The sequence below is a fragment of the Pseudomonas sp. TWR3-1-1 genome, from assembly GCF_049896545.1.
Lineage (GTDB): Bacteria > Pseudomonadota > Gammaproteobacteria > Pseudomonadales > Pseudomonadaceae > Aquipseudomonas > Aquipseudomonas weihenstephanensis.
On record NZ_JAFCUO010000001.1, the window covers coordinates 1 to 54,384 of the forward strand.

A 54,384-nucleotide genomic window follows, 5' to 3' on the forward strand; every position below is an offset into this window, starting at 1 on the left:
ACACCGAAAACTATCACATACCCAATTTGCTGAAGCGAAGCCAACTGGCTACGACTCAGTACCCGAATTTCTTGACGACCATAGAGCATTGGAACCACCTGATCCCATCCCGAACTCAGCAGTGAAACGATGCATCGCCGATGGTAGTGTGGGGTTTCCCCATGTGAGAGTAGGTCATCGTCAAGATTAAATTCCAGAATCCCTGTCTGCTCACGCAGACGGGGATTTTGTTTGTGCGCTCGAAAAATATTCTTGATCCAAATAGCTGAATATTTGCGTTGTCTTCAGCGTATATGGAGACCCAGGTGCTCCCACGTTATGTAACTAATACCTAGGCATCGATGGCGCTACAGTTTCCTAATTTCAAGCATTGGCTGCATCGGGATCGGTACGGCGCCACCAAATCTTGGATAGTGCAATCCAGCGCTTTTCTATGCAGTGACGTTGTCCGTCGTTATCATGCGTACCTGATTGCGAGGCGATACGTGCATGCTGACGTTGTTGAAGCTCCTTAAAGATGGTCGTTTTCATTCTGGACAAGCTCTAGGTGCCGCGCTAGGTATCAGTCGCAGTGCCGTATGGAAGCAGCTCCAGAAGTTAGAGGTCGAATTGAACCTGCCTATTCATAAAGTTCGTGGTCGTGGCTATAAATTGGCTGCACCGCTTGAGCTTATAGATCAAGGGACATTGGCGGATTCTCACTATCCTATGTCGATATTTGAGTCACTGGACTCCACCAACGCAGAGGCATTGCGTGGGGTTTCTGCGGGGAGGGCGGCGCCTTTTGTTGTCGTGGCTGAGCAACAAAGTGCAGGTCGTGGGCGACGCGGTCGCAAGTGGGTTAGTCCTTTTGCTCAAAATATTTACTACAGCTTGGTGCTTAGGATGGATGGAGGCATGCATCAACTGGAAGGGTTGAGTTTAGTTGTAGGCCTGGCTGTAATGAGTGTTTTGCGAAGTTATGACTGTTTAAGTGTGGGGCTTAAGTGGCCAAACGATTTGTTGGTCGGTAATAAAAAGATCGCGGGTATTTTGTTGGAGTTGGTGGGTGATCCAGCGGATGTGTGTCATGTGGTCATCGGTATTGGTATCAACGTAAATATGAAGGCGACAAACGAGGTTGACCAAGCGTGGACATCAATGCGATTGGAGACGGGCAAGGAGGTGAATCGTAATCTCGTTATTTTGACGCTGAGTGAGACCTTGCAGATCTATCTTGAGCGTCACGCTAAGCTAGGTTTTTCTGCCGTTCAGGCTGAGTGGGAGTCAAATCACCTGTGGGCTGGGCGTGAGGTTTCACTGATTGCCGGTGTTAACCAGGTGAATGGAACTGTCATCGGTATAGATCCGCAGGGCGCATTGCGCTTGAGGGTGGAAGGTCAGGAGAAAGTATTCAGCGGCGGTGAGCTGAGCTTGAGGTTGCGCAATGATTCTTGAAATGGATTGTGGCAATAGTTTTATCAAGTGGCGGGTCTTGGATCGCGAGACGGTCTTAGGTTCGGGTATAGCTGACTCAGCAACTGAATTGATAGCCGCCGTGTCAGGTAATCATGATCTAAAGATTACTCATTGCCGTATGGTTAGCGTGCGCAGTGATGAGGAAACTGCGTGTTTGGTTGCTGTGCTGAGAGCTGAATTTTCTGTTGCCGTGATGTGCGCAAGCCCTGTCCGGGCCGTGGCAGGTGTCACGAATGGTTATGAGGACTTCGAGCGTCTAGGGCTGGATCGCTGGCTGGCAGTGGTGGGCGCGTTTGAGCTGTCCAAAGGTGCGTGTTTGATTTTGGACCTAGGTACGGCAGTGACCGCAGATTTTGTTGCGGCAAATGGACGGCATCTGGGTGGGTTTATTTGCCCTGGTCTCCCGCTGATGCGAGATCAGCTGCGTACACATACGCGACGGATAAAGTATGACGATCATTCTGCCGAGCAGGCTTTGCTGAGCAGCACTCCAGGTCGTACTACTGTTGAGGCGGTCGAGAGGGGATGCTTACTGATGCTTCGCGGATTTGTCCAGACTCAACTCCAATTGGCCCATGAATATTGGGGGGAGGAATTCGAGGTATTCCTTACTGGTGGGGATGCGGATTTGGTGATGTCTGCACTACCCCAGGCGCACCTGGTAAAAGATCTTGTTTTTGTCGGCTTGGCTACAGCTTGTCCTTTGTCTTGAGGTTTCTATGCGTTGGCTGTTCCTACTGCTAGTGGTGCTCAATATTTTCTACTATGTGTGGCGTCAGCAAGAGGCGCCTCCTAGGGTTAAGGAGGTCGCCTCTCTGGCGCTGTACAAAGGCAGCAAACAAGATATTCAATTGCTTAAGGAGGTCCGTCCCATAGCGCCAGGAGGGGAGGTCGTTGCGCCGCTAAGCACGTGCTTCCACCTGACTCTTCCAATCGATGGAGCTTCGCTGAGTATCATTCGCCAGAGGCTCGCAGAGACAGATGTTGCAAGCGAATTAACCGTTGATGGAGATGCGGGCGCGCCAAGCTATCTGTTCAAGATCAGCGCGCAAGGGGATGAAAAAAAGCCTGAAGTTCTTTTGCAGAATCTTGCTAATGAATTCAATGACTTCAAATACGAAAAAAAGGACTGCGGGGGGGTTGCAGCTGCCGGATAGTTTGCATAGAATGGCGCCCGCTCCACAGTGAACACCTAAAAGGGTTTTTGATGTGAAGTGTGTAAGTCGCCTAAGTTGATGATTTAGTTAACAAAAGCGGTTGACATAAGGTTGAAATGATGTAGAATTTCGACCAGCTCAGGAGGGGTTCCCGAGCGGCCAAAGGGATCAGACTGTAAATCTGACGTCTACGACTTCGAAGGTTCGAATCCTTCCCCCTCCACCATATTTATATCGGTCAGCATGTTTTGCGGGTGTAGTTTAGTGGTAGAACCTCAGCCTTCCAAGCTGATGATGCGGGTTCGATTCCCGCCACCCGCTCCATAACATGCTGGTTTAGAGAAGGTTTTGCTCTTGTAGCTCAGTTGGTAGAGCACACCCTTGGTAAGGGTGAGGTCAGCGGTTCAAATCCGCTCAAGAGCTCCATATAACAAGGCAGATATGAAAATATCTGCCTTTGTTTTAGTGGGCTGAATAGCTTGCCTGGAGTGTTTGCTGGTGGGCTGTTGGTTGGGTCTGCTGCTCTGGTTGGTGATTGCTTTTGTGGGTGGCACGCATTCTGCTGCTAGCAAGGTTTTCAGGTTGTCTCATGATCTGATTGCAAAAGTATTCGCATTGTTTGTTGAAAAGTCTCTCTCGGGTCGGCATAATCGGCGGCTCGATAATGTTTTAGGTCAGTAGCTCAATTGGCAGAGCGACGGTCTCCAAAACCGTAGGTTGGGGGTTCGATTCCCTCCTGACCTGCCAGATTCGTACAATGCATCTGGCTTTCTTTTCACAGGATCCTCTTTGATGACTCCCAAGGCTGAAGTTCAAGGCTCTCGCTTCGATCTCCTCAAGTGGCTAGTAGTGGTTGCGCTTGTCGTGGTTGGCGTTGTTGGGAATCAGTATTATTCTGGTTCGCCGATCCTGTATCGCGTCATCGCACTTCTTGTGATTGCTGCTGTTGCTGCCTATGTGGGTTTGCAGACTGCAAAAGGCAAGTCGTTTGCTGTCCTGGTAAAGGAAGCTCGTGCTGAAATTCGTAAAGTCGTATGGCCAACTCGCCAAGAAACTACGCAGACTACGTTGATCGTGGTGGCTGTTGTTCTTGTTATGGCGTTGCTGTTGTGGGGTTTGGATTCCCTGCTCGGCTGGCTCGTTTCCTTGATTGTTGGCTAAGGGTGTCCCGTGGCTAAGCGTTGGTACGTAGTGCATGCTTATTCGGGTTACGAAAAGCATGTTATGCGCTCTTTGATTGAGCGTATTAAGCTGGCAGGCATGGAAGAAGGCTTCGGCGAAATTCTGGTTCCCACTGAAGAAGTGGTTGAAATGCGTAATGGCCAGAAACGCAAAAGTGAGCGCAAGTTCTTCCCTGGTTATGTGTTGGTCCAAATGGACATGAACGAAGGTACTTGGCACTTGGTCAAGGATACCCCTCGTGTCATGGGCTTTATTGGTGGCACCGCTGACAAGCCAGCACCGATCACAGACAAAGAAGCAGAAGCGATTCTGCGACGTGTTGCTGATGGCAGTGATAAGCCTAAGCCGAAAACACTGTTCGAGCCGGGTGAGGTTGTTCGTGTGACCGACGGCCCGTTTGCTGATTTCAATGGCACGGTAGAAGAAGTTAACTACGAAAAGAGTCGCATCCAAGTGGCTGTGCTCATTTTCGGTCGTTCCACTCCGGTGGAGCTAGAGTTTAGCCAGGTCGAAAAGGTCTAGCTGAATACGCATCCCAACCCCATGGCTTAGGCTGTGGGGTTTTGTCGTCACTGGGATAAACACGCAAGTAACCGGGGAGCCTTTTAATTTAGGCGTCTGAACCCGTAATTGGAGTGCCTCATGGCCAAGAAAATTACCGCTTACATCAAGCTGCAAGTGAAGGCCGCTCAGGCTAACCCAAGCCCACCTGTTGGTCCGGCTCTGGGTCAGCACGGTGTGAACATCATGGAATTCTGCAAGGCTTTCAACGCCCGTACTCAGGGTATTGAGCCAGGCCTGCCGACTCCAGTGATCATCACTGTATACAGCGACCGTAGCTTCACATTCGAAACTAAGTCGACTCCTGCTTCGGTTCTGCTGAAGAAAGCGGCTGGTTTGACTAGCGGTTCCGCTCGTCCAAACACCGTTAAGGTTGGCACTGTTACCCGTGCTCAGCTGGAAGAAATCGCGAAAACCAAAAACGCGGATCTGACTGCAGCTGATCTGGATGCAGCCGTGCGTACCATCGCCGGCTCTGCTCGTAGCATGGGCCTTAACGTGGAGGGTGTGTAATGGCTAAGCTGACTAAGCGTCAAAAGGCAATCGCCGGTAAAATCGAAGCTGGCAAGTCCTACAACTTTGTAGACGCTGCCGCTCTTCTGGCTGAGCTGTCGACTGTTAAGTTCAGTGAGTCTTTTGACATCGCTGTTAACTTGGGCGTAGACCCACGTAAATCTGACCAGGTTGTTCGTAGCGCGACTGTGCTGCCACACGGCACTGGTAAGACTGTACGTGTAGCTGTGTTCACACAGGGCCCGGCTGCTGAAGCTGCTCTGGCGGCCGGCGCTGATCGCGTTGGTATGGACGATCTGGCTGCCGAAATGAAAGGCGGCGACCTGAACTATGACGTAGTAATTGCATCCCCGGACGCAATGCGTGTTGTAGGTCAGTTGGGTCAAATCCTGGGTCCACGTGGTCTGATGCCTAACCCTAAGGTTGGTACTGTAACTCCAGACGTTGCTACCGCGGTTAAAAACGCCAAAGCTGGTCAGGTTCGTTATCGCACCGACAAAAACGGTATCATCCACACTTCCGTTGGCAAGGTCGGCTTTGATGCTGTCCAGCTGAAGGAAAACGTTGAAGCCCTGATCGCTGATCTGAAGCGTATCAAGCCTGCTTCCTCGAAAGGTATTTACGTTAAGCGCGTTACCCTGAGCACCACTATGGGCCCAGGCTTGGTCATCGACCAAGGTTCTCTGGACGCGTAAGACAAAGTTGGCGCAGTTAAATGTGCCAATTGAAAGATTGGGGTCCCTGCCTGGCGGGGGCTATCCAAGACCGTAGGCGGTGAAAGCCTTAAACCTCAAGCCTACGCAGATGGTGCTCCCGGTTCCTTACCGAATCAGACACCAAAACGACATTCAGCCTCGGCTGAATGAAACGGTAACAAGCAGGAGTTAAACCCGTGGCAATTAAACTCGAAGACAAGAAGGCCATCGTCGCTGAAGTCAACGAGGCTGCCAAAGTTGCCCTGTCTGCTGTTGTGGCTGATGCCCGCGGTGTGACAGTAAGCGCTATGACCGGACTCCGTAAAGAGGCTCGTGAAGCAGGCGTTTACGTACGTGTTGTACGTAACACTCTGCTCAAGCGCGCAGTTGCTGACACTGACTACAGTGTTCTCAACGACGTGTTCACTGGCCCGACCTTGATTGCATTCTCCAACGAACATCCTGGCGCTGCTGCCCGTTTGTTCAAAGAGTTCGCTAAGGGTCAGGATAAGTTCGAGATTAAGGCAGCTGCGTTCGAGGGCAAGTTCCTCGCAGCTAACCAAATCGACGTACTGGCAACACTGCCGACCCGTAACGAAGCTATTTCGCAGCTGATGAGCGTGATTCAAGGCGCTACCAGCAAGCTGGCTCGTACTCTGGCTGCAGTTCGCGAGCAAAAAGAAGCTGCTGCAGCCTAAGGCTGAGCATTTTCTCTCGCGTATTTTTGTTTATTTCGATGGCCGCGTAGGCCGTCCCCCAATTCAGGAAATACAGCAATGTCTATCTCCCAAGACGATATCCTCAACGCCGTAGCTGAAATGTCGGTTCTGCAGGTTGTTGAGCTGATCAAAGCTTTCGAAGAAAAATTCGGCGTTTCGGCTGCCGCTGCTTCTGCTGGTCCAGCTGCTGCTGCCGCTGTTGTTGAAGAGCAAACTGAATTCAACGTCATGCTGCTGGAAGCTGGCGAGAAGAAAGTTAACGTGATCAAGGCTGTTCGTGAGCTGACTGGTCTGGGCTTGAAAGAAGCCAAGGCAGTAGTTGACGGCGCTCCAGCTATGGTATTGGAAGCTGTTGCTAAAGACGCAGCTGACAAAGCCAAGGCTACCTTGGAAGAAGCAGGCGCTAAAGTCGAGCTGAAATAAGCATCGACCTTGCGTATCCAGCCCAGGCGTTAAGCTGAGGCTGATGGCTGGTGGCTCATGCCACCGGCCTTTTTCCGTTATTGGCTGCCGACTGGGTCGGCGTCTCTAACGTGCTGTAACCACCCTGTGCGGTGGAGCAAACCAAGGGGTTTGCACGATTTTCTGGCTGCTCCCGTCGGGAGAGGCCAAACAAGCAGGTGACCAAGCTGGGGAACGCTGATGGCTTACTCATATACTGAGAAAAAACGTATCCGCAAGGACTTTAGCAAGTTGCCGGACGTCATGGATGTGCCGTATCTCTTGGCAATCCAGCTGGATTCGTATCGTGAATTCTTGCAGGCGGGAGCGACTAAAGATCAGTTCCGCGACGTGGGCCTGCATGCGGCCTTCAAATCCGTTTTCCCGATCATCAGCTACTCCGGCAATGCTGCGCTGGAGTATGTCGGTTATCGCTTGGGCGAACCGGCGTTTGATGTCAAAGAATGCGTGTTGCGCGGTGTAACGTACGCCGTACCTTTGCGGGTAAAAGTTCGCTTGATTATTTTCGACAAAGAATCGTCGAATAAAGCAATCAAGGACATCAAAGAGCAAGAAGTCTACATGGGTGAAATTCCCCTGATGACTGAAAACGGTACCTTTGTAATCAACGGTACTGAGCGTGTAATTGTTTCCCAACTGCACCGTTCCCCGGGCGTGTTCTTTGACCACGACCGCGGCAAGACGCACAGCTCCGGTAAACTGCTTTATTCCGCTCGCATCATCCCGTACCGCGGTTCTTGGTTGGATTTCGAATTCGACCCTAAAGACTGCGTGTTCGTGCGTATTGACCGTCGTCGCAAGCTGCCTGCATCGGTATTGCTGCGCGCGCTGGGCTACACCACTGAGCAAGTGCTGGACGCGTTTTACACCACCAACGTTTTCCACGTTCAAGGTGAAAGCATCAGCCTGGAGCTGGTTCCTCAGCGCCTGCGCGGTGAAATTGCGGCCATCGATATTACCGATGACAAAGGCAAGGTGATTGTTGAGCAGGGTCGTCGTATTACTGCTCGTCACATCAACCAGCTGGAAAAAGCCGGTATCAAAGAGCTCGTTATGCCTCTGGACTACGTCCTGGGTCGCACAACGGCCAAGGCTATCGTGCATCCGGCAACTGGCGAAATCATTGCTGAGTGCAACACCGAACTGACCACTGAGATTCTGGCTAAAATTGCCAAGAGCCAGGTTGTTCGTATTGAAACGTTGTACACCAACGATATCGACTGCGGTCCGTTCGTCTCCGACACTCTGAAGATCGACTCCACCAGCAACCAATTGGAAGCCCTGGTCGAGATCTATCGCATGATGCGTCCCGGCGAGCCGCCAACCAAAGACGCTGCCGAAACCTTGTTCAACAACCTGTTCTTCAGCCCTGAGCGTTATGACCTGTCTGCGGTCGGCCGGATGAAGTTCAACCGTCGTATCGGTCGTACCGAAATCGAAGGTTCGGGTGTGTTGTGCAAAGAAGATATCGTCGCGGTACTGAAGACTTTGGTCGACATCCGTAACGGTAAAGGCATCGTCGATGACATCGACCACCTGGGTAACCGTCGTGTTCGCTGTGTAGGCGAAATGGCTGAAAACCAGTTCCGCGTTGGCTTGGTACGTGTTGAGCGTGCGGTCAAAGAGCGTCTGTCGATGGCTGAAAGCGAAGGCCTGATGCCGCAAGACCTGATCAACGCGAAGCCAGTCGCTGCCGCGGTGAAAGAGTTCTTCGGTTCCAGCCAGCTTTCCCAGTTCATGGACCAGAACAACCCGCTGTCCGAGATCACCCACAAGCGCCGTGTTTCTGCACTGGGCCCGGGCGGTTTGACGCGTGAGCGTGCCGGCTTTGAAGTTCGTGACGTACACCCGACTCACTACGGCCGTGTTTGCCCTATTGAGACTCCGGAAGGTCCGAACATCGGTCTGATCAACTCCTTGGCTGCCTATGCGCGCACCAACCAGTACGGCTTCCTTGAGAGCCCGTACCGCGTGGTGAAAGACGCTCTGGTGACCGACGAGATCGTTTTCCTGTCCGCCATCGAAGAAGCTGATCACGTGATCGCTCAGGCTTCGGCCACGATGAACGACAAGAAAGTGCTGGTCGACGAATTGGTAGCTGTCCGCCACTTGAACGAATTCACCGTTAAGGCGCCGGAAGACGTCACCTTGATGGACGTATCGCCCAAGCAGGTAGTGTCGGTTGCAGCGTCGCTGATCCCGTTCCTGGAGCACGATGACGCCAACCGTGCGTTGATGGGTTCCAACATGCAGCGTCAAGCTGTACCGACCCTGCGCGCTGACAAGCCGCTGGTAGGTACCGGCATGGAGCGTAACGTAGCTCGCGACTCCGGCGTTTGCGTCGTGGCTCGTCGTGGCGGCGTAATCGACTCTGTTGATGCAAGCCGTATCGTGGTTCGTGTTGCTGATGACGAAGTTGAGACTGGCGAAGCCGGTGTCGACATCTACAACCTGACCAAATACACCCGATCCAACCAGAACACGTGCATCAACCAGCGTCCGCTGGTTCGCAAGGGTGATCGTGTTCAGCGTAGCGACATCATGGCCGACGGCCCGTCCACCGATATGGGTGAACTGGCATTGGGTCAGAACATGCGCATCGCGTTCATGGCCTGGAACGGTTACAACTTCGAAGACTCCATCTGTTTGTCGGAACGAGTTGTTCAAGAAGATCGCTTTACCACGATCCACATTCAGGAACTGACCTGTGTGGCGCGTGACACCAAGCTTGGGCCTGAAGAGATCACTGCGGACATCCCTAACGTGGGTGAAGCTGCACTGAACAAACTGGACGAAGCCGGTATTGTTTACGTAGGTGCTGAAGTTGGCGCTGGCGACATTCTGGTGGGTAAGGTCACTCCGAAAGGCGAGACCCAGCTGACACCAGAAGAGAAGCTGTTGCGTGCAATCTTCGGTGAAAAAGCCAGCGACGTTAAAGACACTTCCCTGCGTGTACCTACCGGTACCAAAGGCACGGTAATTGACGTTCAGGTTTTCACTCGTGACGGCGTAGAGCGTGATGCTCGTGCCCTGTCGATCGAGAAAACCCAGCTGGACGAGATCCGCAAGGATTTGAACGAAGAGTTCCGTATCGTTGAAGGCGCCACTTTCGAACGTCTGCGCTCTGCACTGGTTGGCCGTATTGCCGAAGGTGGAGCTGGTCTGAAGAAAGGTCAGGAAATCACCCATGAAATCCTGGACGGTCTTGAGCATGGTCAGTGGTTCAAACTGCGCATGGCTGAAGATGCTCTGAACGAGCAGCTTGAAAAGGCTCAGGCTTACATCATCGATCGCCGTCGTCTGCTGGACGACAAGTTCGAAGACAAGAAGCGCAAACTGCAGCAAGGCGATGACCTGGCTCCAGGCGTGCTGAAAATCGTCAAGGTTTACCTGGCAATCCGTCGTCGCATCCAGCCGGGTGACAAGATGGCTGGTCGTCACGGTAACAAAGGTGTGGTCTCCGTGATCATGCCGGTTGAAGACATGCCGTACGATGCCAATGGCACCCCGGTCGATGTTGTTCTCAACCCGTTGGGCGTACCTTCGCGTATGAACGTTGGTCAGATTCTCGAAACTCACCTGGGCCTCGCTGCCAAAGGTTTGGGCGAGAAGATCAACCTCATGATTGAAGAGCAACGCAAGGTCGCTGACCTGCGTAAGTTCTTGCATGAGATCTACAACGAAATTGGCGGTCGTCAAGAAAGCCTGGATGACTTCTCCGATCAGGAAATCCTGGATCTGGCGAAGAACCTTCGTGGCGGTGTGCCGATGGCCACCCCGGTGTTTGACGGTGCAAAAGAAAGCGAAATCAAGGCAATGCTACGTCTGGCAGACTTGCCGGACAGCGGCCAGATGGTGCTGACAGATGGTCGTACCGGCAACAAGTTCGAGCGTCCGGTTACCGTTGGCTACATGTACATGCTGAAGCTGAACCACTTGGTGGACGACAAGATGCACGCTCGTTCTACCGGTTCTTACAGCCTGGTTACCCAGCAGCCGCTGGGTGGTAAGGCACAGTTCGGTGGTCAGCGTTTCGGGGAGATGGAGGTCTGGGCGCTGGAAGCCTACGGCGCGGCATACACTCTGCAAGAAATGCTCACAGTGAAGTCGGACGATGTGAACGGTCGTACCAAGATGTACAAAAACATCGTGGACGGCGATCACCGTATGGAGCCGGGCATGCCCGAGTCCTTCAACGTGTTGATCAAAGAAATTCGTTCCCTCGGCATCGATATCGATCTGGAAACCGAATAACACGTGACGCGAATCGAGAGCGGGGCTGTGATGCCCGCTCTCTGCTCCGCCAGGAGGAAAGGCCTTGAAAGACCTACTGAATTTGCTGAAAAACCAGGGTCAAGTCGAAGAGTTCGACGCCATCCGTATTGGATTGGCATCGCCTGAGATGATCCGTTCGTGGTCGTTCGGTGAAGTTAAAAAGCCGGAAACCATTAACTACCGTACGTTCAAACCTGAACGTGACGGCCTGTTCTGCGCCAAAATCTTTGGCCCGGTCAAGGATTACGAGTGCCTGTGCGGTAAGTACAAGCGCTTGAAGCACCGCGGTGTGATCTGTGAGAAGTGTGGCGTTGAAGTTGCACTGGCCAAGGTCCGTCGCGAGCGCATGGCTCACATCGAGCTGGCTTCGCCAGTGGCTCACATCTGGTTCCTGAAATCGCTGCCGTCCCGTATCGGCTTGTTGATGGACATGACCCTGCGTGATATCGAACGCGTTCTCTACTTCGAGAGCTATGTCGTTATCGATCCGGGCATGACCACTCTGGAAAAAGGTCAGCTGCTGAACGACGAGCAGTATTTTGAAGCGCTGGAAGAGTTCGGCGACGACTTCGATGCCCGCATGGGTGCTGAAGCTGTTCGTGAACTGCTGCACGCTATCGACCTGGAACACGAGATTGGCCGTCTGCGCGAAGAAATTCCGCAAACCAACTCCGAAACCAAAATCAAGAAGCTGTCCAAGCGCCTGAAGTTGATGGAAGCCTTCCTGGGTTCCGGCAACCTTCCTGAGTGGATGGTGCTTACCGTTCTGCCGGTTCTGCCGCCAGATCTGCGTCCTTTGGTGCCGCTGGATGGTGGTCGTTTCGCGACTTCCGACCTCAACGATCTGTATCGTCGAGTGATCAACCGTAACAACCGCTTGAAGCGCCTGCTTGATCTGTCCGCTCCGGACATCATCGTGCGTAACGAAAAGCGTATGTTGCAAGAAGCGGTCGACGCCTTGCTCGACAACGGCCGTCGTGGTCGCGCTATTACTGGTTCCAACAAGCGTCCTCTGAAATCCTTGGCTGACATGATCAAGGGTAAGCAAGGTCGTTTCCGTCAGAACTTGCTCGGTAAGCGTGTTGACTACTCGGGTCGTTCGGTAATTACCGTAGGTCCGACCCTGCGTCTGCACCAGTGCGGTCTGCCGAAAAAAATGGCTCTCGAGCTATTCAAACCGTTCATTTTCGGCAAGCTGGAAATGCGTGGTCTGGCGACTACCATCAAAGCAGCCAAGAAGATGGTTGAGCGCGAGCTGCCAGAGGTTTGGGACGTTCTCGCTGAGGTTATTCGCGAACACCCGGTACTTCTCAACCGTGCACCGACCCTTCACCGTCTGGGTATCCAGGCGTTTGAACCGGTACTGATCGAAGGTAAGGCTATCCAGCTGCACCCGCTGGTCTGTGCTGCGTACAACGCCGACTTCGACGGTGACCAAATGGCCGTGCACGTACCGCTGACACTGGAAGCCCAGCTGGAAGCGCGTGCGTTGATGATGTCGACCAACAACATTCTGTCGCCAGCCAACGGTGAGCCAATCATCGTTCCGTCGCAGGACGTTGTATTGGGTCTGTACTACATGACGCGTGAAGCGATCAACGCCAAAGGCGAAGGTCGTGTGTTCGCTGACTTGCAAGAAGTTGACCGTGTATTCCGTGCTGGCGAAGCCGCACTGCATGCCAAGGTTAAGGTTCGCATCAGCGAAACCGTCAATGACCGTGATGGCGGCAGCGTGAGCAACACCCGTATCGTCGACACCACTGTCGGCCGTGCGCTGTTGTTCCAGGTTGTGCCAAAAGGTCTGTCGTACGACGTCGTCAACTTGCCGATGAAGAAAAAAGCGATCTCCAAACTGATCAACCAGTGCTACCGCGTGGTTGGTTTGAAAGAGACTGTGATCTTCGCCGACCAGTTGATGTACACAGGTTTTGCTTACTCGACCATTTCTGGCGTTTCCATCGGTGTTAACGACTTCGTTATCCCGGATGAAAAAGCGCGCATCATCGCGGCTGCAACCGATGAAGTGAAAGAAATCGAAAGTCAGTACGCCTCCGGCCTGGTAACCCAGGGCGAGAAGTACAACAAAGTAATCGACCTTTGGTCGAAAGCGAACGACGAAGTCTCCAAGGCAATGATGTCCAACCTCTCGAAAGAGAAGGTTATCGATCGTCACGGCGTTGAAGTTGAGCAAGAGTCGTTCAACTCGATGTACATGATGGCCGACTCCGGTGCTCGAGGTTCTGCTGCGCAGATCCGTCAGCTGGCCGGTATGCGTGGTCTGATGGCCAAGCCGGACGGCTCCATCATCGAAACGCCAATTACTGCTAACTTCCGTGAAGGTTTGAGCGTACTTCAGTACTTCATCTCCACTCACGGTGCTCGTAAGGGTCTTGCGGATACGGCCTTGAAAACGGCTAACTCCGGTTACCTGACGCGTCGTCTGGTAGACGTAGCTCAAGACTTGGTTGTGACTGAGGTTGACTGCGGTACCGAACACGGTCTGCTGATGACTCCGCACATCGAAGGCGGCGACGTTGTGGAGCCGTTGGGTGAGCGCGTTCTGGGTCGAGTTATCGCCCGTGACGTATTCAAGCCGGGCACCGAAGAAGTTATCGTTCCTGCGGGCACACTGGTAGACGAGAAGTGGGTTGAGTTCATCGAGCTGAACAGCATCGATGAAGTGATCGTGCGCTCGCCAATCAGCTGTGAAACGCGCTTCGGTATCTGTGCCAAGTGCTACGGCCGTGACTTGGCTCGTGGTCACCAGGTGAACATCGGTGAAGCTGTCGGCGTAATCGCTGCTCAGTCGATCGGTGAACCGGGTACACAGCTGACAATGCGTACGTTCCACATCGGTGGTGCGGCAAGCCGGACCTCTGCTGCTGACAGCGTCCAGGTCAAAAATGGCGGTACTGTCCGTCTGCATAACCTGAAGCATGTTGAGCGAGTAGACGGTTGCCTGGTTGCTGTGTCCCGTTCCGGTGAGCTGGCCATCGCTGATGACTTCGGTCGTGAGCGTGAGCGTTACAAGCTGCCGTACGGTGCCGTGATTTCGGTTAAAGAAGGTGACAAGGTTGACGCTGGCTCTATCGTAGCCAAGTGGGATCCGCACACTCACCCAATCGTTACCGAAATGAAAGGTACTGTGACCTACGTAGGCATGGAAGAAGGCATCACGATCAAGCGTCAGACTGACGAATTGACCGGTATGACCAACATCGAAGTGCTTGATGCCAAAGACCGTCCAGCTGCCGGCAAAGACATTCGTCCAGCCGTCAAGATGGTGGGTGTCGATGGTAAAGATCTGCTGTTGCCAGGTACTGACGTACCGGCTCAGTACTTCTTGCCAGCCAACGCCTTGGTCGGTGTAGCGGATGGTGCGGAAATCGCGATCGGTGACGTAATCGCTCGTATTCCGCAAGAAACTTCGAAAACTCGAGACATCACCGGTGGTCTGCCACGCGTTGCTGACTTGTTCGAAGCGCGTCGTCCGAAAGAAGCCTCTATTTTGGCTGAAGTCAGCGGCACCATCGCGTTCGGTAAAGAAACCAAAGGCAAGCGCCGTCTGGTTATTACCCCGAACGACGGTACTGATCCGTACGAAGAGCTGATTCCAAAGTGGCGTCACCTGAACGTCTTCGAAGGCGAGCAAGTGAACCGCGGCGAAGTTATCTCCGACGGTCCTAGCGATCCACATGACATCCTGCGTCTGCTGGGTGTGAGTGCGTTGGCCAAGTACATCGTTAACGAGATCCAGGACGTTTACCGTCTGCAAGGCGTAAAAATCAACGATAAGCACATCGAGACCATTCTGCGTCAGATGCTGCGTAAAGTTGAGATTGCCGAGTCGGGTGATTCCACCTTCATCAAGGGCGACCAGATGGAGTTGACTCAGGTATTGACCGAGAACGAGCGTTTGGGTGGCGAAGACAAATTCGTATCCAAGTTCACTCGCGTTCTGCTGGGTATCACCAAGGCATCGTTGTCGACTGAGTCGTTCATCTCTGCAGCCTCTTTCCAAGAGACCACACGAGTACTGACCGAAGCAGCGGTAACCGGCAAGCGCGATTATCTGCGTGGCCTGAAAGAAAACGTTGTCGTGGGTCGATTGATCCCGGCAGGTACCGGTTTGGCATACCACAGCGAGCGCAAGCGTCGTCGTGAAGCTGACAAACCGTTGCGCGTGAGCGCCAGTGAAGTGGAAGCTGCACTGACCGAAGCGCTGAACTCGAGCGGTAACTGAGTTCTGCGGTAAATGAAGGTAGGCCCCGGCTCTTCCGTTCATCGAATCGAGGTCATTAACCTCGGTTTGATGTGGCGTAAGGTCGGGGCCTTGCCTTGACTGGGGACAAGATCCTCTTTAGACTCTTGTACCCCTAAATTTGGCGGGAATTCGTTCCTGCCATTTTGCTTTTCTTGCAAGACAATAGCGTCGCAAGACAACAGTGGAGCTAGTAGATGGCAACTATCAACCAGCTGGTACGTCAGCCGCGTAAGCGTATCGTCGAGAAATCCGACGTGCCTGCGCTGCAAAACTGCCCGCAACGTCGTGGCGTATGCACCCGTGTGTATACAACTACGCCGAAAAAACCTAACTCGGCACTGCGTAAAGTATGCCGTGTGCGCCTGACCAACGGTTTCGAGGTTTCCTCGTACATCGGTGGTGAAGGTCACAACCTGCAAGAGCACAGCGTGGTACTGATTCGTGGCGGTCGTGTAAAAGACTTGCCAGGTGTTCGTTATCACACCGTTCGCGGCTCTTTGGATACTTCCGGCGTTAAAGGTCGTAACCAAGGTCGTTCGAAGTACGGTACCAAGAAGCCGAAGTAGTATTCGGTTGCTGGTAAATAATGCAGATTTCTTTTTTTCTGAGTCGATAAGAGTAAGGTCGGGCGTGCATCCACTGGGTGTAATGGTTCCGAGCTAACCTGAAGACCGTTTGAGGGCTTATCCATGCCAAGAAGACGCGTAGCAGCCAAGCGCGATGTGCTTGACGATCCAAAATACGGAAGCCAAATCCTGGCGAAGTTCATGAACCACGTGATGGAAAGCGGCAAAAAAGCCGTTGCCGAGCGTATCGTTTATGGCGCGCTGGAAAAGGTTAAAGAACGCAAGAACAGCGATCCCCTGGAAATCTTCGAGAAAGCTCTCGACGCCATCGCTCCGCTGGTCGAAGTGAAGTCGCGCCGTGTAGGCGGTGCTACTTACCAGGTTCCGGTCGAAGTTCGCCCGTCCCGTCGTAACGCCCTGGCAATGCGCTGGTTGGTAGACTTCGCCCGCAAGCGCGGCGAGAAGTCTATGGCTCTGCGCTTGGCTGGCGAACTGTTGGATGCTGCCGAAGGCAAGGGCGCAGCAGTTAAGAAGCGTGAAGACGTGCACCGTATGGCTGAAGCTAACAAGGCTTTCTCGCACTACCGCTTCTAATTTCAGCGCTACTCATTTTGCGAGGGCTTTATGGCTCGTACTACTCCGATTAATCGCTACCGTAACATCGGTATCGTTGCTCACGTGGATGCTGGTAAAACCACCACCACCGAGCGCGTCCTTTTTTACACTGGCAAAAGTCACAAAATGGGCGAGGTGCATGATGGCGCCGCGACCACAGACTGGATGGTTCAGGAGCAGGAGCGTGGTATTACCATTACTTCTGCTGCTATTACCGCCTTCTGGAAAGGTTCTGCCAAGCAGTACAAGGACGAGCACCGCTTCAACGTAATCGATACTCCGGGTCACGTAGACTTCACTATTGAAGTTGAGCGTTCCCTGCGTGTACTCGATGGTGCAGTTGTTGTTTTCTGCGGCACGTCGGGTGTTGAGCCTCAGTCGGAAACCGTATGGCGTCAAGCCAACAAATACGGTGTTCCACGTCTTGTTTACGTAAACAAGATGGACCGTGCAGGTGCAAACTTCCTGCGTGTGATCGAGCAGATCAAAAAGCGTCTGGGTCACACTCCGGTGCCTATCCAGCTCGCTATCGGTTCTGAAGACAACTTCCAGGGTCAGATTGATCTGATCAACATGGAAGCTGTGTACTGGAACGATGCTGACAAAGGTATGGTTCCTGTTCGTAAGCCTATCCCTGCTGAACTGCAGGAACTGGCTGACGAATGGCGCGACAACATGGTCCAGGCTGCTGCCGAAGCCAATGAAGAGCTGATGAACAAGTACCTCGAAGGTGAAGAATTCACCATCGAAGAAATCAAGTCGGCTCTGCGCCAGCGTACTATCGCTGGTGAGATCGTCTTGGCTGTTTGCGGTTCTTCCTTCAAGAACAAGGGTGTTCCCCTGGTTCTCGACGCCGTTATCGACTTCTTGCCTGCGCCAACCGATATTCCTGCCATCAAGGGTACTGACCCGGATGACGAGACTATCGAGCTGGAGCGTCATGCAGACGACAACGAGCCGTTCTCGGCATTGGCGTTCAAGATCGCGACTGACCCATTCGTGGGTACTTTGACTTTTGTTCGAGTTTACTCGGGCGTGTTGAACTCCGGTGACGGCGTAATCAACTCGGTTAAAGGCAAGAAAGAGCGTGTGGGTCGTATGGTGCAAATGCACGCAAACGCCCGTGAAGAAATCAAGGAAGTACGCGCTGGTGACATCGCGGCCTTGATCGGCATGAAGGACGTCACCACGGGTGAGACTTTGTGCAACGCTGACAAGCCAATCATTCTGGTTCGTATGGACTTCCCGGAGCCGGTTATTTCGGTTGCCGTTGAGCCGAAGACCAAGGATGACCAGGAAAAAATGGGTGTCGCTCTGGGCAAACTTGCTCAGGAAGATCCATCTTTCCGCGTAAAAACTGATGAAGAAACTGGTCAAACGATCATTTCTGGCATGGGCGAGCTGCACTTGGACATCCTGGTTGACCGGATGCGCCGTGAGTTCAACGTCGAAGCTAACATCGGTAAGCCTCAGGTTTCGTATCGTGAGCGCATCACGAAGAGCTGTGAGATCGAAGGCAAGTTCGTTCGCCAGTCCGGCGGTCGTGGCCAGTTTGGTCACTGCTGGATCCGTTTTGCTCCTGCTGACGAAGGTCAGGAAGGTCTGCAATTCGTGAACGAAGTGGTAGGTGGTGTGGTTCCTAAGGAATACATCCCGGCTATCCAGAAGGGTATCGAAGAGCAGATGAAGAACGGTGTTGTTGCCGGTTATCCGCTGATCGGCCTGAAGGCTACCGTGTTTGATGGTTCTTACCACGACGTCGACTCCAACGAGATGGCGTTTAAGGTGGCTGCTTCCATGGCTACCAAGCAATTGGCCTCCAAAGGTGGCGGTGAGTTGCTTGAGCCGATCATGGCGGTAGAGGTTGTTACACCTGAAGACTATATGGGTGACGTGATGGGCGACTTGAATCGTCGTCGCGGCATGATCCAGGGTATGGAAGATACGGTCTCCGGCAAAGTAATTCGTGCTGAAGTGCCGTTGGGTGAAATGTTCGGTTATGCGACCGACGTTCGTTCCATGTCTCAGGGTCGCGCAAGCTACTCTATGGAATTCAAAAAATACGATACAGCGCCGTCGCACATCGTCGAAGCTGTTACTAAAAAACAAGGCTGATTTAGTTCAGTCCTTTAGGCAAGGAGTTAATTGTCGTGGCTAAAGAAAAATTTGATCGTTCCCTACCGCACGTCAACGTTGGCACTATCGGTCACGTTGACCATGGTAAAACCACGCTGACTGCAGCTCTGACTCGTGTTTGCTCCGAAGTTTTCGGTTCTGCAATCGTTGACTTCGATAAAATCGACAGCGCGCCAGAAGAAAAAGCTCGTGGTATCACCATCAACACTGCGCACGTTGAATACAACTCGCACATTCGTCACTACGCTCACGTTGACTGCCCAGGTCACGCTGACTATGTGAAGAACATGATCACCGGTGCTGCCCAGATGGACGGCGCTATCCTGGTTTGTTCGGCCGCTGATGGTCCGATGCCACAAACCCGTGAGCACATCCTGCTGTCCCGTCAGGTTGGCGTTCCGTACATCGTGGTCTTCCTGAACAAGGCTGACCTGGTAGACGACGCTGAGCTGCTGGAACTGGTTGAGATGGAAGTTCGTGACCTGCTGTCGACTTACGACTTCCCGGGCGACGACACTCCGATCATCATCGGTTCGGCTCGTATGGCGCTGGAAGGCAAAGACGACAACGAAATGGGCACCACTGCCGTTCGTAAGCTGGTTGAAACTCTGGATACCTACATTCCAGATCCGGTTCGCGTAATCGACAAGCCGTTCCTGATGCCAATCGAAGACGTATTCTCGATCTCTGGTCGCGGTACTGTTGTGACTGGTCGTATCGAGCGCGGTATCGTTCGCGTTCAAGATCCGCTGGAAATCGTTGGTCTGCGTGACACGACTGTTACCACTTGCACCGGCGTTGAAATGTTCCGCAAGCTGCTTGACGAAGGTCGTGCAGGCGAGAACTGCGGCGTTCTGTTGCGTGGCACCAAGCGTGACGACGTTGAGCGTGGCCAGGTTCTGGTTAAGCCAGGTTCGGTTAAGCCGCACACCAAGTTCGAAGCAGAAGTTTATGTTTTGAGCAAGGAAGAAGGCGGTCGTCACACTCCGTTCTTCAAAGGCTACCGTCCTCAGTTCTACTTCCGTACAACTGACGTAACTGGTAACTGCGAACTGCCGGAAGGCGTTGAGATGGTAATGCCAGGCGACAACATCAAAATGGTTGTCACCCTGATCAAAACTATCGCAATGGAAGACGGTCTGCGTTTCGCAATCCGTGAAGGCGGTCGTACTGTAGGCGCTGGCGTTGTAGCCAAAATCATCGAGTAATCGATGATCGCTTAAAAAGGCCCCCGCTCAGCGGGGGCTTTTTTTATTGAGTTGACACCCTGTTGGGCCGTCTATAGAATTGCGCCTCCTTTTAACGGGCGTATTGCGCTCGGTGGGAATAGCAATCGGAGTCTGAAATCCAATGCAAAATCAGCAAATCCGTATCAGGTTGAAGGCTTTTGACCATCGCCTGATCGACCAATCAACCCAGGAAATCGTGGAAACCGCGAAACGTACTGGTGCTCAGGTTCGTGGTCCAATTCCACTGCCTACTCGTAAAGAGCGGTTCACCGTTCTGGTCTCTCCGCACGTTAACAAAGACGCGCGTGACCAGTACGAGATCCGTACTCATAAGCGCGTACTGGACATCGTCCAGCCAACGGATAAAACCGTTGACGCTCTTATGAAGCTAGATCTGGCGGCCGGTGTGGAAGTACAGATCAGCCTCGGCTAAGACTTGGGTCTTAGTCGTGTAACGCTCTGAAATGGGCGGCCATAGCGGGTGAAAGCCCCGTACACTCATGAGGTTTACAACATGACTATTGGTGTAGTCGGTCGTAAATGCGGTATGACCCGTATTTTCACCGAAGAAGGTGTCTCCATTCCGGTCACGGTCATTGAGATCGAGCCGAATCGCGTCACCCAGTTCAAAACTGAAGAAACCGATGGCTATCGTGCAGTGCAAGTCACTGTCGGCGAGCGTCGCGCTTCGCGTGTAACTGCTGCTCAGGCGGGTCACTTCGCTAAAGCAAACGTTGCAGCCGGTCGTACCGTAATGGAATTCCGTCTTGAAGAAGGCGAGTACCAGGCAGGCGATCTGATCAACGCTGAAATCTTCACCGCAGGTCAGATGGTCGATGTGACCGGTCAGTCCAAAGGTAAAGGCTTCCAGGGTACGATCAAGCGTTGGAATTTCCGTGGCCAAGATAACACTCACGGTAACTCCGTTTCCCACCGCGTCCCGGGCTCTATTGGCCAGTGCCAGACTCCTGGTCGTGTATTCAAGGGCAAAAAAATGTCCGGTCATATGGGCGCTGAGCGCGTGACCGTGCAGTCCCTCGAAGTAGTGCGCGTCGACGCTGAACGCAATCTGTTGTTGGTCAAGGGTGCTGTTCCTGGCGCTACTGGCGGCAACCTGGTTGTACGTCCAGCGGCCAAGGCTCGCGGTTAAGGGGAAGCTGACATGCAATTAAATGTAAATGACGCTCAGGCGATCGAAGTTTCCGAACTGACGTTCGGCGGCGAGTTCAATGAGACGCTGGTTCACCAAGCAGTCGTGGCCTACATGGCCGGCGGCCGTCAAGGTAGCAAGCAGCAAAAGACCCGTTCCGACGTTCGTGGTGGCGGTAAGCGCCCTTGGCGTCAGAAAGGTACTGGCCGTGCTCGTGCCGGTACTATCCGTAGCCCTATCTGGCGTGGCGGTGGTACCACTTTCGCAGCTCGCCCACAGGATCACTCTCAGAAGCTGAACAAGAAGATGTACCGCGCAGCAATGCGCTCCATCCTTGCTGAGCTGGTGCGTACTGATCGTCTGGTCGTGGTTCAGGACTTCGCTGTTGAAGCGCCGAAAACCAAAGATCTGCTGAACAAACTGAATGGCATGGGTCTGACTGATGTCCTGATCGTGTCTGAAGTTGTTGATCAGAACCTGTACCTGGCTGCTCGTAACCTGCCACACGTTGATGTTCGTGACGTGCAAGGTTCCGATCCAGTTAGTCTGATCGCATACGACAAGGTGTTGATTACCGTGTCGGCCGTGAAGAAATTCGAGGAGCTGCTGGGATGAACCAGGAACGCGTATTTAAAGTTCTGCTTGGCCCGCACGTTTCCGAGAAGGCTACGGTTCTGGCAGACAAGAAAGGCCAGTTCGTTTTCAAGGTTGCTACTGATGCAACCAAGCTGGAAATCAAGAAGGCCGTCGAAAGCCTGTTCAGCGTGAAAGTTGAGCGTGTTACTACCCTGAATGTTCTGGGTAAGAGCAAGCGCACCGCTCGCGGCGTGGGCAAGCGTAATGACTGGAAGAAGGCAGTAATCTCCCTTCAGCCAGGCCAAGATCTCGATTTCAGCAGCAGTGCTGAGTAAGGAAGGGGTGCATCATGGCAATCGTTAAATGCAAACCGACTTCCCCTGGCCGCCGTCATGTGGTCAAGGTGGTCAACCAGGAGCTGCATAAAGGCGCTCCTCACGCACCGCTGCTCGAGAAAAAATCGAAGTCTGGTGGTCGTAACAATAATGGCCGTATTACCACGCGTCACATTGGTGGTGGTCATAAGCAGCATTACCGTATGGTCGACTTCCGTCGCAACGACAAAGATGGCATTCCAGCCACTGTTGAGCGTATCGAATACGATCCAAACCGTACTGCTCACATTGCTCTTATGTTGTACGCAGACGGCGAACGCCGTTACATCATCGCCCCTAAAGGCGTGAGCGCTGGCGACCAGCTGATTTCGGGTGCTTTGGCTCCGATCAAGCCAGGTAACCAGCTGCAACTGCGCAGCATTCCAGTTGGTAGCACCGTACACGGCATCGAATTGAAGCCGGGCAAAGGCGCACAGATCGCTCGTTCCGCTGGTGCTTCGGCTCAGCTGGTCGCTCGTGATGGTGTCTACGTGACCCTGCGTCTGCGTTCCGGTGAAATGCGTAAAGTATTGGCTGAATGCCGTGCGACGTTGGGCGAAGTCTCGAACTCCGAGCACAGCCTGCGTTCGCTGGGTAAAGCTGGTGCCAAACGCTGGCGTGGCGTTCGCCCAACCGTTCGTGGTGTTGCCATGAACCCGGTTGACCACCCACATGGTGGTGGTGAAGGTCGTACCTCTGGTGGTCGTCATCCGGTATCGCCATGGGGCTTCCCGACTAAGGGCGCGAAGACTCGTGGTAATAAGCGTACCGACAAAATGATCGTCCGTCGTCGCAAGTAAATAGAGGGATACGACAGTGCCACGTTCTCTGAAAAAAGGTCCTTTTATTGATCTTCACCTACTGAAGAAGATCGAAGTGGCGGCGGAAAAGAATGATCGCAAACCGGTGAAAACCTGGTCGCGTCGTTCGATGATCCTGCCGCAAATGGTCGGTCTGACCATCGCTGTGCATAACGGTCGTCTTCATGTCCCAGTTCTTGTGAACGAAGACATGGTTGGCCATAAACTAGGCGAGTTTGCCGGTACCCGCACTTATCGTGGGCACGTGGCAGACAAGAAAGCCAAGCGTTAAGGGGTAAGGAACGATGGAAGTAGCCGCTAAGTTGTCGGGCGCTCGAATCTCCGCCCAGAAAGCCCGCTTGGTCGCCGACCAGATCCGCGGGAAGAAGGTGGGCGAAGCGCTCAACCTGTTGGCTTTCAGCAACAAGAAAGCCGCCGAGATCATCAAGAAAGTGCTGGAGTCGGCCGTAGCCAACGCCGAGCATAACGAAGGCGCAGACGTTGACGACTTGAAAGTCGCCACCGTTTTCGTCAACGAAGGGCGTTCGCTGAAGCGCATCATGCCGCGTGCCAAAGGCCGCGCTGATCGCATCGTCAAGCGGTCTTGCCATATCACTGTCAAGGTTGCTGACAAGTAACGGAGTCGAAGAGATGGGTCAGAAAGTACATCCCATTGGCATTCGCCTGGGAATCGTCAAGGAGCACACCTCCGTCTGGTACGCAGACGGCCGGACTTATGCGGACTATTTGTTCGCTGATCTGAAGGTGCGTGAATACCTCCAAGACAAACTAAAAAGCGCGTCCGTAAGCCGTATCGATATCCATCGTCCGGCCCAAACTGCACGTATCACCATCCACACTGCTCGTCCAGGTATCGTTATCGGGAAGAAAGGTGAAGATGTTGAGAAACTGCGTCAGGACCTGACCAAGCAAATGGGTGTGCCTGTGCACATCAATATCGAAGAGATCCGCAAGCCGGAACTTGACGGTATGCTGGTTGCGCAGAGCGTAGCTCAGCAGCTGGAGCGTCGTGTAATGTTCCGTCGCGCGATGAAACGCGCTGTACAGAACGCTATGCGCATTGGTGCCAAAGGCATCAAAATCCAAGTGAGCGGTCGTCTCGGCGGTGCTGAAATTGCACGTACTGAATGGTATCGCGAAGGTCGTGTGCCATTGCACACCCTGCGTGCCGACATCGACTATGCCAACTACGAAGCTCACACCACTTATGGTGTGATCGGTGTAAAGGTTTGGATCTTCAAAGGCGAAGTAATTGGTGGTCGCCAAGAAGAGCTGAAGCCACAAGCACCAGCGCCTCGTAAAAAAGCTGCTAAGTAAGGGGTACGCCAAATGTTACAACCTAAGCGTACGAAGTTCCGCAAGCAGATGACAGGCCACAACCGTGGCTTGGCATTGCGCGGTAGCAAAGTCAGCTTCGGCGAGTTCGCGCTGAAGTCTGTTGCTCGTGGTCGTCTCACCGCTCGTCAGATCGAATCAGCGCGTCGTGCACTGACCCGTCACGTTAAGCGTGGCGGTAAGATCTGGATCCGTGTATTCCCGGACAAGCCAGTTACCAAAAAGCCCCTCGAAGTTCGAATGGGTAAAGGTAAGGGTAACGTGGAATATTGGGTTGCCCAGATTCAGCCAGGCAAAGTCCTGTATGAAATCGAGGGTGTTACTGAAGAGCTGGCGCGTGAGGCTTTCGCCCTGGCTGCTGCAAAGCTGCCGCTCGCCACCTCCTTTGTTAAACGGACGGTGATGTGATGAAAGCGAATGAACTTCGTGAAAAATCCGCACAGCAGCTGAACGAGCAATTGCTCGGCTTGCTGCGCGACCAGTTCAATCTGCGCATGCAGAAAGCAACTGGCCAGTTGGGGCAGTCGCATCTGCTCTCGCAAGTTAAGCGTGACATCGCTCGCGTGAAGACTGTGCTCAACCAGCAGGCAGGTAAGTAATCATGGCTGAAGCCGAAAAAACTGTCCGTACGCTGACTGGCCGTGTTGTCAGCGACAAGATGGACAAGACCATCACCGTTCTGATCGAGCGTCGCGTTAAGCACCCGATCTACGGTAAATACGTTAAGCGTTCGACTAAGCTGCACGCGCACGACGAAACCAATCAGTGCCACATCGGCGACAAAGTCACTATTCGTGAAACTCGTCCGCTGGCCAAGACTAAGTCTTGGGCATTGGTTGATGTTCTCGAACGCGCTGTGGAAGTCTAAGGACTAGGGGTCGGAGAAATTATATGATTCAGACTCAATCCATGCTCGATGTGGCCGATAACAGCGGCGCACGCCGTGTTATGTGCATCAAGGTGCTGGGTGGCTCCCATCGTCGTTACGCTGGTATCGGTGACATCATCAAAGTTACCGTGAAGGAAGCAATTCCTCGCGGTAAAGTGAAAAAAGGCCAAGTGATGACTGCTGTTGTAGTCCGCACTCGTCACGGCGTACGTCGTGCTGATGGCTCCATTATCCGTTTTGATGGCAACGCTGCTGTTCTTCTGAACAACAAGCAAGAGCCGATCGGCACCCGTATCTTTGGGCCAGTGACCCGTGAACTTCGTACTGAGAAGTTCATGAAGATCGTCTCGCTCGCCCCAGAAGTGCTGTAAGGAGATCCGACATGCAAAAGATTCGTCGTGACGACGAGATCATCGTGATCGCCGGCAAAGACAAAGGTAAGCGCGGTAAGGTGCTTAAGGTTCTCGCTAATAACCGTCTGGTTATTGGTGGTCTGAACCTGGTTAAGCGTCATACCAAGCCTAACCCGATGTCGGGCGTGCAGGGCGGTATCGTCGAGAAAGAAGCTCCACTGGACGCTTCTAACGTCGCCATCTTCAACGGCGAAACCAACAAGGCTGACCGCGTTGGTTTCAAAGTAGAAGAAGGCAAAAAAATTCGTGTCTTCAAGTCGACCCAAAAAGCGGTTGATGCTTGAACACTGCTAGGTAGATAAGACCATGGCACGACTAAAAGAGATTTACCGGAAGGAAATCGCTCCGAAACTTAAGGAAGAACTTAAGCTTTCGAACGTGATGGAAGTTCCGCGCGTTACCAAAATCACCCTGAACATGGGTTTGGGCGAAGCGATCGGTGATAAAAAAATCATCGAGCACGCTGTAGCTGATTTGGAAAAGATCACGGGTCAAAAAGTTGTTGTGACTTACGCTCGCAAGTCCATCGCAGGCTTTAAAGTTCGCGAAGGCTGGCCGATCGGCGTCAAAGTAACTCTGCGCCGTGAGCGTATGTACGAATTCCTGGATCGTCTGCTGTCGATCTCCCTGCCTCGGGTACGCGACTTCCGCGGCCTGAATGCCAAGTCCTTCGATGGTCGTGGTAACTACAGCATGGGCGTAAAAGAGCAGATCATTTTCCCGGAAATTGACTACGACAAAATCGATGCTCTCCGCGGTCTGGACATTACCCTGACCACCACTGCTCGAACGGATGATGAAGGTCGCGCCCTGTTGCGTGCTTTCAAATTCCCGTTCCGCAACTGATTGGAGTAGACCATGGCTAAGATGAGCATGAAAAACCGCGAGCTGAAGCGTCAGCTCACGGTTGCTAAGTTCGCCAAGAAGCGTGCTGAGCTGAAAGCTATCATCGTGGATCTGAACGCAAGTCCAGAAGCACGTTGGGAAGCTCAAGTTGCTCTGCAGAAGCAGCCACGTGACGCAAGCGCTGCGCGCATGCGTAACCGCTGCCGCTTGACTGGTCGTCCGCATGGTGTTTACCGCAAGTTCGGCCTGGGCCGTAACAAATTGCGTGAAGCAGCAATGCGTGGCGACGTACCAGGTCTGGTTAAAGCCAGCTGGTAAGGCGAAACGGCAGAGTCGTCATTGTCAGGGTCGCAAGATCCTGACAGTCGGTGACCTTGAACATGAATCAAGCCCCTATTGGGGCTTGATTCATTTCTGGTGTGTGTCTAGAATGACCGGCTCGCCTGAGCCCGTGCTTTTTAGCTGCGTGTCACTCGGCGATAGTTGTAGCCGCAAGGCTAATTATTTTTGTAACAGGAGCGTCTAGCCCATGAGTATGCAGGACCCGTTAGCGGACATGCTAACTCGAATCCGTAATGCCCAGATGGCTGAAAAGTCCGTCGTAAGCATGCCATCTTCCACGTTGAAGGTAGCTGTAGCTAAAGTCCTGAAGGACGAAGGTTACATCGCGGATTATCAGATCAGCAGCGAAATCAAACCACTGCTGTCTATCGAGCTGAAGTACTTCGAAGGCCGTCCAGTCATCGAAGAAGTTAAGCGCGTTAGCCGTCCAGGCCTGCGTCAGTACAAGTCCTCCGATGATCTGCCAAAAGTTCGTGGCGGTCTCGGTGTGTCTATCGTCTCCACCAACAAAGGTGTGATGACGGATCGTGCTGCGCGCGCTGCCGGTGTCGGCGGCGAAGTTCTTTGCACTGTGTTCTAAGGGGGGATAAGCATGTCACGCGTCGCTAAGAACCCCGTTAAGCTGCCAGCTGGTGTCGAAGTAAAATTCGCCGGCCAACAGCTTTCGGTGAAGGGTGCCAAGGGCACTCTAGAACTGAACATCCATTCGTCCGTTGAGATCGTTGAAGAAGCCGGTGAGTTGCGTTTCGCTGCTCGCAATGGCGATCAACAAACTCGCGCAATGGCTGGTACCACTCGTGCGCTGGTAAACAACATGGTCCAAGGCGTAAGCCAAGGCTTCGAGCGTAAGCTCCAGCTGGTCGGTGTTGGTTACAAAGCGCAAGCAAAAGGCACAGTGCTGAACCTGGCTCTTGGCTTCTCGCACCCAGTGGATTACGAATTGCCGGAAGGCATCACCGCTGAGACACCAAGCCAAACCGACATCCTGATCAAGGGTATCGATAAGCAACTGGTAGGTCAGGTCGCCGCTGAGATCCGCGGTTTCCGTCCACCAGAACCTTATAAAGGTAAGGGTGTACGTTACGCGGACGAAGTCGTCCGTCGTAAAGAAGCCAAGAAGAAGTAGGGCATAGCAAATGACCGACAAAAAAGTTACTCGACTGCGTCGCGCTCGCAAAGCACGTCTGAAAATGCACGAACTCGAAGTCGTGCGTCTCTGCGTGTTCCGCTCGTCTCAGCATATATACGCCCAGGTCATCTCGGCCGACGGCAGCAAAGTCCTGGCAAGCGCCTCGACTTTGGACAAAGAACTGCGTGATGCTGCTACTGGCAACATCGACGCGGCCACAAAGGTTGGCCAGCTGGTCGCTACGCGTGCAAAAGCCGCTGGCGTCTCGCAGGTGGCTTTCGACCGCTCTGGCTTCAAGTACCACGGCCGCGTGAAAGCGCTGGCTGAGGCTGCTCGTGAAGCTGGGCTGGAGTTCTAAGTTATGTCAAATAACGACCAAAAGCGCGACGAAGGCTACATTGAGAAGCTGGTTCAAGTTAACCGCGTAGCCAAAACCGTTAAAGGCGGCCGTATCTTCACCTTCACCGCGTTGACCGTGGTAGGTGATGGTAAAGGGCGTGTTGGCTTCGGCCGTGGCAAGTCACGTGAAGTGCCTGCTGCGATCCAGAAGGCAATGGAAGCTGCTCGCCGCAACATGATCCAAGTTGACCTGAACGGTACAACTCTGCAGTACGCAATGAAGTCTGCTCATGGCGCTTCGAAGGTGTACATGCAGCCTGCTTCTGAAGGTACCGGTATCATCGCTGGCGGCGCTATGCGTGCTGTCCTCGAAGTTGCTGGCGTTCAGAACGTACTGGCCAAGTGCTACGGCTCGACTAACCCGGTAAACGTGGTTCACGCCACTTTTAAAGGTTTGAAAGCTATGCAATCTCCTGAATCCATTGCTGCCAAGCGCGGCAAAAGTGTCAAGGAGATCTTCTGATCATGGCTACCGTAAAAGTAACGCTGATCAAAAGCATGACCGGCCGCATCCCTAATCACAAACTGTGCATTAAGGGTCTGGGTCTGCGTCGCATCGGTCACACTGTAGAAGTACTTGATACTCCCGAGAATCGCGGGATGATCAACAAGGCTTACTACATGCTGCGTGTAGAGGGTTAATCGATGAAACTCAATGATCTGAGTCCAGCGCCGGGTTCCCGTCGCGAAAAGCATCGTCCGGGCCGTGGTATCGGTAGTGGTTTGGGTAAGACTGGTGGCCGTGGTCACAAAGGTCAGTCCTCCCGCTCCGGTGGCACAATTGCTCCAGGCTTTGAAGGCGGTCAACAGCCGCTGCATCGCCGTCTGCCTAAGTTCGGTTTCGTTTCCCTGAAAGCTATGGATCGCGCAGAAGTGCGTTTGTCCGAGCTGGCTAAAGTGGACGGCGACATCGTTACTCTGCAGACCCTGAAAGATGCCAACGTGATCAACGTCAACGTACTGCGTGTGAAAATCATGCTGTCCGGTGAAGTGACTCGCGCTGTCACAATCGGCAAGGGAATCGGCGCCACCAAAGGTGCGCGTTCGGCTATCGAAGCAGCTGGCGGCAAGTTCGAGGAATAAATGGCTAAGCAAGGTGCTCTCTCAGCGCTCAGCAAAGGCGGGTTATCCGAGCTCTGGGCTCGTCTGCGTTTTCTATTCCTGGCGATTATCGTCTACCGAATAGGCGCACACATCCCAGTTCCAGGTATTAACCCGGACCGGCTAGCGGACCTGTTTCGACAGAATGAGGGGACCATTCTTAGCTTGTTCAACATGTTTTCCGGCGGTGCGCTGGAGCGGATGAGTATTTTTGCGCTGGGGATCATGCCGTATATTTCGGCATCGATCATCATGCAGCTTATGTCCGCTGTCAGCCCACAGCTGGAGCAGTTGAAGAAGGAAGGTGAAGCTGGTCGTCGCAAGATAAGCCAGTACACCCGCTACCTCACTGTCGCTCTTGCTCTTGTTCAGGCTATTGGCATGTCCATAGGTCTGGCAGGGCAAGGCGTAGCGTTCACTGGTGACCTAGGCTTCCATTTCGTTGCAGTAACCACGTTTGTGGCGGGTGCAATGTTCATGATGTGGCTGGGTGAGCAGATTACAGAGCGTGGTGTTGGCAACGGTATCTCGATGTTGATTTTTTCGGGTATCGTCGCCGGTCTTCCGAGAGCAATTGGGCAGTCTTTCGAGTCTGCGCGTCAGGGCGATATCAATATCTTCGCCTTGGTTGCTATCGGTTTGCTGGCAGTAGCGATTATCGGTTTTGTGGTGTTCATTGAGCGTGGTCAGCGTCGTATTGCTGTTCACTACGCCAAGCGTCAGCAGGGCCGCAAGGTTTTTGCTGCACAGACAAGCCACTTGCCGCTAAAAGTGAATATGGCCGGCGTTATCCCGGCTATTTTCGCGAGCAGCATTTTGCTGTTCCCGGCTTCGCTGGGTGCCTGGTTTGGTCAGTCTGAAGGTATGGGCTGGTTGCAGGACATCTCGCAGTCGATCGCTCCTGGTCAGCCGTTGAATATTCTGCTGTTTAGTGCAGGGATTATTTTCTTCTGCTTCTTCTATACGGCGTTGATGTTCAATCCGAAAGACGTAGCGGAAAACCTGAAGAAGTCCGGTGCCTTTATTCCGGGTATCCGTCCAGGGGAGCAGTCGGCACGCTATATTGATGGCGTTTTGACTCGTTTGACTCTGTTCGGTGCTCTTTATATGACGGCCGTGTGCCTGTTGCCCCAGTTCCTGGTGGTTGCGGCAAACGTTCCGTTCTACCTTGGCGGGACCTCGTTGCTGATCGTTGTTGTGGTTGTTATGGACTTCATGTCCCAAGTACAATCGCACCTCGTTTCGCACCAGTACGAATCCCTGATGAAGAAAGCCAACCTGAAGGGCTACGGCAGCGGCATGCTCCGCTGAAGTACTACCCCGTAAGGTGAGAGGAGTTGGTGATGAAAGTTCGTGCATCGGTGAAAAAGCTGTGCCGTAACTGCAAGATTATTCGCCGCGAAGGTGTTGTTCGGGTAATTTGCAGCGCGGAACCACGTCACAAACAGCGCCAAGGCTGAGTGTGATCTGTTTGAAGCCCAGCAGCTAGTGCGCTGCTGGGTTGATTATTTGTTATTACAGCGATATTATCTCGCGCCCTATTTCTTGGCTTCCGGGGCGTAGGTAGCTGTCAATTGGAGTCCCACTGAATGGCCCGTATTGCAGGCGTTAACATTCCAGATAACAAGCACACTGTTATCTCGCTGACCTACATCTATGGTGTTGGTCGCACTACCTCACAGAAAATCTGTGCGGATGCTGGTGTAAACCCAGCCGCTAAGATCAAGGATCTGAGCGACGAGCAGATTGAGTTGCTGCGTGGCGAAGTGGCAAAGTTCACCACTGAAGGTGATCTGCGTCGTGAAGTCAACATGAAAATCAAACGCTTGATGGACTTGGGCTGCTACCGCGGTCTGCGCCATCGTCGTGGTCTTCCAGTGCGCGGTCAGCGTACCAAGACCAACGCGCGTACTCGCAAAGGTCCGCGTAAGCCGATCCGCAAGTAATCGCACCAGCGAATCGACAGGAATTTAGTCATGGCAAAACCTGCTGCTCGTCCTCGTAAAAAGATTAAAAAGACAGTGGTTGATGGCATCGCCCACATCCACGCGTCTTTCAACAACACCATCGTGACCATCACCGACCGTCAGGGTAATGCGCTTTCTTGGGCTACCTCCGGTGGTTCGGGTTTCCGCGGTTCTCGCAAGTCCACGCCGTTTGCTGCTCAAGTAGCTGCTGAACGTGCTGGTCAAGCTGCGCTGGAATATGGCCTGAAAAACCTTGACGTTAACGTTAAGGGCCCAGGTCCAGGTCGTGAGTCCGCTGTCCGTGCTTTGAACGGCTGTGGCTATAAGATCGCCAGCATCACCGACGTGACGCCAATCCCGCACAACGGGTGCCGTCCGCCGAAGAAGCGCCGCGTGTAATCCAGGAGACTGTAAAGAATGGCTCGTTACATTGGTCCAAAATGCAAACTGGCACGTCGTGAAGGCACCGATCTCTTCCTGAAGAGTGGTGTGCGCGCTATCGAATCGAAGTGCAATATTGAAGCTGCTCCAGGCATCCACGGCCAACGCCGCGGTCGCCAATCCGACTACGGCACCCAACTGCGTGAAAAGCAGAAGGTCCGTCGTATCTACGGCGTTCTCGAGCGTCAGTTCAGCGGCTACTACAAACAAGCTGCTGGCAAAAAAGGTGCAACCGGTGAAAACCTGCTGCAACTGCTCGAATGCCGTCTGGATAACGTCGTATACCGTATGGGTTTCGGTTCTACTCGTGCCGAATCTCGTCAGTTGGTATCGCACAAGTCGATCAGCGTAAACGGTCAGACCGTTAACGTACCGTCGTTCCAGGTTCGTGCTGGTGACGTGGTCGCTATCCGCGAGAAAGCAAAGAACCAGCTTCGCATTGTCCAAGCTCTCGATCTGTGTGCCCAACGTGGCCGCGTAGAATGGGTAGAAGTAGACACTGAGAAGAAGTCGGGCGTTTTCAAGAACGTTCCTGCTCGCAGTGATCTGTCCGCCGACATCAACGAAAGCCTGATTGTCGAGCTCTACTCCAAGTAAGGGCTAGAAAATAGGTGCATCCATGCAGATTTCGGTAAATGAGTTCCTGACACCTCGCCATATTGATGTGCAAGTTGTCAGTCCAACCCGCGCTAAAATCACTCTCGAGCCTCTCGAGCGTGGTTTTGGCCACACCCTGGGCAACGCGCTGCGCCGCATCCTGTTGTCCTCAATGCCAGGCTGTGCAGTAGTCGAGGCCGAGATTGATGGTGTGCTCCACGAGTACAGCGCCATCGAAGGTGTACAGGAAGACGTAATTGAAATCCTGTTGAACCTTAAAGGTCTGGCTATCAAGCTGCACGGCCGTGACGAAGTTACGCTGACCTTGTCGAAGAAGGGTTCGGGGGTGGTTACCGCTGCCGATATTCAGCTGGATCATGATGTCGAGATCGTTAATCCCGATCACGTAATCGCCAACCTGGCGTCTAACGGCGCCTTGAACATGAAGCTCACTGTAGCTCGTGGTCGTGGTTATGAACCAGCCGACTCGCGTCAGAGCGATGAAGACGAAAGCCGCAGCATTGGTCGCTTGCAGCTTGATTCTTCGTTCAGCCCGGTTCGCCGTATCGCATACGTGGTGGAAAACGCCCGTGTCGAGCAGCGCACCAACCTGGACAAACTGGTTATTGATCTGGAGACCAACGGTACCCTGGATCCTGAAGAGGCCATTCGTCGTGCTGCAACCATCCTGCAACAGCAGTTGGCTGCATTCGTCGACCTCAAAGGTGACAGCGAGCCAGTGGTTATCGAACAGGAAGACGAGATCGATCCGATCCTGCTTCGTCCGGTTGACGATCTGGAACTGACCGTGCGTTCGGCCAACTGCCTTAAGGCGGAGAACATTTACTACATCGGTGACCTGATTCAGCGCACCGAAGTAGAACTGTTGAAGACTCCGAACCTGGGCAAGAAATCCTTGACTGAAATCAAGGACGTTCTGGCCTCCCGTGGTCTGTCCCTCGGCATGCGCCTCGACAACTGGCCGCCTGCAAGTCTTAAGAAGGACGACAAGGCGACTGCCTGATCGTCGTAATCACCGAACGTTGTGTTTGGTAAGGAATGAACCATGCGTCATCGTAAAAGTGGTCGTCACCTGAGCCGCACTAGCTCGCACCGCAAGGCTATGTTTCAAAACATGGCAGTGTCGTTGTTCGAGCACGAGCTGATCAAAACGACTCTGCCGAAAGCCAAAGAACTGCGTCGTGTTGCTGAGCCGCTGATTACTCTGGCCAAGATTGATTCTGTTGCTAACCGCCGTCTGGCATTCGACCGTACTCGTTCGAAAGCCATGGTTGGTAAGCTGTTCAACGATCTGGGCAAGCGTTATGCAACTCGTGAGGGTGGCTACCTGCGCATCCTCAAGTGCGGTTTCCGCGCTGGCGACAACGCGCCTATGGCGTACGTCGAGTTGGTTGATCGTCCAGTTGGCGGTGAAGCTGTATCCGCTGAGTAAGACGTCAGTCTCTACAAAGAACCGGGCCTAGTGCCCGGTTTTTTGTGCGCGTTGAATTAAGTTTTTCTATTGTTACGCATCATTTAATGCATTTGCCCATGTTAAATACATGGTCAATACTCCTCCTCAGCCGATTAGCCGGCAGCACCAAGACTGACTGAGGAAGTAAACGCATGAGCCAGACCAAAACGCTTACCACCGCCAGCGGCGCCCCAGTAGCTGATAACCAGAACTCTCGTTCTGCCGGTCCTCGCGGCCCCTTGCTGCTCGATGACTTCCATTTGCTTGAGAAGCTCGCGCATTTCAACCGCGAAAATATTCCAGAGCGTCGTGTCCACGCAAAAGGTTCAGGTGCGCACGGTACGTTCACCCTCACCCGTGAGATGACCCAGTTCAGCAGCGCCAAACTGTTCGATACCCTTGGCAAGCAAACGCCGACATTCATGCGCTTCTCTACTGTGGGTGGTGAACGCGGTTCTGCTGACACCGAGCGCGACCCGCGCGGCTTTGCCATCAAGTTCTACACCGAAGAAGGTAACTGGGACATTGTGGGTAACAACACGCCTGTGTTTTTCATCCGTGATCCACTGAAGTTTCCTGACTTCATTCACACGCAAAAGCGTCTGCCGCAGAGCAATCTGAAAAGCGCACAAATGATGTGGGACTTCTGGTCGCACTCACCGGAGTCTCTGCACCAGGTCACGATCTTGTTTTCTGACCGAGGCATTCCTGATGGCTACCGCCACATGCACGGCTTCGGCAGCCACACTTACAGCTTGATCAACGCTGCGGGTGAGCGTCATTGGGTTAAATGGCATTACAAAACCAAGCAAGGCATCAAAAACCTGCCACCGGCAGAAGCTGCACGTTTGGCAGGCACTGATCCTGACTACGCTCAGCGTGATCTGTTTGGTGCAATTGAGCGTGGCGACTTCCCGAAATGGCGCGTTTGCATGCAGGTAATGACCGAAGCGCAGGCCGCTGCACATTACGAAAACCCGTTTGATGTGACTAAAACCTGGTCGCAAAAAGAGTTCCCGTTGATAGAAATTGGCGAGCTGGAGTTGAACCGCAACCCGCTCAATTATTTCGCAGAAGTCGAACAAGCCGCTTTTGGGCCTAGCAACATGATTCCGGGCGTAGGTCTGTCTCCTGATCGCATGCTGCAAGGCCGTGTGTTCGCTTACGCCGATGCGCATCGCTATCGTGTAGGGACTAACCACCAACACCTGCCGATCAACTCGCCTCGTGTACCCGTTCACACGTACCAGCGTGATGGCTCGATGGCATATGGCAACAATGGGGGGGCAGCGCCGAACTACGAGCCTAATAGCTACGCAGACGCTCCCAAGCAGGCGCCGCAGTACGCTGAGCCGCCTTTGGCGTTGAGCGGCGCAGCGGACCGTTACGATCACCGTGAAGACAGCGACTACTACAGCCATGCCGGTGCTTTGTTTCGCTTGATGAATGAGGAGCAGAAAGCCTTGCTCATCAACAATATTGCAGGCGCCATGGCCGGGGTATCGGACGACGTGGTGGAGCGTCAGCTTCAGCATTTCTACAATGCCGATCAGGCGTATGGTGACGGTGTTGCAAATGCGCTGGGTGTACAGCGTAACTAACTCTAAGTGAGAAGCAGAACCGCCCTCAATTGGGCGGTTTTTGCGTTTTTTAACCTGTTTTTCTCGTCATAAGAGGGTATTTATTGCGATTGAGCCGTGACCTCTTGGTCGGCTTGGTTCAAACTACAGCCTTTCAAGCAGGGAGATGTGGGCCGATGCTAGGGCACCCGGAAGTAATCGATTACCTCAACACGTTGCTGACCGGCGAGCTGGCTGCACGTGACCAATATTTCGTCCATTCCCGTATGTATGAGGATTGGGGTTTCACAAAGTTGTACGAGCGTATCAACCACGAGATGGAAGAAGAGGCACAACACGCAGATGCGTTGATGCGCCGGATTCTGATGCTTGAAGGAACGCCGCGTATGCGCCCGGATGACTTGGATGTGGGTACTTCTGTACCGGACATGTTCGCCGCAGATTTACGCCTTGAGTACAAAGTACGTGCTGCACTGTGCAAGGGCATTGAGTTGTGCGAGCTACACAAGGATTACGTCAGCCGCGACATGCTGCGTATTCAGTTGGCTGATACCGAAGAAGATCACACCTACTGGCTGGAAAAACAGCTGGGCCTGATCAAGTCAATCGGCCTTCAGAACTACCTGCAATCGCAGTTCTGATGGCTCAGTAAAAAGCCCCTGTCATCTCACGATGACAGGGGCTTTTTCATGCGTTGCGGTTAAGCTTTGTCGCGGATCAGTAACGGCTTCAGATAGAAGCCTGTGTGTGACTGCTTCATTTCAGCGACGTCTTCAGGCGTGCCGGTGGCAATGATCTGCCCACCTTTGGAGCCGCCTTCAGGACCGAGGTCCACCAGCCAGTCGGCTGTTTTAATCACGTCCAGGTTGTGCTCGATGACCACCACGGTGTTGCCGTGATCGCGCAGACGATGCAGCACATCCAGCAACTGTTGAATATCCGCAAAGTGCAGGCCCGTTGTTGGCTCGTCGAGGATATACAGGGTTTTACCAGTGTCACGCTTGGACAGCTCGCGGGACAGCTTCACCCGCTGCGCTTCACCGCCTGACAGTGTCGTGGCAGATTGTCCGAGCTTGATGTATGACAAGCCTACGTCCATCAACGTTTGCAGCTTACGCGCCAAGGCAGGCACCGCATCGAAGAACACACGGGCTTCTTCGATGGTCATCTCCAGCACTTCGTGGATGCTCTTGCCCTTGTATTTGATCTCAAGGGTTTCGCGGTTATAGCGCTTGCTTTTGCACACGTCGCACGGCACGTAGATGTCAGGCAGAAAGTGCATCTCTACCTTGATCAAACCATCACCTTGGCACGCCTCGCAGCGACCCCCTTTCACGTTGAACGAGAAACGCCCCGGACCATAACCCCGGGAGCGGGATTCAGGCACGCCAGAAAACAGTTCGCGAATGGGGGTAAACAGCCCGGTGTACGTCGCCGGGTTGGAACGCGGCGTACGGCCGATCGGGCTTTGGTCGATGTCTACGACTTTATCCAGGTGCTCCAGACCTTTAATGCTGTCGTGAGCGGCGGCTTCCAGCGTGGTAGCACCGTTCAAGGCCGTTGCGCTGAGCGGGTAGAGCGTGTTGTTGATCAGCGTCGACTTGCCTGACCCTGAAACACCGGTCACACACGTCAGCAAACCAATCGGGATCTCAAGGTCGACATTGCGCAAATTGTTGCCACGCGCGCCTTTGAGCGACAAGGTCAGCTTCTTGTTGCGTGGTGTGCGTTTGGCAGGGACTGCGATCTTCACCCGGCCCGACAAGTATTTGCCCGTCAGCGAGTCAGGGTGGGCCATGACTTCGGCAGGCGTGCCTTGCGCAACGATATGGCCACCATGTACGCCCGCGCCCGGCCCGATGTCCACTACATAGTCCGCCAGCCGGATGGCATCTTCATCGTGCTCGACGACAATCACCGTATTGCCAATGTCGCGCAGGTGCTTGAGCGTGCCCAGCAAGCGATCGTTATCGCGCTGATGCAAACCGATAGACGGCTCGTCGAGGATATACAGCACGCCCACCAAGCCCGCACCAATCTGGCTGGCCAAGCGAATGCGCTGCGCTTCGCCGCCGGATAATGTGTCGGCGCTACGGTCCAGAGACAAGTAATCCAGACCCACATTCACCAGGAACTGTAAGCGCTCGCGAATCTCTTTAAGAATCTTGTCCGCAATTTCGCCACGGCGGCCGGTCAGGCTCAGCGTGCTGAAATACTCTGTTGCATCGCCAATCGGCATGTTGGTGACGGCAGGGAGGGTTTTCTCGCCCACCCACACATGGCGCGCTTCACGGCGCAAACGCGTGCCCCGGCAGTCGGGGCAGGCCTGCGTGCTGAGGAACTTGGCCAGCTCTTCGCGCACGGTCGCCGACTCGGTTTCACGATAGCGACGCTCAAGATTGGGCACGATGCCTTCGAACGGGTGCGCGCGTTTAACGATGTCGCCGCGATCATTCAAATAGCGGAAGTCCACATTCTGGGTACCGCTGCCATACAGAATGACTTTCTGTTTGTCCGCAGGCAGCTCGCTGAACGGCACTTCGAGGCTGAAATCGTAATGCTTGGCCAGCGCACCGAGCATCTGGAAGTAATAGACGTTACGCCTGTCCCATCCACGGATGGCGCCTTCGGCCAATGTTAAATCGCCGTTGACCAGGCGCTTGATGTCGAAAAACTGCTTCACGCCCAAACCATCGCACGTCGGGCAAGCGCCCGCCGGGTTGTTGAAGGAAAACAGTTTGGGTTCCAGTTCGCTGATGGCATGCCCGCAAATAGGGCAGGCAAAGCGCGCCGAGAAAATCATTTCTTCGCCAGGCTCGTCGTCCATTGGCGCGACCAAGGCGATGCCATCGGCCAGCTTCAGGGCTGTTTCAAACGATTCAGCCAAACGTTGTTGCAGGTCCGCACGTACTTTGAAGCGGTCAACCACCACATCGATCGTGTGTTTTTTCTGCTTGTCCAGCTTCGGCAGTTCATCCAGCTCGCAGAGTTTGCCGTTAACCCGCGCACGCACAAATCCTTGCGCTCGCAGCTCTTCAAACACCGACAAATGCTCGCCCTTGCGCTCACGAATCACCGGCGCCAGCAACATCAGCTTGCTGCCTTCGGGTTGTGCCAGCACCAAGTCGACCATCTGGCTGACGGTCTGTGCTTCCAGGGGAATATCGTGGTCCGGGCAACGCGGGATACCGACCCGGGCATACAGCAAACGCAGGTAGTCGTAAATTTCAGTGATGGTGCCGACAGTTGATCGCGGGTTGTGTGAGGTTGATTTCTGCTCGATGGAGATTGCTGGCGACAGACCTTCGATGGTGTCGACGTCAGGCTTTTCCATCATTGACAGAAACTGCCGCGCATAGGCTGACAGTGACTCGACATAACGTCGCTGGCCTTCGGCATACAACGTGTCAAACGCCAGGGATGATTTGCCGGAGCCAGACAGTCCGGTGATGACGATCAGTTTGTCCCGTGGCAGGGTCAGGTCGATGTTCTTCAGGTTATGGGTTCGTGCCCCACGTATCAGGATCTTGTCCACTGCGGCCTCGCTTGGCGGGCATTACGTAAACGAATGAGTATACGGCGCTGTGCGAAAGCTGTGCAGGCCCTTAATGGCACGATGTCATTAAGCAGCCTTTATAACTTTTACGTGACAAAGCGTCGCGCATCGCTCGTGTGTGTGCTGTTACACGATGGGACTGGTAGAATCGCCGCCGGTTCACACGAGGTTTTTCCATGCACGATCCCCATAGCGAACGCATGAGTGGTAGCGAGACCCGCGCAGCAAGCGGTCTGGCCCTTGTGTTTGCCTTCCGTATGCTTGGTATGTTCATGGTGTTGCCCGTATTGGCGACCTATGGGATGGACCTCGCAGGTGCTACACCAGCCTTGATTGGCCTGGCCATTGGTGCCTATGGCCTGACTCAGGCGCTTTTTCAAATTCCGTTCGGGGTTATTTCTGATCGCATTGGTCGGCGCCCGGTGATCTACCTCGGGTTAATTGTCTTTGCCTTGGGCAGCGTACTGGCTGCGAACTCGGATTCAATTTGGGGCGTGATTGCAGGACGAGTCCTTCAAGGCGCCGGCGCCATTTCTGCTGCCGTCATGGCTCTGCTTTCTGATCTGACTCGCGAACAACACCGCACCAAAGCCATGGCCATGATCGGCATGACCATTGGGTTGTCGTTTGCCGTGGCAATGGTCGTAGGCCCGTTGTTAACCCGCGCATTCGGTTTGTCGGGTTTGTTTTTAGCCACCGGCGCGATGGCTCTGGTGGGGATTGTGATCGTCATGTTCATGGTGCCGCGCTCAACCGGTACGTTGCAGCACCGTGAATCCGGCGTGGCCAGGCAGGCTTTGATACCGACCTTGCGCCATCCCGATTTGCTGCGCCTGGACCTCGGCATCTTTGTGTTGCACGCCATGTTGATGTCCAGCTTCATCGCCTTGCCGCTGGCGCTGGTTGAAAAAGCCGGTTTGCCCAAGGAACAACACTGGTGGGTCTACCTGACTGCCTTGCTTATTTCTTTCTTCGCCATGATCCCGTTCATTATCTACGGCGAGAAAAAACGCAAAATGAAACGAGTTTTACTCGGCGCCGTCGCGACGTTGATGCTCACTGAGCTATTCTTCTGGCAGTTCGGCGACAGCTTGCGCGCCTTAGTGATCGGCACGGTGGTGTTTTTCACCGCGTTCAATCTGCTAGAGGCGTCATTGCCTTCGCTGATCAGCAAAGTGTCACCGGCGGGCGGCAAGGGCACGGCGATGGGCGTTTATTCCACCAGCCAATTCCTTGGTTCAGCACTGGGCGGCATACTCGGCGGCTGGTTATTTCAGCATGGCGGTCTGTCGGTTGTGTTCCTTGGATGCGCAGGTCTGGCTGCCCTCTGGCTCGCCTTTGCTGTTACCATGCGCGAACCTCCGTATGTGACAAGCGTGCGCTTGCCGTTATCGCCTGAGGCGCTTCGCGAAGCAGGCCTGAGCGAGCGTTTGAAGGCTGTTGCTGGAGTCACTGATGCAGTGGTGGTAGCCGAAGAGGCTGCCATTTATATCAAATTGGACACCGAACTATTGGATCGCGCGACACTCGAGCAGTTGGTTAACCCAGCGCCGACGTGCGAAGCCTAGGAGAACGTTATGGCCCGTGGGGTTAACAAAGTTATATTGGTCGGCACGTGCGGCCAGGATCCCGAAGTTCGCTACTTGCCTAACGGTAATGCCGTGACCAACCTGAGTCTGGCAACCAGCGAACAGTGGACTGACAAGCAAACTGGCCAGAAAGTCGAAAAGACTGAATGGCACCGTGTCTCGATGTTCGGCAAAGTGGCTGAAATCGCCGGCGAATACCTGCGTAAAGGTTCGCAAGTCTACATCGAAGGCAAGCTGCAAACCCGTGAGTGGGAAAAAGACGGTATCAAGCGTTACACCACTGAAATCGTGGTCGACATGCAGGGCACCATGCAGCTGCTGGGTGGCCGTCCTCAGGGCGACCAACAAAACCAGGGTGGTGGCAATAACTACCAACAGCAGCAGTCTGCCCCGCGTCAGCAGGCTCAACGCCCTGCGCCGCAACAGCAGCAACAGCAACAACAGCAGCCACAGCGCGATTCGCGCCCAGCGCCGCAACAGCAGGCACCGCAACCTGCTCCGGATTTCGACAGCTTTGATGACGACATCCCGTTCTGACCCTCATAAGGCACGTGCTTAGTCGCAGAACTCACGCACGCTGAACGCTTAAAAGGCCGGTCACTTTCTCAGTGACCGGCCTTTTTATTTGCGCGGTTTATGGGCGTCGCATCAACAGCAAGGCCAAGCCTATAGCCGTCGCGGCAATGCCTGCTGAGATCATGCCCAGCGATTGGAGCCCATAGTGCTCAATCCCGAGGCCTCCCACGATTGCGCCCAAACCGATGCCCGCATTGGCTGCCGAAATGTTCAAGGATGCCGCTAAGGCTTGAGCCTTGGCGCCCGCGCGCATGACGCGAACCTGGCAGATCGGAAACAGGGCCGTGTAGGCGATGCCCCACACCACCAGCGCAACAATCAGCCCCGTGTGCTGTGACGCGAGGGGAGTGGCTGCCAGCATGCCGGCCGCCAGTAATGTCAGGAACAACACACTGGACCCCAGCGGGCTGCGATCAACAAGACGCCCGCCGATATGGTTACCCAGCATGCCTACAGCACCAAAGCCCATGAGCCACCAACCCACGTGACGGGGCGCAATGCCAGCCAGGCTCTCAAGGGTGTCTGCCAGGTAGGTATAAGCGGTAAACATCGCTGTAAAGGTCAGTATTGAGAGTGCGATGTGGCCGATAAAGCGCGGGTCTTTGAGGATCTGTGTTTGTTTGTCTGCCGTGGTGCGTTGTGGCGCAGAAGGCAGTGTCGGCATGCAGGTGAGCATCAGTCCTGCGATCAACAGGCACAGGGCCGCCAAGATCCAAAAACTGCCACGCCATCCGACAGCATCTGCGGCCAGCGTGCCCAACGGAATGCCAAATACCAGCGCTGCCGAAATACCCATGTACACATTGGCGATGGCCTTGCCGGCATGCGCCGGGCCGGCCAGTTGCCCAGCGGTTTCGCTGGCGGTGCCCCAAAACACCGGCAACAGCAGCGCGGGAATAAAACGGGCTATCGCCATGACCCAGATATTGACCGACACGGCTGCCAATGCATTGGATGCCGCAAACACCAGCACGATGAAAGTGAACAGCTTGCGCCGATCAATATGCGCTAGCCGCGCTGTCAAAATGGGGCCAAACAGCATCACCGTGAAGGCAAATAACGTGACTAACTGTCCCGCCAGAGTCACGGAAATGGCCAGGTCACGAGCCAGCGCGGGCAGTAGGCCGATGATTAAAAATTCGGTTGTCACAATCACAAAGGCCGCAATCGCCATGATTGCAATCTGTACCCCGGTTCGAGGTTGAGATGGACTGTGGACCGCAGCAGGGGTCTGTGAAGAAGGCATGTTGCATCGCTCTATTGAAATCAGGGCGACAGCTTATTGGAGAAATTTATTCATATTGCGGCTATAAAATACCCAATCGAGTGAATTTAATTACCCAATGGCGAGGTGTCATGTTTTCTTCCGAGCGGTTGAAAGGTCTGGATGTGTTTGTTTGCGTAGCTGAAACCGGCAGTTTCACGGCGGCGGCCGAGCGGCTGAACGTGACTCGCTCAGCCATCAGTAAAGCCATTACCCGTCTGGAAGCGCGGTTGGACACCCGGCTGTTTAATCGAACTACCCGCAGGCTGGCTCTGACCGATGCGGGCGTCAGGTTCTATCGCACCTGCACCAACGTGCTGGGTGAACTGGAGGAGGCCGAACTGTCACTTCATGCCCACAACACGGAACCCATGGGGCGTGTGCGCATCGACCTGCCAGCGGCCTACGGGCGCCTGCATGCGCTCGGGGTTATTTTGCGCTGCGTTGAAGCGCATGAACTGTTAGTGCCGCACATCTCGTTTTCTGATCGTTATGTGGACCCGGTTGAAGAGGATATCGACATCGTGGTGCGCATTGGTGGCTCAAACATATGGCCGCCCACCTTGGGGCGGCGCTATTTGGGGACCGAACGGCTGGTTTTTTGCGCCTCCCCCGCGTATGTGCTCAAGCAGGGAGCACCCAAGACTGCGCATGATCTGGAGCACCACCGCTGCGTGATGTATGGCCGTGCAGATGGCCAGGTCAACCCTTGGTATTTTGCGGGGCCGCAAGGTGGCAGCGAGCGCCGGCTGTTGCCTGCCCATCTCACAGTGGGTGACGGTGAAGGGCAGGTAGCCGCTGTGTTGGCAGGTCATGGCATTGCTCAATTACCGACCTGGCTGGTTAAGCAGCCACTGGCAGAGGGAAAACTGGTGGAGGTATTGGCGCACTTGGCTACCGAAGGGTCGCCGGTGAATCTGGTGTGGCTCAAGCGCCGAGAGGCCCAGCCTAAAGTGAGCGTTCTACTTGAGGCGCTGGGGGCTGCGCTGGCGCCTTGAGGCGCAGGCAGATACCCCGATCTTTGCGGCTTTTATCTGCGTCCAGCGTGAGATGCTTTTGCGCCTTTTGTGCGAACACTTCCTGGTGATTGACTACGCTGTACTCAGAAAAATAGATATGGCGGCTGAAATTCGAACTTCGCTGGCGCATTTCGATCAGTTGATAACAGACGTTCAGGAGGTTCCCCCGGTTTTGTCTTCTTTTAAAACAGTATGTTTGCTGTTCATCCTGCTGCTGACCGGCAATGGCTTTTTGCAGGCAGCGCCCACGCTGGCCTCCGTAATCAAGGCTGAAGAGTCTGATGGAAAGCCTCCGGTGCTGGTTGACGGCGGTTTGCTCGCAGCCTTGGGCGCGGGCATGGATGAGATGCAAGAAAAACTGGGCATGAGCGTGCACCTGCTCGATGCGTGGCGGTTGCGCACGGATCGAGCGGCGGACGAAGTCGGTGTTTTGGTTGAACAGGTCGCGTCGCATCCGTCCTGGAGTGGTGTAGGCGACTTCTTGGTGCTGTCCGCTGTCTGGCTGGCGGTGTTTGCCGCTGCGGTCATGGGAGGGCGGGTATTGGCTCGCCATGCGTGTAATAGCCGTGGGCTGAGGCCACGGCCGCGTGTGCAAACATTGACGCGTTACACGCTTTCTTACCTGCTGCCCGCTTTGATCGCCTTGCCGCTGACCTTATATGCCAGTCGCATGCTGCAAGACTCCATTGGCCGCTCGTTGGCCCTCAGCCTCTCGTATGCCAGCAGTGCGGGCGTGTTCTGTGCCGCGTTAGTGCTGTCCTTGAGTGCGATGTTTTATGTAGGGCACAAGCGACGCGCGGTAGAGATTATTCGTCGATATTCTCTTCGGCCCTTATTTTTGATCGGTTTTTTTGCCGCCTTCAGCGACGCCATGAATAGCCCGCAAATTGCTCGACAAATCGGCGGCAACATTGCGAGTTGCTTGTCGGTACTGACGGGGTTACTGGCGTGCGCAGTGTTTGCTTTTTTAGCCGTCAAATTGCGTCGCCCTGTCGCACACCTGATTCGCGACCGGGCGTTGGCGCAGCGTGTGGGCCAGCCCTCGCTACAAGAGTCATTGCGCATTTTTTCGGTGCTGTGGTACTGGCCGATCCTGCTGATGCTGTTGGTGTCGGCGCTTGGATTGTTGGGCGTGGGGGAGGGCAGTGAGCGGACCATGCGCAATGCATTGCTGACGTGCGCCTTGTTGATCGCCACCGTGTTCATGAGCACGATTTTGCATCACGGCTTCCACACCGAGGTAAAACGCAGTGGCGCGTATAAAGAGCGTTTGATGACCGTGCTGTATGCGCTATTGCGCATCGCTCTGGCGGTTACCTTTATCGAATTGCTGGCGCAAATCTGGGGCTTTTCGCTGCTGGCGTTTGCCTCGGACAGCAACACCGGCAAGGTTATCAGCGATTCACTGGGGCATATCCTGCTGATTTTATTAGTCACCTGGCTGGCCTGGGTGGTGCTGGACACCGCCATCCAGCAAGCGCTGCAACCCACCACCAATCGCCGCGGCGCCCGTGAGCCGAGTACGCGGATCAAAACCATCCTGCCGCTGATGCGCAATGCAATCAAAGTGATACTGGTGGTGGTCTGCACCATTACCACGATGGCCAATTTAGGGGTCAACGTTGCGCCTTTCCTGGCGGGTGCCGGGGTGATTGGCCTGGCGATCGGTTTTGGTTCTCAGCAGTTGGTGCAAGACGTCATTACCGGGCTTTTTATCATCATCGAAGACACCATTTCAGTGGGCGATTGGGTCGTGGTAGACGCCAACCACGCGGGTACGGTCGAAGGTTTGACCATTCGCACCTTGCGTCTGCGCGACAGCCGCGGTTTTGTGCACTCGGTGCCTTTCGGTCAGATCAAGGCAGTCATCAATCACTCCAGGCAATTTGCCTACGCTTTCTTCTCGGTGCAGTTCACTTATGCCACGGACATCGACCAAGCCACCGTCCTGATTCGCGACGCTGGCCGACAAATCAGCGATGACCCGTTGCTCAGTCTTAGCTTGCAAGGTTCGTTGACCGTCTTCGGCGTCGATAGCATGAACCTGGATGGTGTCACCGTGACGGCCCAATTTCGGACCATGTCCGGTGCGCAAAGCACCATTACCCGTGCGTTCAATGATCGGCTCAAAAAGCTTGTGGATAAGTCTGATGACGTTCATTTTGCGCAAACCTATCCACAGGCCCTGCTGGCCCCCGTCGGTGCAGTGACGCAATCTGCGGCGCCAGACGGGGCGCCACATCGGTCTACGCTATTGCTGACCGATATGCCGCCATCGTCGCAATGATCCGCTGCGCGCCTGGGGAGCAGTTTGTCAGTGACGACAGGCTGATAAACCCGCAAAATGCGGGAGTCTTGATCATGGCCAACAGCTTGCACGGTTGGTTTTCTGGTATACATCACCGTTCTGAATAGACTGAGCCTGCACACTCTATGCGAATGCGCCTTATGTTATTGGGCGGCGGAAATGCTCTCGGGCAGGCGCTGATTCGTCTGGGTGCCGAGGAAGACATCCACTTCCTGGCCCCGCGTCCGCCGCAAGACGGCTGGGACGCTGCGAGTCTCACGCAACTGCTCGACGACACCCGACCGGACGCCGTTATCAACCTTGCGTACTACTTCGACTGGTTCCAGGCGCAGTCAGTCAGCGAAACCCGCTTGGCTGCCCAGGAACATGCCGTCGAACGGTTGGCCGAACTGTGCCAGCATCACAGCATCACCTTGCTCCAACCTTCCAGTTATCGCGTCTTCGACGGTTCGCGGGCCACGGCCTACAGCGAAAAAGACGAACCCGTGCCCTTGGGGTTGCGTGGTCAGGCGCTGTGGCGGATCGAGCAGAGTGTGCGGGCCATTTGCCCGCAGCACGTGCTGTTGCGTTTCGGCTGGCTGCTCGATGACAGCCCGGATGGCACCCTGGGGCGTTTTCTGGCTCAGGCTGAAAAACCCGGTGAGTTGCTGATGGCCGATGATCGCCGCGGCAATCCCACGCCAGTCGATGATGCGGCGCGGGTAATCATTTCGGTGCTCAAGCAGCTGGATTGCTCGGCACCCTTGTGGGGCACCTACCACTACGCCGGGCATGAGGCCACTACTCCGCTGGCGCTTGGTCAGGCGATTTTGGCCGAGGCGCGAAACCTGCATCCGTTGGCAATCGAAGCGCCTACACCACAAGCGCACGCCGCACGGCCGGATGCAGCAGAAGAACCACAGCACGCGGTGCTGGCATGTAAAAAAATCCTACACACCTTCGGGATCAAACCTCGCGCTTGGCGTGCCGGTCTCCCGATCCTACTGGACAGGTTTTATCGTCATGGCTGATGCCCCGATCCTCGTCACCGGCGGCGCCGGGTTTATAGGTTCCAATCTGGTTGACGCGTTGCTGGCCAAGGGCTACGCAGTGCGAATCCTGGATGACATGTCCACAGGCAAACGCAGCAACCTGCCTCTGGACAATCCCAACGTAGAACTGATTGAAGGTGATGTGGCAGATGCAGCGCTGGTCGCCGACGTCATGGCCGGGTGCCGTGCCGTTGTGCATCTGGCAGCCGTGGCTTCAGTACAAGCCTCGGTAGACGACCCGGTACGCACTCACCAAAGCAACTTCGTCGGCACCTTGAACGTGTGCGAAGCCATGCGTGAATCAGGTGTAAAGCGCGTGGTATTTGCCTCCAGTGCTGCTGTTTACGGCAACAACGGTGAAGGTGAGTCGATTGTCGAAGACACGCCTAAAGCACCGCTCACGCCCTATGCATCCGACAAGCTGGCCAGCGAATACTATTTGGATTTCTACCGTCGCCAGCACGGCCTGGAACCTGTGATCTTTCGCTTCTTCAACGTTTTCGGGCCACGCCAAGACCCGTCTTCGCCGTACTCGGGCGTGATCAGCATCTTCAGTGAGCGCGCCGAAAAAGGCCTGCCTATCACCATTTTTGGCGATGGCGAGCAAACCCGCGATTTCTTCTACGTCGGTGATCTGGTCAACATTCTGGTGCAGGCCGTCGAGGCTGAACACGTTGAAGAGGGCGCGGTTAACGTGGGCCTGAACAAAGCCAACACCCTCAAGCAAATGCTCACCGCACTGAGCGACGTTGTCGGCCAGTTGCCGCCGATCAGCTACGGCCCGCCGCGTTCCGGCGACATCCGCCATTCGCGTGCCGACAACAGCCGTTTATTGCAACGATTCACCTTGGGTGAAACCACGCCGATGAGTGAAGGGCTGGCGCGTTTGTTGGGGCGCTGAGCCGCTAACTATAGGTCGACCGTCCCCACTCTATTAATCCCGCATCATAAGTGCGGGATTTTTTATGCATTAGCGGATCATTCAGAACGCAGCATTGGCACGGATGGATTTGCGAATTACTTGGGGCCGTTTGAAATTGCTTTTACGGCGTTGCGAGGCAATCCGGGGGAACGCAATGCGATTGCAGTACGCGCGTATTTGGAGGGGAATGATTCACCCTTCTCGGATAACGTTGAGTGGACAACAGGCTAGCGTTTCTAGCCGAGAGCACACTTAAATATTACGAATAAGGGCACTGCGTGGACCCGATTAAAATCACCACGGTGTACGGTGCTTCAAGCATAAGTAATCAATGAGTGGGCTGTTTCGCGATGTCATAAAAAACCAGAACCCTGTGCTAACGGGGTTCTGGTTTTTTAATGCATTTAGCGAGGTGGCTTAGAACTTGTAACCCAGGCCTACCATGTAAACCCATGGGTCTACATCAACGTTGACCTTGGCCCGGGTGCCCGGTGCAACGCCGTTGTTTTCAACGGTGGCGCGGGTATCGATGTCGATGTAGCGTGCCTGGGCGTTGATCATGATGTTGTCGGTCAGCATGTAGTCAGCACCGATCTGCCACGCCATGCCCCACGAGTTTTTCGCTTTGAAGTTGTCGAAGCCTGCTGCGTTGGCGCGGCTACCGACGTGTTCGTCATAGATCCAGGTGTAGTTGATACCGGCACCGACGTACGGTTGGAACGCCGATTTGGAGTCCAGCGGGTAGTACACAACGCTCAAGGTTGGCGGCAAGTGCTTGAGGGAGCCGAGTTTGCCGTTGGCGGCATCAAGGCCGGTGCCTTTGAGTTTCACGTCATGCTCAAACGGCGTCGCTGCCAACAATTCGATACCGATGTTGTTGGTGACCATGTACGCAAAGTTAAGACCCAATTGCGTGTCGCTGCTCATGGTCGCTTTGCCACCCAGATCGGTACCCGACAGTGGACCTTGGTCCACTTTGACGCTGGAGCTGTCGGCTTTCGGGTTAACCGTGATTGCACCGGCACGGACGATGATGTCGCCTTCAGTGTGCGCGTGAGCAAGCGGGGCAACGACGGCGAGGGCGAGGGCCGCTACGCTGAGCAAAGACTTGTGCATGGGAGCTCCAATTGGATATTTAAAATTTATATAACCAATGGTAGTGAGCGCCCTGTGCACCTCTGTTGACCCAGCTCAATGAAACGGTGAAGACCGGAAAAATTGTGAAAATTTCGTGAACCAACACCCAAATATGCGCTCGCTTAACCCTCCAACGTAGCGCTTCACCAGCACCGCAGTCTTCGGGTTTACGATCGCTTGGCCATCGGACGTCGCCTTCGGCAACGGCGACGAGGGACTATTCCGGCAGTTCGTAGACGTAGATTTTCTGCGCATCCATCTGGTAACCGGCATCAGCCAGTTCGCTGGTGCTGGGCTTGACCTGCATCGCGCCTTCGATCCAGTACGGTTGGTACAGCTCATCGAGCTTGACCCCGACTTTGCTGGTGACATGCACGATCTGATTCGACGGCGGAGGCGGGACATGAATGCAGGCGCCGTAGTACGGCACCAGCAAAAAGTCCGTGGTGCGCCCTTCTTCATTCACCTCAAGCGGCACGATATAACCCGGCAGGCGAATGTGCTGACCGTCCAGCGCAGGCACCACCGGTGCATTGGGCATGCCCTGTTTGGCCGCAGGTGCTGCCTCCGGATCAAGGTTGCCCAGTTGCGACAGATCGTGCATCGGCGCCATGTCCGCCACTTCGGGCGGCGCATCCGGCGGGATCATCTCAGACCAGGTCAATTCCTTCGGTTCAGCCGCCCACAGTGGAGCGGACACCAGCAGCAACAGTGCGAGCAGCGCGCGCGGCAATACAGAGCGATTCATAGGCACATGCTCATAAGCGAATGGACAGACCATCGGCCAGCGATTGTCGGTAAGCGCGCCAGGCGGGCACGCAGCCCATCAACAGGGCGGCTGCCAGAATACCTGCGAGCAAGGTCCATTCATATTCACTCGGCCAGGCCAACGGCAAATACAGCCCGTAGTTCGACTGCACGTAGCCTTGGGCCACGGCGATACTCACATACAACAACGCCACACCTGCAACTACGCCAGCCAATGCCAACGCCAGCGCTTCAAACACCAGCAAAGTGGCAATGTGCCAAGGGCGGGCACCCACTGAACGCAAAATCGCCATCTCGCGGCGCCGCTCATTGAGGCTGGTCAAAATGGCGGTGAGCATGCCAATCAACCCGGTCAGCACCACAAACAACGAGACCACAAACAGGGCCTTTTCAGCGGTACTCATCAAACTCCAGAGTTCTTGCAGGGCCACGCCGGGCAAAATTGCCATCATCGGTTCGCCGCGAAATTCATTGATTTCACGTTGCAGGGCAAAGGTCGAAATTTTGCTGTTCAACCCCAGCATAAAGGCGGTAATGGCCTGCGGCGTGAGGTCCATGTTGCGGGCCTGATCAGCCGTAATGCGGCCTGCGCCGCGAGCAGGCACGCCGTTATGCCAGTCGATGTGAATGGCTTCCATGCCGCCGAGGCTGATGTGCAGCGTGCGGTCGACCGGGGTGCCGGTGCGCTTGAGAATGCCGACCACGGTAAACGGTTTATCGTCGTGCTTGACCAGGCTCACGGCGGCGACGCCATGCGCCAACACCAGTTTGTCGCCTAATTTATAGTGCAACGCCTGCGCGACCTCAGCCCCCAGCACCACTTCAAACGGATCGGTAGCAAAGGCGCGGCCAGTGGCCAGCTCAAGGTTTTGCCGATGGCCGTACTGATAATGCTCAAAGTACGCCTCGCTGGTGCCCATCACCCGGTAGCCGCGATGGGAGTCGCCCAACGACATGGGGATTGCCCACTTCACCTTAGGGTTATTGGCGAAGTGTTCAAAGCTGTCCCAGCGGATGTTGTTGGTGGCATTGCCGATGCGAAACACCGAATACAGCAGCAAATTGACCGACCCCGAACGTGCGCCGACGATCAGGTCCGTGCCGCTGATGGTGCTGGCAAAACTGCTGCGGGCCTCCGTTCGAACCCGCTCCACTGCCAGCAACAAACACACAGACAGGGCAATCGCGAATGCTGTCAGTAACGCGGTAAAACGGCGGTTAGCCAGGCTGGCCAGCGCAAGACGAAACAAATACATCTCAGACCTCTGCCGTCGTGGCGGCACGATTGAGTTCAGACAGCGACAGGTTGCGATCAAACAGCGGGGCCAGGCTCTGGTCGTGACTGACAAACAGCAAGCTGGCTCCGGCCTCGCGGCATTCGGCGAACAACAATTGGATAAACGCTTCGCGGGCATCGGCATCGAGGGCCGAGGTGGGCTCATCGGCGATCACCAGTTCGGGTTGGCCGATCAGGGCGCGGGCGGCGGCCACCCGTTGTTGCTGGCCGATGGACAGCGAGTCGGCACGGCGCTCCAGCAACGCGGGATCTTTAAGGCCCAAATGGGCGAGCAAGGTTTGCGCCGCTTTATCAACGCTACCGTGGCGTTGGGTGGCACGGCTGGCGCGCAGTTTGGAAAAGTGACACGGCAACTCAACGTTTTCGCGCACTGACAAAAAGGGCAGCAAATTGAATTGCTGAAAAATATAACCGGTGTGATCGACGCGAAACCGGTCCCGTGCGCCCGCCCCGAGTTCGCTGAGTGCCTGGCCCAGCAAACGGATCGTCCCGCGATTGGCTTTTTGCACACCGCCGAGCAAGCCCAGCAACGTGGTTTTACCACTGCCGCTGGGGCCTTTGAGGAACAGGGTTTCGCCCGCTTGCAGGCGGAACTGAGGAATATCCAGCAGCACGGGGTGGCCCGGCCAATTAAAACTCAGGTCGCTCAGTTCGATGAGTGCGTGGGTCATGGGGAGTCAGGGTCGCCTGCAAGGTGATGGAAGGGCCTAGAGGCGCAAGGCAAGCTCGCGCCTGTACCCGTTTAGAACGTGAGCGTCGCTGCTTTGGCCGTCACTTGCACGGCCTGCTGACCGCTTGGGCCGATCAGTTGTACCTTGAATGTGTGGGTGGCGGGGAATGTCTTGAAAAACTGCGCCAGATCCAGGGTTTTCAGTGCTTCAGGATGGCTGCACGTGAACGCGTAGTGAGCTTCGATATCGCTGTGGTGATGCTCTGTTTTACTCACGCGCTCTTCAGGGGCCGGGTCGAATAACGGGCTGTTGAGTTCTTGTTCATCGACTGTGCAACCGGCTGCTTTCGGCACGCTGAACAGCACTAATGGATTGGTCAGCTGGGTGCGGGCGGCAGCGACCTTGGCTTTGTCAGCGTCAGTACTGGCAAGGTGCTCGAACCCCACCAGATTCATGGCCGGGCCGTCGAGGTCCAGTTCCAGTGTTTGACCATCAAGCGCCACGTTCAAGCTGGCAACGCCGTGTTCATGCGGCGCCAGGCTGCCGTGTTCGTGATCGTGGTCCTCAGCAGCATGCGCCACAGCCAGCGGCAACAGGGCAAACGGCAAAGCAAGCAGCAAACGGCGCATAGCATGACTCCAGCTAAGAAGGGGGAAAGGCTTGTTATGTGATCTTATAACAATGCTGCGAGAGTTTGCCCGTGTGCTTGGCGTTACGCAAGACGCGTGGGAGCATGCCTTGATGAAACTTCAGGAGCAGGGTAATGGTGCGTATTCGCGGAACAATTGGCGACTGGCCAGTGGATTTGACGGTAGAGCTGGATGAGGCGGAGTGGGCGCAGCTGGGCGGGCAGTTAAACGTTAACGCACCGGCTCCGGTTGCCGTTGCCCACAAACCTGCGAATCAAGACGATGCCGTGTGGGAAGCGACCAAGGATTTGTTGCGTCAGGCGGGTCAGATGACCGGCCCGCAACTGCTCGCCCAACTGCAAGCGCTGACCGGCAGTACAGGTGCCGGGAAGCGCTTGCTGGTGCGGTTGCGCCACAGCAGCGAGGTGAAAGTGGTCAGCGGCACTGACTCACCGGTTTACAGCTGGGTTGAATAAACCAGCAGGATGCACGCCCGACTTGGCGTAGGCGTTGGCTGCGATCTTTTTAAGATCAAGCGATCGCAGCCTGCGTGTTGATGTGCGGATTTAGTACAGCGCTGCAAACAATTTGCGGCGGTAAGTGGTCACCAGCGGGTGATCGTTGCCCAGCAGGTCGAACACTTGCAGCAAAGTTTTGTGCGTAATGCCTTCGTTGTAGCTGCGATTGCGCACAAACAGTTTAAGCAAACCTTCGAGGGCGCCTTCATATTGCTGGCGGGCCAATTGCTGAACGGCCAGTTGGTAGGCGGCTTCATCGTCCTGCGGATTTTGCGCCACGCGGGTTTTCAAGTCCGCGACATCAGGCAGGTCTTTGGCCTGGCTCAAAAAGGTCAATTGCGCCTTGGCGCCCGCCAACTCGGCTTTGTGCTCATCGCTTTTTACAGCGTCGAGTACGGCTTGCGCTTCTGCCAGCTCGCCACGCTCAGCCAGGCAGCGACCATACAAAATCAGCGCCTTGGCGTGGGTGTTGTCTTCGGTCAGGACCTGTTTGAGTAGCGCCTCGGCTTCGGCAAAACGGCTTTCGGCAAACAGTGCCTGAGCCTGAACCATCGGGTCTTCGGCGGGCGGGGCAGGCATTTCGACATGGGGTTCAAGCATTGCGCGAATGGCGGACTCCGGCTGTGCTTCCTGAAACCCGTCGACGACTTTGCCATCCTTGAACAGCACCACCGTGGGCAGGGTCTGGATACCGATGCGTCCCACGATGTCCTGTTCAATGTCGCAATTGACTTTGGCCAGCAGCAGCTCGCCTTGGTAGTCCTCGGCAATGTGTTCCAGGATCGGCAGCATCACTTTGCACGGTGCGCACCATTCGGCCCAGAAATCGACTAACACCGGCTGATCGAAAGAGGCTTCGATCACGCGTTTATCGAAGTCTGCTGAGGTCACATCGAAGCTGAAAGTCGTGGTTGGCTGATTCATTACGGGTCTCGAAACAGGTAAATGAGGGCAACTATAAAGGCTGTGCGGGCACGCTGAAAGCCGTACTGCTGCGCTGCGCGTGATACAGGCTCACTTGGCGAAACTCATGGGGTTCGGCCAGGTCGGGCAAGGTCAATGCCCTGAGCGTTGCCAGTTGCCGGTACAGCGGATGTTTAAAGTCGCGCACCCGCGAATCAGCCACCAATGCCTGCAGCCCTCGGGTCAAAAATTGATCCAGCAGCGGCAGGTTTTCCCGGTCGTAGAGTACGTCGGCCACCAGAATCAGATCAAAGCGGTCTGCCTCGGCAAAAAAGTCGCTGCAATAACTCAGTTGCACATTATTCAGTTCAGCGTTGGCTCGACAGGCAGCCAGCGCCAATGGGTCCAGATCACACGCCAGCACTTGCAGCGCGCCGGCCTTGGCCGCGGCAATGGCCGCCACCCCCGAACCGGAGCCAAAATCCAGCACGCGCTTGCCTTTGACCCACTGCGGGTGTTCGGCCAGATACCGCGCCAATGCCAGGCCGCTGGCCCAGCAAAAGGCCCAGTAGGGCGGCTCGTAGAGAATGCGCCGGGTTTCGTCCGGGGTGAAGGCGCGGTCCATGTTGTGCTCGTCGATCAACCACAGTTGGAGTGAGGTGCCAGGCAGATCGGTGGCCACCAGCCGCGCATCACCCAGCAGCTCACTTAATGACTGTTGCAGGTCGACCGGTGTGTTCATGGCGCTTTGACGAGTGCCAGGGTGCCCATTGCCTGGGTCGCGGGTTGGCCGATGATGCGCGACGGCAGGTGCAGAATCAGTTGCCCGGACTGACTGGCGCGCCCGCGCAGTTCCACCCGTGCCCCGGCCGGAAACGCTTGCGGGTTGAATCGCAGCTTGAACGGCAGTGGCTGGTTATTGCCGATGAT

At 54.8% G+C, this 54,384-nt stretch carries 62 protein-coding genes, 4 tRNA genes and 1 rRNA gene (1 of these 67 only partly in view); 57 read left to right on the forward strand and 10 right to left on the reverse strand.

Translation table 11 applies throughout. From position 1 onward, the window contains the following. Positions 1 to 70: 70 nt before the first annotated feature. The 50 genes from rrf to bfr all read left to right on the forward strand — a co-directional run bounded on the left by rrf (position 71) and on the right by bfr (position 35,907). Positions 71 to 186: ribosomal RNA gene (gene rrf, locus ACP7A4_RS00005) — 5S ribosomal RNA — on the forward strand. A 303-nt stretch (positions 187 to 489) separates the two neighbouring features. Continuing rightward, complete coding sequence (gene birA / locus ACP7A4_RS00010; protein ID WP_426245027.1) at positions 490 to 1,437, forward strand: bifunctional biotin--[acetyl-CoA-carboxylase] ligase/biotin operon repressor BirA; 948 nt, start codon at positions 490 to 492, stop codon at positions 1,435 to 1,437. Then, positions 1,427 to 2,170: a pantothenate kinase gene (locus ACP7A4_RS00015; RefSeq protein WP_426245029.1), complete on the forward strand. Its 744-nt coding sequence runs from the start codon at positions 1,427 to 1,429 to the stop codon at positions 2,168 to 2,170. The genes birA and ACP7A4_RS00015 overlap by 11 nt, the downstream gene beginning before the upstream one ends. Positions 2,171 to 2,177: 7 nt before the next feature. Then, positions 2,178 to 2,615 carry a hypothetical protein gene (locus tag ACP7A4_RS00020; RefSeq protein WP_426245031.1) on the forward strand — a complete coding sequence of 146 codons (438 nt, stop codon included), beginning with the start codon at positions 2,178 to 2,180 and terminating at the stop codon, positions 2,613 to 2,615. Between the two features lie 141 nt (positions 2,616 to 2,756). Continuing rightward, positions 2,757 to 2,841, forward strand: a tRNA-Tyr gene (locus tag ACP7A4_RS00025). 24 nt (positions 2,842 to 2,865) lie between these two features. Then, positions 2,866 to 2,939: transfer RNA gene (locus ACP7A4_RS00030), tRNA-Gly, on the forward strand. A gap of 26 nt (positions 2,940 to 2,965) precedes the next feature. Further along, positions 2,966 to 3,041 (forward strand) — tRNA-Thr (locus ACP7A4_RS00035). Positions 3,042 to 3,286: 245 nt separating this feature from the next. After that, a tRNA-Trp gene (locus ACP7A4_RS00040) sits at positions 3,287 to 3,362 on the forward strand. 45 nt (positions 3,363 to 3,407) lie between these two features. Further along, positions 3,408 to 3,776, forward strand: a complete 369-nt coding sequence (secE, locus tag ACP7A4_RS00045; protein WP_048362303.1) for a preprotein translocase subunit SecE — start codon at positions 3,408 to 3,410, stop codon at positions 3,774 to 3,776. Positions 3,777 to 3,785: 9 nt separating this feature from the next. Continuing rightward, complete coding sequence (nusG, locus tag ACP7A4_RS00050) at positions 3,786 to 4,319, forward strand: transcription termination/antitermination protein NusG (protein WP_048362304.1); 534 nt, start codon at positions 3,786 to 3,788, stop codon at positions 4,317 to 4,319. 120 nt (positions 4,320 to 4,439) lie between these two features. After that, positions 4,440 to 4,871: a 50S ribosomal protein L11 gene (gene rplK, locus ACP7A4_RS00055; RefSeq protein WP_048362305.1), complete on the forward strand. Its 432-nt coding sequence runs from the start codon at positions 4,440 to 4,442 to the stop codon at positions 4,869 to 4,871. Next, a complete protein-coding gene (gene rplA, locus ACP7A4_RS00060) occupies positions 4,871 to 5,566 on the forward strand; it encodes a 50S ribosomal protein L1 (protein ID WP_048362306.1) in 696 nt (231 codons plus the stop codon). Before rplK ends, rplA begins: the two co-directional genes overlap by 1 nt. A gap of 197 nt (positions 5,567 to 5,763) precedes the next feature. Next, positions 5,764 to 6,264 (forward strand): 50S ribosomal protein L10, encoded by a 501-nt coding sequence (gene rplJ, locus ACP7A4_RS00065; protein WP_048362307.1) that lies wholly within the window; start codon positions 5,764 to 5,766, stop codon positions 6,262 to 6,264. Between the two features lie 78 nt (positions 6,265 to 6,342). Beyond that, a complete protein-coding gene (rplL, locus tag ACP7A4_RS00070; RefSeq protein WP_019409897.1) occupies positions 6,343 to 6,708 on the forward strand; it encodes a 50S ribosomal protein L7/L12 in 366 nt (121 codons plus the stop codon). Positions 6,709 to 6,927: 219 nt separating this feature from the next. After that, the gene (gene rpoB, locus ACP7A4_RS00075) at positions 6,928 to 11,001 is read left to right on the forward strand and encodes a DNA-directed RNA polymerase subunit beta (protein WP_048362308.1); all 4,074 of its coding nucleotides are present in this window, start codon (positions 6,928 to 6,930) and stop codon (positions 10,999 to 11,001) included. A 64-nt stretch (positions 11,002 to 11,065) separates the two neighbouring features. Then, entirely contained in the window at positions 11,066 to 15,265 is a 4,200-nt protein-coding gene (gene rpoC / locus ACP7A4_RS00080) for a DNA-directed RNA polymerase subunit beta' (protein ID WP_048362309.1), read from the forward strand. Positions 15,266 to 15,480: 215 nt separating this feature from the next. Further along, positions 15,481 to 15,852, forward strand: coding sequence for a 30S ribosomal protein S12 (gene rpsL, locus ACP7A4_RS00085; RefSeq protein ID WP_002555494.1), 372 nt, complete (start codon positions 15,481 to 15,483; stop codon positions 15,850 to 15,852). A gap of 123 nt (positions 15,853 to 15,975) precedes the next feature. Beyond that, positions 15,976 to 16,446, forward strand: a complete 471-nt coding sequence (rpsG, locus tag ACP7A4_RS00090) for a 30S ribosomal protein S7 (RefSeq protein ID WP_019824369.1) — start codon at positions 15,976 to 15,978, stop codon at positions 16,444 to 16,446. A gap of 30 nt (positions 16,447 to 16,476) precedes the next feature. After that, positions 16,477 to 18,582: an elongation factor G gene (gene fusA / locus ACP7A4_RS00095; protein WP_203302156.1), complete on the forward strand. Its 2,106-nt coding sequence runs from the start codon at positions 16,477 to 16,479 to the stop codon at positions 18,580 to 18,582. A gap of 35 nt (positions 18,583 to 18,617) precedes the next feature. Continuing rightward, the gene (gene tuf / locus ACP7A4_RS00100; RefSeq protein WP_059763670.1) at positions 18,618 to 19,811 is read left to right on the forward strand and encodes an elongation factor Tu; all 1,194 of its coding nucleotides are present in this window, start codon (positions 18,618 to 18,620) and stop codon (positions 19,809 to 19,811) included. Positions 19,812 to 19,953: 142 nt separating this feature from the next. Continuing rightward, entirely contained in the window at positions 19,954 to 20,265 is a 312-nt protein-coding gene (gene rpsJ / locus ACP7A4_RS00105; protein ID WP_003186070.1) for a 30S ribosomal protein S10, read from the forward strand. An 81-nt stretch (positions 20,266 to 20,346) separates the two neighbouring features. Beyond that, positions 20,347 to 20,982, forward strand: coding sequence for a 50S ribosomal protein L3 (gene rplC, locus ACP7A4_RS00110; RefSeq protein ID WP_003444377.1), 636 nt, complete (start codon positions 20,347 to 20,349; stop codon positions 20,980 to 20,982). A 12-nt stretch (positions 20,983 to 20,994) separates the two neighbouring features. After that, the gene (gene rplD, locus ACP7A4_RS00115) at positions 20,995 to 21,597 is read left to right on the forward strand and encodes a 50S ribosomal protein L4 (RefSeq protein ID WP_047277894.1); all 603 of its coding nucleotides are present in this window, start codon (positions 20,995 to 20,997) and stop codon (positions 21,595 to 21,597) included. Continuing rightward, positions 21,594 to 21,893 carry a 50S ribosomal protein L23 gene (gene rplW / locus ACP7A4_RS00120; protein WP_003444375.1) on the forward strand — a complete coding sequence of 100 codons (300 nt, stop codon included), beginning with the start codon at positions 21,594 to 21,596 and terminating at the stop codon, positions 21,891 to 21,893. The genes rplD and rplW overlap by 4 nt, the downstream gene beginning before the upstream one ends. Before the next feature lie 14 nt (positions 21,894 to 21,907). Then, complete coding sequence (gene rplB, locus ACP7A4_RS00125; RefSeq protein WP_048401541.1) at positions 21,908 to 22,732, forward strand: 50S ribosomal protein L2; 825 nt, start codon at positions 21,908 to 21,910, stop codon at positions 22,730 to 22,732. Between the two features lie 16 nt (positions 22,733 to 22,748). Next, entirely contained in the window at positions 22,749 to 23,024 is a 276-nt protein-coding gene (gene rpsS, locus ACP7A4_RS00130) for a 30S ribosomal protein S19 (RefSeq protein WP_003232420.1), read from the forward strand. A 13-nt stretch (positions 23,025 to 23,037) separates the two neighbouring features. Further along, complete coding sequence (gene rplV / locus ACP7A4_RS00135; protein ID WP_003444373.1) at positions 23,038 to 23,370, forward strand: 50S ribosomal protein L22; 333 nt, start codon at positions 23,038 to 23,040, stop codon at positions 23,368 to 23,370. Positions 23,371 to 23,383: 13 nt separating this feature from the next. After that, positions 23,384 to 24,070: a 30S ribosomal protein S3 gene (rpsC, locus tag ACP7A4_RS00140; protein WP_003176422.1), complete on the forward strand. Its 687-nt coding sequence runs from the start codon at positions 23,384 to 23,386 to the stop codon at positions 24,068 to 24,070. 12 nt (positions 24,071 to 24,082) lie between these two features. Then, positions 24,083 to 24,496: a 50S ribosomal protein L16 gene (gene rplP, locus ACP7A4_RS00145; protein WP_002555482.1), complete on the forward strand. Its 414-nt coding sequence runs from the start codon at positions 24,083 to 24,085 to the stop codon at positions 24,494 to 24,496. Continuing rightward, positions 24,496 to 24,687: a 50S ribosomal protein L29 gene (rpmC, locus tag ACP7A4_RS00150; protein WP_002555481.1), complete on the forward strand. Its 192-nt coding sequence runs from the start codon at positions 24,496 to 24,498 to the stop codon at positions 24,685 to 24,687. The genes rplP and rpmC overlap by 1 nt, the downstream gene beginning before the upstream one ends. Positions 24,688 to 24,689: 2 nt before the next feature. Continuing rightward, entirely contained in the window at positions 24,690 to 24,956 is a 267-nt protein-coding gene (gene rpsQ, locus ACP7A4_RS00155) for a 30S ribosomal protein S17 (RefSeq protein WP_003176419.1), read from the forward strand. A 23-nt stretch (positions 24,957 to 24,979) separates the two neighbouring features. Further along, positions 24,980 to 25,348 carry a 50S ribosomal protein L14 gene (gene rplN / locus ACP7A4_RS00160; RefSeq protein ID WP_002555479.1) on the forward strand — a complete coding sequence of 123 codons (369 nt, stop codon included), beginning with the start codon at positions 24,980 to 24,982 and terminating at the stop codon, positions 25,346 to 25,348. Positions 25,349 to 25,359: 11 nt separating this feature from the next. After that, positions 25,360 to 25,674: a 50S ribosomal protein L24 gene (rplX, locus tag ACP7A4_RS00165; RefSeq protein WP_003444369.1), complete on the forward strand. Its 315-nt coding sequence runs from the start codon at positions 25,360 to 25,362 to the stop codon at positions 25,672 to 25,674. Positions 25,675 to 25,696: 22 nt separating this feature from the next. Continuing rightward, complete coding sequence (gene rplE / locus ACP7A4_RS00170) at positions 25,697 to 26,236, forward strand: 50S ribosomal protein L5 (protein ID WP_048362313.1); 540 nt, start codon at positions 25,697 to 25,699, stop codon at positions 26,234 to 26,236. A 12-nt stretch (positions 26,237 to 26,248) separates the two neighbouring features. Then, the gene (rpsN, locus tag ACP7A4_RS00175; protein WP_019409906.1) at positions 26,249 to 26,554 is read left to right on the forward strand and encodes a 30S ribosomal protein S14; all 306 of its coding nucleotides are present in this window, start codon (positions 26,249 to 26,251) and stop codon (positions 26,552 to 26,554) included. Positions 26,555 to 26,765: 211 nt separating this feature from the next. Further along, entirely contained in the window at positions 26,766 to 27,158 is a 393-nt protein-coding gene (gene rpsH / locus ACP7A4_RS00180; RefSeq protein WP_019409907.1) for a 30S ribosomal protein S8, read from the forward strand. Positions 27,159 to 27,170: 12 nt separating this feature from the next. Continuing rightward, positions 27,171 to 27,704, forward strand: a complete 534-nt coding sequence (gene rplF, locus ACP7A4_RS00185; protein WP_016779180.1) for a 50S ribosomal protein L6 — start codon at positions 27,171 to 27,173, stop codon at positions 27,702 to 27,704. Positions 27,705 to 27,714: 10 nt separating this feature from the next. Further along, positions 27,715 to 28,065: a 50S ribosomal protein L18 gene (gene rplR, locus ACP7A4_RS00190; RefSeq protein ID WP_003444364.1), complete on the forward strand. Its 351-nt coding sequence runs from the start codon at positions 27,715 to 27,717 to the stop codon at positions 28,063 to 28,065. Positions 28,066 to 28,068: 3 nt separating this feature from the next. After that, the gene (gene rpsE, locus ACP7A4_RS00195) at positions 28,069 to 28,569 is read left to right on the forward strand and encodes a 30S ribosomal protein S5 (protein WP_003186035.1); all 501 of its coding nucleotides are present in this window, start codon (positions 28,069 to 28,071) and stop codon (positions 28,567 to 28,569) included. Positions 28,570 to 28,571: 2 nt separating this feature from the next. After that, on the forward strand, positions 28,572 to 28,748 hold the full coding sequence (rpmD, locus tag ACP7A4_RS00200; RefSeq protein ID WP_003444363.1) for a 50S ribosomal protein L30: 177 nt from the start codon (positions 28,572 to 28,574) through the stop codon (positions 28,746 to 28,748). Between the two features lie 3 nt (positions 28,749 to 28,751). After that, positions 28,752 to 29,189, forward strand: coding sequence for a 50S ribosomal protein L15 (gene rplO, locus ACP7A4_RS00205; protein WP_048362314.1), 438 nt, complete (start codon positions 28,752 to 28,754; stop codon positions 29,187 to 29,189). Next, the gene (secY, locus tag ACP7A4_RS00210; protein ID WP_003444361.1) at positions 29,190 to 30,518 is read left to right on the forward strand and encodes a preprotein translocase subunit SecY; all 1,329 of its coding nucleotides are present in this window, start codon (positions 29,190 to 29,192) and stop codon (positions 30,516 to 30,518) included. 32 nt (positions 30,519 to 30,550) lie between these two features. Next, complete coding sequence (gene rpmJ / locus ACP7A4_RS00215; protein WP_002555468.1) at positions 30,551 to 30,667, forward strand: 50S ribosomal protein L36; 117 nt, start codon at positions 30,551 to 30,553, stop codon at positions 30,665 to 30,667. Between the two features lie 129 nt (positions 30,668 to 30,796). Then, positions 30,797 to 31,153 (forward strand): 30S ribosomal protein S13, encoded by a 357-nt coding sequence (gene rpsM, locus ACP7A4_RS00220; protein ID WP_016779184.1) that lies wholly within the window; start codon positions 30,797 to 30,799, stop codon positions 31,151 to 31,153. A gap of 30 nt (positions 31,154 to 31,183) precedes the next feature. Further along, complete coding sequence (rpsK, locus tag ACP7A4_RS00225; protein ID WP_007924177.1) at positions 31,184 to 31,573, forward strand: 30S ribosomal protein S11; 390 nt, start codon at positions 31,184 to 31,186, stop codon at positions 31,571 to 31,573. An 18-nt stretch (positions 31,574 to 31,591) separates the two neighbouring features. Further along, positions 31,592 to 32,212 carry a 30S ribosomal protein S4 gene (gene rpsD / locus ACP7A4_RS00230; RefSeq protein WP_048362315.1) on the forward strand — a complete coding sequence of 207 codons (621 nt, stop codon included), beginning with the start codon at positions 31,592 to 31,594 and terminating at the stop codon, positions 32,210 to 32,212. A gap of 22 nt (positions 32,213 to 32,234) precedes the next feature. Then, positions 32,235 to 33,236, forward strand: a complete 1,002-nt coding sequence (locus ACP7A4_RS00235) for a DNA-directed RNA polymerase subunit alpha (RefSeq protein ID WP_003176403.1) — start codon at positions 32,235 to 32,237, stop codon at positions 33,234 to 33,236. A 42-nt stretch (positions 33,237 to 33,278) separates the two neighbouring features. Beyond that, complete coding sequence (gene rplQ / locus ACP7A4_RS00240; protein ID WP_016779185.1) at positions 33,279 to 33,665, forward strand: 50S ribosomal protein L17; 387 nt, start codon at positions 33,279 to 33,281, stop codon at positions 33,663 to 33,665. Positions 33,666 to 33,838: 173 nt separating this feature from the next. Beyond that, complete coding sequence (locus tag ACP7A4_RS00245) at positions 33,839 to 35,287, forward strand: catalase (RefSeq protein ID WP_059763672.1); 1,449 nt, start codon at positions 33,839 to 33,841, stop codon at positions 35,285 to 35,287. Between the two features lie 155 nt (positions 35,288 to 35,442). After that, positions 35,443 to 35,907 (forward strand): bacterioferritin, encoded by a 465-nt coding sequence (gene bfr / locus ACP7A4_RS00250; protein ID WP_048362317.1) that lies wholly within the window; start codon positions 35,443 to 35,445, stop codon positions 35,905 to 35,907. 59 nt (positions 35,908 to 35,966) lie between these two features. Here bfr and uvrA read toward each other — a convergent pair whose 3' ends face one another. Next, positions 35,967 to 38,801 carry an excinuclease ABC subunit UvrA gene (gene uvrA / locus ACP7A4_RS00255; RefSeq protein ID WP_059763673.1) on the reverse strand — a complete coding sequence of 945 codons (2,835 nt, stop codon included), beginning with the start codon at positions 38,799 to 38,801 and terminating at the stop codon, positions 35,967 to 35,969. Between the two features lie 197 nt (positions 38,802 to 38,998). Here uvrA and ACP7A4_RS00260 point away from each other — a divergent pair, with 197 nt between their 5' ends. Together ACP7A4_RS00260 and ACP7A4_RS00265 are read left to right on the forward strand one after the other, a co-directional pair. After that, positions 38,999 to 40,390, forward strand: a complete 1,392-nt coding sequence (locus ACP7A4_RS00260; protein ID WP_048401537.1) for an MFS transporter — start codon at positions 38,999 to 39,001, stop codon at positions 40,388 to 40,390. A 9-nt stretch (positions 40,391 to 40,399) separates the two neighbouring features. After that, the gene (locus ACP7A4_RS00265; RefSeq protein ID WP_203302158.1) at positions 40,400 to 40,948 is read left to right on the forward strand and encodes a single-stranded DNA-binding protein; all 549 of its coding nucleotides are present in this window, start codon (positions 40,400 to 40,402) and stop codon (positions 40,946 to 40,948) included. A gap of 97 nt (positions 40,949 to 41,045) precedes the next feature. Here ACP7A4_RS00265 and ACP7A4_RS00270 read toward each other — a convergent pair whose 3' ends face one another. Continuing rightward, positions 41,046 to 42,233 carry an MFS transporter gene (locus tag ACP7A4_RS00270; RefSeq protein WP_426245043.1) on the reverse strand — a complete coding sequence of 396 codons (1,188 nt, stop codon included), beginning with the start codon at positions 42,231 to 42,233 and terminating at the stop codon, positions 41,046 to 41,048. Positions 42,234 to 42,343: 110 nt separating this feature from the next. Here ACP7A4_RS00270 and ACP7A4_RS00275 point away from each other — a divergent pair, with 110 nt between their 5' ends. From ACP7A4_RS00275 to ACP7A4_RS00290, 4 genes are all read left to right on the forward strand, one after another. Beyond that, positions 42,344 to 43,249, forward strand: coding sequence for a LysR family transcriptional regulator (locus ACP7A4_RS00275; RefSeq protein ID WP_059763728.1), 906 nt, complete (start codon positions 42,344 to 42,346; stop codon positions 43,247 to 43,249). A 193-nt stretch (positions 43,250 to 43,442) separates the two neighbouring features. Next, positions 43,443 to 45,557, forward strand: coding sequence for a mechanosensitive ion channel family protein (locus tag ACP7A4_RS00280; RefSeq protein WP_059764009.1), 2,115 nt, complete (start codon positions 43,443 to 43,445; stop codon positions 45,555 to 45,557). 146 nt (positions 45,558 to 45,703) lie between these two features. Continuing rightward, positions 45,704 to 46,588, forward strand: a complete 885-nt coding sequence (locus ACP7A4_RS00285) for a sugar nucleotide-binding protein (RefSeq protein WP_082706807.1) — start codon at positions 45,704 to 45,706, stop codon at positions 46,586 to 46,588. Continuing rightward, positions 46,581 to 47,510, forward strand: a complete 930-nt coding sequence (locus ACP7A4_RS00290) for an NAD-dependent epimerase/dehydratase family protein (protein ID WP_426245046.1) — start codon at positions 46,581 to 46,583, stop codon at positions 47,508 to 47,510. Before ACP7A4_RS00285 ends, ACP7A4_RS00290 begins: the two co-directional genes overlap by 8 nt. Before the next feature lie 438 nt (positions 47,511 to 47,948). Here ACP7A4_RS00290 and ACP7A4_RS00295 read toward each other — a convergent pair whose 3' ends face one another. From ACP7A4_RS00295 to ACP7A4_RS00315, 5 genes are all read right to left on the reverse strand, one after another. Then, a complete protein-coding gene (locus ACP7A4_RS00295) occupies positions 47,949 to 48,647 on the reverse strand; it encodes an OmpW/AlkL family protein (RefSeq protein WP_059763733.1) in 699 nt (232 codons plus the stop codon). A gap of 238 nt (positions 48,648 to 48,885) precedes the next feature. After that, positions 48,886 to 49,416, reverse strand: a complete 531-nt coding sequence (locus tag ACP7A4_RS00300; protein WP_059763735.1) for a DUF3299 domain-containing protein — start codon at positions 49,414 to 49,416, stop codon at positions 48,886 to 48,888. A 10-nt stretch (positions 49,417 to 49,426) separates the two neighbouring features. Next, on the reverse strand, positions 49,427 to 50,692 hold the full coding sequence (locus ACP7A4_RS00305) for an ABC transporter permease (protein WP_048401530.1): 1,266 nt from the start codon (positions 50,690 to 50,692) through the stop codon (positions 49,427 to 49,429). Position 50,693: 1 nt separating this feature from the next. Continuing rightward, positions 50,694 to 51,404 (reverse strand): ABC transporter ATP-binding protein, encoded by a 711-nt coding sequence (locus tag ACP7A4_RS00310; protein WP_048362328.1) that lies wholly within the window; start codon positions 51,402 to 51,404, stop codon positions 50,694 to 50,696. A 71-nt stretch (positions 51,405 to 51,475) separates the two neighbouring features. Beyond that, complete coding sequence (locus ACP7A4_RS00315; RefSeq protein ID WP_059763739.1) at positions 51,476 to 52,033, reverse strand: DUF2796 domain-containing protein; 558 nt, start codon at positions 52,031 to 52,033, stop codon at positions 51,476 to 51,478. A 134-nt stretch (positions 52,034 to 52,167) separates the two neighbouring features. Between ACP7A4_RS00315 and ACP7A4_RS00320 the strand changes: the two genes are divergently transcribed. Then, a complete protein-coding gene (locus ACP7A4_RS00320) occupies positions 52,168 to 52,509 on the forward strand; it encodes a hypothetical protein (RefSeq protein ID WP_059763741.1) in 342 nt (113 codons plus the stop codon). 90 nt (positions 52,510 to 52,599) lie between these two features. On the opposite strand, the gene ACP7A4_RS00325 is transcribed toward ACP7A4_RS00320, so the two are convergent. The 3 genes in view from ACP7A4_RS00325 to ACP7A4_RS00335 are tightly spaced (at most 31 nt apart) and all read right to left on the reverse strand, a layout consistent with a single transcriptional unit that may run on beyond the window. Continuing rightward, on the reverse strand, positions 52,600 to 53,475 hold the full coding sequence (locus ACP7A4_RS00325; RefSeq protein WP_059763743.1) for a thioredoxin family protein: 876 nt from the start codon (positions 53,473 to 53,475) through the stop codon (positions 52,600 to 52,602). A gap of 31 nt (positions 53,476 to 53,506) precedes the next feature. Beyond that, positions 53,507 to 54,196, reverse strand: coding sequence for a class I SAM-dependent methyltransferase (locus tag ACP7A4_RS00330; protein ID WP_426245051.1), 690 nt, complete (start codon positions 54,194 to 54,196; stop codon positions 53,507 to 53,509). Then, a protein-coding gene (locus tag ACP7A4_RS00335; protein WP_059763747.1) for a YbaY family lipoprotein crosses the window boundary here: on the reverse strand, positions 54,193 to 54,384 show its final stretch. 258 nt of this gene lie beyond the right edge of the window; only the last 192 of its 450 coding nucleotides appear in the window; its start codon lies off the right edge, out of view; the stop codon is at positions 54,193 to 54,195. The genes ACP7A4_RS00330 and ACP7A4_RS00335 overlap by 4 nt, the downstream gene beginning before the upstream one ends.

Excerpts from the sequence above, each read along its gene's own strand:
- ACP7A4_RS00270 (WP_426245043.1), bottom strand. The coding sequence starts at position 42,233 with ATGCCTTCTTCACAGACCCCTGCTGCGGTCCACAGTCCATCTCAACCT.
- rpsN (WP_019409906.1), top strand. The coding sequence starts at position 26,249 with ATGGCTAAGATGAGCATGAAAAACCGCGAGCTGAAGCGTCAGCTCACG.
- rpsD (WP_048362315.1), top strand. The coding sequence starts at position 31,592 with ATGGCTCGTTACATTGGTCCAAAATGCAAACTGGCACGTCGTGAAGGC.
- ACP7A4_RS00320 (WP_059763741.1), top strand. The coding sequence starts at position 52,168 with ATGGTGCGTATTCGCGGAACAATTGGCGACTGGCCAGTGGATTTGACG.
- rplO (WP_048362314.1), top strand. The coding sequence starts at position 28,752 with ATGAAACTCAATGATCTGAGTCCAGCGCCGGGTTCCCGTCGCGAAAAG.
- ACP7A4_RS00315 (WP_059763739.1), bottom strand. The coding sequence starts at position 52,033 with ATGCGCCGTTTGCTGCTTGCTTTGCCGTTTGCCCTGTTGCCGCTGGCT.
- rplX (WP_003444369.1), top strand. The coding sequence starts at position 25,360 with ATGCAAAAGATTCGTCGTGACGACGAGATCATCGTGATCGCCGGCAAA.
- rpsM (WP_016779184.1), top strand. The coding sequence starts at position 30,797 with ATGGCCCGTATTGCAGGCGTTAACATTCCAGATAACAAGCACACTGTT.
- ACP7A4_RS00015 (WP_426245029.1), top strand. The coding sequence starts at position 1,427 with ATGATTCTTGAAATGGATTGTGGCAATAGTTTTATCAAGTGGCGGGTC.
- ACP7A4_RS00330 (WP_426245051.1), bottom strand. The coding sequence starts at position 54,196 with ATGAACACACCGGTCGACCTGCAACAGTCATTAAGTGAGCTGCTGGGT.
- bfr (WP_048362317.1), top strand. The coding sequence starts at position 35,443 with ATGCTAGGGCACCCGGAAGTAATCGATTACCTCAACACGTTGCTGACC.
- rpsL (WP_002555494.1), top strand. The coding sequence starts at position 15,481 with ATGGCAACTATCAACCAGCTGGTACGTCAGCCGCGTAAGCGTATCGTC.
- rplQ (WP_016779185.1), top strand. The coding sequence starts at position 33,279 with ATGCGTCATCGTAAAAGTGGTCGTCACCTGAGCCGCACTAGCTCGCAC.
- rplD (WP_047277894.1), top strand. The coding sequence starts at position 20,995 with ATGCAATTAAATGTAAATGACGCTCAGGCGATCGAAGTTTCCGAACTG.
- ACP7A4_RS00275 (WP_059763728.1), top strand. The coding sequence starts at position 42,344 with ATGTTTTCTTCCGAGCGGTTGAAAGGTCTGGATGTGTTTGTTTGCGTA.
- secY (WP_003444361.1), top strand. The coding sequence starts at position 29,190 with ATGGCTAAGCAAGGTGCTCTCTCAGCGCTCAGCAAAGGCGGGTTATCC.
- ACP7A4_RS00020 (WP_426245031.1), top strand. The coding sequence starts at position 2,178 with ATGCGTTGGCTGTTCCTACTGCTAGTGGTGCTCAATATTTTCTACTAT.
- ACP7A4_RS00290 (WP_426245046.1), top strand. The coding sequence starts at position 46,581 with ATGGCTGATGCCCCGATCCTCGTCACCGGCGGCGCCGGGTTTATAGGT.
- ACP7A4_RS00235 (WP_003176403.1), top strand. The coding sequence starts at position 32,235 with ATGCAGATTTCGGTAAATGAGTTCCTGACACCTCGCCATATTGATGTG.
- ACP7A4_RS00300 (WP_059763735.1), bottom strand. The coding sequence starts at position 49,416 with ATGAATCGCTCTGTATTGCCGCGCGCGCTGCTCGCACTGTTGCTGCTG.
- ACP7A4_RS00260 (WP_048401537.1), top strand. The coding sequence starts at position 38,999 with ATGCACGATCCCCATAGCGAACGCATGAGTGGTAGCGAGACCCGCGCA.
- secE (WP_048362303.1), top strand. The coding sequence starts at position 3,408 with ATGACTCCCAAGGCTGAAGTTCAAGGCTCTCGCTTCGATCTCCTCAAG.
- rpsK (WP_007924177.1), top strand. The coding sequence starts at position 31,184 with ATGGCAAAACCTGCTGCTCGTCCTCGTAAAAAGATTAAAAAGACAGTG.
- rplN (WP_002555479.1), top strand. The coding sequence starts at position 24,980 with ATGATTCAGACTCAATCCATGCTCGATGTGGCCGATAACAGCGGCGCA.
- rpmJ (WP_002555468.1), top strand. The coding sequence starts at position 30,551 with ATGAAAGTTCGTGCATCGGTGAAAAAGCTGTGCCGTAACTGCAAGATT.
- ACP7A4_RS00325 (WP_059763743.1), bottom strand. The coding sequence starts at position 53,475 with ATGAATCAGCCAACCACGACTTTCAGCTTCGATGTGACCTCAGCAGAC.
- rplA (WP_048362306.1), top strand. The coding sequence starts at position 4,871 with ATGGCTAAGCTGACTAAGCGTCAAAAGGCAATCGCCGGTAAAATCGAA.
- ACP7A4_RS00285 (WP_082706807.1), top strand. The coding sequence starts at position 45,704 with ATGCGAATGCGCCTTATGTTATTGGGCGGCGGAAATGCTCTCGGGCAG.
- ACP7A4_RS00265 (WP_203302158.1), top strand. The coding sequence starts at position 40,400 with ATGGCCCGTGGGGTTAACAAAGTTATATTGGTCGGCACGTGCGGCCAG.
- rplF (WP_016779180.1), top strand. The coding sequence starts at position 27,171 with ATGTCACGCGTCGCTAAGAACCCCGTTAAGCTGCCAGCTGGTGTCGAA.
- rplV (WP_003444373.1), top strand. The coding sequence starts at position 23,038 with ATGGAAGTAGCCGCTAAGTTGTCGGGCGCTCGAATCTCCGCCCAGAAA.
- ACP7A4_RS00305 (WP_048401530.1), bottom strand. The coding sequence starts at position 50,692 with ATGTATTTGTTTCGTCTTGCGCTGGCCAGCCTGGCTAACCGCCGTTTT.
- ACP7A4_RS00245 (WP_059763672.1), top strand. The coding sequence starts at position 33,839 with ATGAGCCAGACCAAAACGCTTACCACCGCCAGCGGCGCCCCAGTAGCT.
- rpsJ (WP_003186070.1), top strand. The coding sequence starts at position 19,954 with ATGCAAAATCAGCAAATCCGTATCAGGTTGAAGGCTTTTGACCATCGC.
- rpsE (WP_003186035.1), top strand. The coding sequence starts at position 28,069 with ATGTCAAATAACGACCAAAAGCGCGACGAAGGCTACATTGAGAAGCTG.
- rplW (WP_003444375.1), top strand. The coding sequence starts at position 21,594 with ATGAACCAGGAACGCGTATTTAAAGTTCTGCTTGGCCCGCACGTTTCC.
- fusA (WP_203302156.1), top strand. The coding sequence starts at position 16,477 with ATGGCTCGTACTACTCCGATTAATCGCTACCGTAACATCGGTATCGTT.
- rplL (WP_019409897.1), top strand. The coding sequence starts at position 6,343 with ATGTCTATCTCCCAAGACGATATCCTCAACGCCGTAGCTGAAATGTCG.
- rpsH (WP_019409907.1), top strand. The coding sequence starts at position 26,766 with ATGAGTATGCAGGACCCGTTAGCGGACATGCTAACTCGAATCCGTAAT.
- rpsC (WP_003176422.1), top strand. The coding sequence starts at position 23,384 with ATGGGTCAGAAAGTACATCCCATTGGCATTCGCCTGGGAATCGTCAAG.
- rplC (WP_003444377.1), top strand. The coding sequence starts at position 20,347 with ATGACTATTGGTGTAGTCGGTCGTAAATGCGGTATGACCCGTATTTTC.
- rplB (WP_048401541.1), top strand. The coding sequence starts at position 21,908 with ATGGCAATCGTTAAATGCAAACCGACTTCCCCTGGCCGCCGTCATGTG.
- rplE (WP_048362313.1), top strand. The coding sequence starts at position 25,697 with ATGGCACGACTAAAAGAGATTTACCGGAAGGAAATCGCTCCGAAACTT.
- ACP7A4_RS00295 (WP_059763733.1), bottom strand. The coding sequence starts at position 48,647 with ATGCACAAGTCTTTGCTCAGCGTAGCGGCCCTCGCCCTCGCCGTCGTT.
- rplR (WP_003444364.1), top strand. The coding sequence starts at position 27,715 with ATGACCGACAAAAAAGTTACTCGACTGCGTCGCGCTCGCAAAGCACGT.
- birA (WP_426245027.1), top strand. The coding sequence starts at position 490 with ATGCTGACGTTGTTGAAGCTCCTTAAAGATGGTCGTTTTCATTCTGGA.
- rpsG (WP_019824369.1), top strand. The coding sequence starts at position 15,976 with ATGCCAAGAAGACGCGTAGCAGCCAAGCGCGATGTGCTTGACGATCCA.
- rpmC (WP_002555481.1), top strand. The coding sequence starts at position 24,496 with ATGAAAGCGAATGAACTTCGTGAAAAATCCGCACAGCAGCTGAACGAG.
- rpmD (WP_003444363.1), top strand. The coding sequence starts at position 28,572 with ATGGCTACCGTAAAAGTAACGCTGATCAAAAGCATGACCGGCCGCATC.
- rplK (WP_048362305.1), top strand. The coding sequence starts at position 4,440 with ATGGCCAAGAAAATTACCGCTTACATCAAGCTGCAAGTGAAGGCCGCT.
- rpoB (WP_048362308.1), top strand. The coding sequence starts at position 6,928 with ATGGCTTACTCATATACTGAGAAAAAACGTATCCGCAAGGACTTTAGC.
- ACP7A4_RS00310 (WP_048362328.1), bottom strand. The coding sequence starts at position 51,404 with ATGACCCACGCACTCATCGAACTGAGCGACCTGAGTTTTAATTGGCCG.
- rpsQ (WP_003176419.1), top strand. The coding sequence starts at position 24,690 with ATGGCTGAAGCCGAAAAAACTGTCCGTACGCTGACTGGCCGTGTTGTC.
- rplP (WP_002555482.1), top strand. The coding sequence starts at position 24,083 with ATGTTACAACCTAAGCGTACGAAGTTCCGCAAGCAGATGACAGGCCAC.